The sequence below is a fragment of the Streptomyces sp. NPDC097640 genome (genome assembly GCF_040302705.1).
GTDB lineage: Bacteria > Actinomycetota > Actinomycetes > Streptomycetales > Streptomycetaceae > Streptomyces.
The window spans coordinates 1-56,468 of sequence record NZ_JBEOSB010000030.1; the positions used below are offsets into that span (position 1 = coordinate 1).

Consider the following 56,468-nt stretch of genomic DNA (forward strand, 5'->3'; position numbering starts at 1 on the left):
GCTCGGTCACGGGGGAAGCCTTCGGACATCGCCAGAAGGAGTCCGTCGGCGGAGACCACCACCGTGTGCGACACCCCGGGGGTGTTGTCCACGAAGTTCGTGATCAACCAGTTCAGATTCTGCGCCGCCTGGCTCATCGGGCTCAACTAACGCTCCTGCTGGTAAGTCGGGCCTACGCCGCGATCGTGATTGCCGTCCGGACCGGTTCCGGCCTGGCGGCCCTGCTGGATCCCCCGGCGGAGGTTGGTCAGCCTCCCGCGCACGTCATCGGGCGCGCGCGAAACCTGCGGTCCGATCGGACCGGATTGCTGCTGTGGCTGTGCGGCGCCTTCCACGAGATTCGCGCGCGGTACGCGGCGTGGCAAGCCGGACGACGTGATACCGCCCGCCGCGGGCCCCTCGCGGAGCTGCTCGGCGCGGCGCCAGCGCTCGTCGTTCGGCGACGTACGCCAGTTGGACGCCGCGCTGCTGCCGTTCGCCCCGGGGCCGAAGCCGTTCGCGTTGGTCCCGGCGCCGTTCGCCGTGGTGCCGGCGCCGGATCCGGCGCCGATCCCCTGGCCGTCGCCGCTGTCCCGCCGCGGGGCGGGGGGCACGGCGGACGCGGGGCGGCCGGACTCCGGCGGCTCGGGGGCGAGCCGCTGGCCACGGCCGAGGGAGCCGCCGTCCTGCGAGCGGAACCAGTCCGACTCGATGGTGTCGAAGATCGGCGTCCGGCCGTCGCCCGGCCCCGCGGGCGGAAGCGAGCCGGGCGTCTCGGCGCCGCGGCCGCCCGGCCGCTGCGGGAGCGGGAACTCCCCGGTGCCGGAGTTCTGGCCGCGCCCGACGCCCGGACCGCCCTGGCGGTACGAGCCGGTGTCGGCCCCCGGCCGAGGGGCGCCCAGGTCGGGTCGGGCGAACTGGCCGGTGTCACCGGGTCCGCGGCCGCCCTGTCCGGAGGGCTCGTTGAACCGGGGCTGGGGGAACTCACCGGTGTCGCCCGGGCCGCGGCCTCCCTGCCCTGCCGGTTCGTTGAACCGGGGCTGGGGGAACTCGCCCGTGTCGCCCGGGCCGCGGCCGTCCATCCGGCCCGGCATGGCGTATTCGCCGGTGTCGCCGGGTCCGCGGCCACCCTGCCCTGCGGGCTCGTTGAACCGGGGCTGGGGGAACTCGCCGGTGTCGCCGGGGCCCCGACCGAGGTCGGGCCGGGCGAACTGGCCGGTGTCGCCAGGTCCGCGGCCGCCCTGTCCGGCGGGCTCGCCGAACCGGGGCTGGGGGAACTCGCCCGTGTCGCCGGGTCCGCGACCACCCTGGCCTGCCGGCTGGCCGAACCGGGGCTGCGGGAACTCGCCCGTGTCACCCGGGGCGCGCCGCGGCTCGAACATGCTCGGGCTCTCGCCCAGCTGGGGCCGGGCGAACGGGCCGGTGGTGTCGTTCTCCTCGTGCCCGCGCGGCGCGTCCATCGCCTCGCGCGTGGTGGGCCAGTCGTCCTCGCCCGACCGGCGCGCGCCCCAGCTGGTGCCGGGCTGCTGCGGGCCGGGGAGTTCGGGCGCCGCGCCACGCGAGGGCAGCTGCGGACGGCCGCCCTGGTCGCCGGGGGAGTCCGCGCGCATCGGGGCGCCGGTCGGCGGGGCCACGGTCGGGCCTTCGCCGCGTCCGCCGCCGAACCCGTCCTGGCGCGCGTCGCCGCGCTGAGGGAGCGGGGGACGGCCGGCGAAGTCCCCGGGCGGGCCCGCCGGGGCGTTCCGCTGGGCCGGGGGCCGGTTGCTGCCGCCCTCGAAGAGGTTCTGGCCGGTGGGGGCGCCGCCCGAGGGGGGCGCGCCCGCGCCCGCGCCGACAGGGCGGGTGGGCAGCCCCCCGCCCCCGCTGCCGGGCAGCGCGGCCCGCGTGCCGGAGCCGGGAACCTGCCGCCGCGACGGCAGGGAGCCCAGCATTCCGGCCGAGCCGCCGCCAGGGGCGCCGGGACCGCCGGGACCACCAGGGCCGCCGGGACCTACGGGGCCACCGGGGCCGCCCGGGCCACCCTGGCCCGCGTTGCCCGGCGCCGGAGCGCCCGGCTTGCGGCCGCCCTGGGCGACATCCACCGGCAGCATGACCAGCGCCGTGGTGCCGCCCGAGTCGGACGGCCGCAGCTGGATCCGGATCCCGTGGCGCAGCGACAGCCGGCCGACCACGAACAGGCCCATGCGCCGGGAGACCGACACATCGACCGTGGGCGGGCTGGCCAGCCGCTCGTTGATCGCCGCCAGGTCCTCGGGCGAGAGCCCGATGCCGGTGTCGTGGATCTCGACCAGCACCCGGCCGTCGGGCAGCGCGTGACCGGTGACCTTGACCTTGGTCTGCGGCGAGGAGAACGAGGTCGCGTTCTCCAGCAGCTCGGCGAGCAGGTGCACCAGGTCGTTGACGACCCGGCCGGCCACCTCGTTCATGGGGACGGAGCTGAGCTCGATGCGCTCGTACTGCTCCACCTCGGACGCCGCCGCGCGCAACACGTCGACCAGCGGAACCGGCCGGGTCCACCGGCGGCCGGGCTCCTCGCCCGCGAGGACCAGCAGGTTCTCGCCGTTACGGCGCATACGGGTCGCGAGGTGGTCGAGCTTGAAGAGCGAGGACAGCTGGTCCGGGTCGGCCTCGCGGCTCTCCAGCTCGGAGATGAGCGAGAGCTGGCGCTGGATGAGGCCCTGGCTGCGGCGCGAGAGGTTGGTGAACATCGCGTTGACGTTGCCCCGCAGCAGCGCCTGCTCGGCGGCCAGCCGGACGGCCTCGCGGTGCACGTCGTCGAAGGCCGCGGCCACCTTGCCGATCTCGTCCCGGCTGTGCACACCGACCGACTCGACGGAGGTGTCCACGTCCTGCGGGTCGGACTCGGACAGCTGCTTGACCAGCTCCGGCAGCCGCTTCTGGGCGACGTCCTGGGCGGTGTCCTGGAGCCGGCGCAGCGAGCGGACCATGGACCGGGCGACGACGAACGCGCCGACCAGCGTGACGCCGAGGACCAGCAGGATCAGGGCGCCGTTGAGGATCGCGTCCTGCTGGGCTTCCGCGCGTAGATCGCGGGCCTTCTGCTTCATCTCACCGAGCAGCGTCTGCTCGATCCGGGCCATCTCATCGATCTTGATGGAGTCCTGGTCGTACCAGTCGATGGCGGTGCGCTTCTCGGCCTGGAGCCCGTTGGGGTCGCGCACCGCGCGGTCGGCGTACAGCGTCGCCGCCTTGATGTCCGCGCGGCTGTCCAGCGGCTCCAGCAGGTCCTCGGAGTTGCCTTCGCGGATCTGGTTGAACCGCCGCAGCGCCTCCTCCTCCTTGTCCACCGCGGTTCTGGCGAAGCGGCGGTCGTTGGCGGAGAACTCGGCGCCCTTGGGGTCGGCCAGCGCGGCGCTGATGAGTGCGCGCTGGATCGAGGCGTACTCCTTGGCGGAGGAGAAGGTGGCCAGCGCACGGGTACTGTTGATCATGTCGCTGTTGCTGGTGGCCTGGGCCATGTCCTGGGACAGCAGCAGCAGTGAGTCGATCAGTTCGTTGTAGTCCTGGGCGGTCAGCGAGTAGTACTGATCGTCCTGGTAGGCGCCGTCGCGGATCTGGCTGATCTTGCCGAGCTGCTTGCTGATGTCCACGAGCGTGGACTGCACGCCGGCCAGCGCCTTGTCGCCCGGATCGAGGTCCTGGGTGGCCCGGTTGAACGCCGCCACCTCGCGGTCGGTCTTCTCGCGGGTGGCGACGATGCGGTCGTCCTTGGCGCTGGCCTTGCCGGCCAGTGGCGCGGCCGACTTGTCGCGCTCCTCCTGGAGCGCGCTCGCCAGCTGGGTGGCCTGCTGCGTCATCTCGGTGAGCAGCTTCATCCGGTCGAGCTGCTCGATGTTGTCCAGCGAGCTGTTGATACGCAGCGCGCCGAGGGTGGTCGCGGCGACCACGGGCAGCGCCAGCAGCGAGACCAGCCGGGTACTGATGCGCCAGTTGCGCAGGGCGAGCCGGGTGCCCGGTCCGCTGGGGGCCTTCGGCTTGGGTTGGTCGGTCGGCGCGGCCCCGGCGGAGGTGCCGGTCTGCGCACCGGAATCCGGCCTCTGGTGGTCGGCCGGGGCTCGTCCGGTGACTTGGGCGCGCTGGGGCGAGGAGCCGCGGTCGGTCCCTCCGCGCGGCTCCGGGTCCGCCGAAGCTTCCCCTCGGCCCTGGTGGGCTGGGGGAGACCCCTTACCTTCCCTCTTGAAACGTCCCTGCACTAGTGTCGCAACCTCTGGACCAGGCGCTTCACCGGCGGTGCGGTGAAACGGTGTCGAGTCACGGGGGACGGTCAGGCCCCCCTGGCGGTCGTGAGTGACCGGCGCGCTTCCTTCCGCTCGAGAAGAGGAGCCACCGCCGCTCGGCGTCTCCCTCTCCTTGTGCCCCCTGCGCGCCGGCTGTGTCCGCGGCGGTCCCGGGAATTCCAGCACAGTGCCGGATGCTGCAACAAGGGCAAGTGAAAATGCTGTGACGGGTGTGACGCTCAGTACGGGATTTATCACCGGATGTAGAAAGCCATCTTGCCGATAACGGACTTTTTTCTGCGAGTTGCCCGCAAAGTGCTCGTGTCCGGGTGGCGATGATCAAGATCGGAACGTCGCATTCCGGGTGGCAATGTCCGGTTCGGGGAGTTGTGGGAGGTGTCGTCAATGCGGCATTTGCCCGGTCGCTGGTGAGGAAACTCACAAGCCGATCGTGACTTCTTTCCCGGATCGGTGGGCAAAGGGGCCTCTAGCCTGACGCTTTACACAGCCGGTCAAAACGACAACAACACGAGGCATGACTCACGTGAAGACGACGATGATGGTCCGCACCATAGCCAACCCGCGGCGCACCACCCTGGCGCACCTGAAGGACGCCGGCGAGCTGAAGCACGCGGCCGAGGAGCACTCCGTCGACCTCCCGACGCAGACCGCGAACCCCAAGCGCACCATCCTGACCGAGGCCCCCAACAGCTGAGCCTGTCGCCCGCCCCGGGAGAAATGGGCGGGGATGCGCGGGACACGGAGCGATAGCCTGGAGCGTCAGTCTCCAGCCAGTCCAGTGAAGAGGCAGCAGCTTCCCGTGCGCATCGCCAGGTTCTCCATCGACGGCAGCGTCGCCTTCGGCGTGGTCGAGGACGGACCGTCCGCCCAGGACGGTCCCGTGATCGACATCATCAAGGGCCACCCCTTCGCCGAATTCGAGCGCTCGGGCCGGACGGTCCCGCTGAGCGAGGTCCGGCTGCTGCCGCCCGTCCTGCCCAACAAGATCGTGGCGATCGGCCGCAACTACGCCGAGCACGCCGCCGAGCTGGGTAACGAGGTCCCCGACGTCCCGGTCGCCTTCTTCAAGCCGTCCACCTCCGTGATCGGCCCCGGCGACCCCATCGTCTACCCCTCCTTCTCCGAGGACGTGCACCACGAGGCCGAGCTGGCCGTGGTCATCGGCCGGATGTGCAAGGAGGTGCCCCGGGAGCGCGTCAAGGACGTGATCCTCGGCTACACCTGCGCCAACGACGTCACCGCGCGCGATGTCCAGAAGCGCGAGAAGCAGTGGGCGCGGGCCAAGGGCTTCGACACCTCCTGCCCGCTGGGCCCCTGGGTGGAGACCGGCATCGACCTCGCCGACATCGGCGCGGGCCTGGGCATCGGCTGCACCGTCAACGGCCAACAGCGCCAGCTGGGCCGCACGAGTGAGATGGTGCGTCCGATCGAGGATCTGATCGTGCACATCACCGAGGCGATGACGCTGCTCCCCGGCGACGTCGTCCTCACCGGCACCCCGGCGGGCGTCGGACCGCTCAGCGTCGGCGACGAGGTCGCCGTCACCATCGAAGGCATCGGCACTCTCACCAACAAGGTGATCAAGCGTGGCTAGCGCAACCCCCTCCGCTCCCGTGCGGGTACGTTTCTGTCCCTCGCCGACCGGCAACCCCCATGTCGGCCTGGTCCGTACCGCCCTGTTCAACTGGGCGTTCGCCCGTCACCACGGCGGCACCCTGGTCCTCCGTATCGAGGACACCGACGCCGCCCGCGACTCCGAGGAGTCCTACCAGCAGCTGCTGGACGCGATGCGCTGGCTGGGCCTCGACTGGGACGAGGGCCCCGAGGTCGGCGGCCCGCACGCCCCGTACCGCCAGTCGCAGCGGATGGACCGCTATCGCGAGGTGGCGGACCAGCTGCTGGAGAGCGGTCACGCCTACCGCTGCTACTGCACCGCCGAGGAACTGGAGGAGCGCCGCGAGGCGGCCCGAGCGGCCGGCCGGCCCTCCGGCTACGACGGCAAGTGCCGCACCCTGACCGCCGAGCAGCGCGCCGCGTTCGAGGCCGAGGGGCGCTCGTCCATCGTGCGCTTCCGGATGCCGGACGAGCCGATCACCTTCACCGACCTGGTGCGCGGCGAGCTCACCTTCGCGCCGGAGAACGTGACGGACTACGGCATCGTGCGGGCCAACGGCGCCCCCCTCTATACGCTCGTCAACCCGGTGGACGACGCGCTGATGGAGATCACGCATGTGCTGCGCGGCGAGGACCTGCTGTCCTCCACCCCGCGCCAGATCGCGCTCTACCGCGCCCTCGCCGAGATCGGCGTCGGAAGCGGCACCGTGCCCGCCTTCGGTCATCTGCCGTATGTGATGGGCGAGGGCAACAAGAAGCTCTCCAAGCGCGACCCGCAGGCCTCGCTGAACCTCTACCGGGAGCGCGGCTTCCTCCCCGGGGGTCTGCTCAACTACCTCTCCCTGCTGGGCTGGTCGCTGGCGGCCGACCGGGACGTCTTCTCGCTGGACGAGATGGTCGCCGCGTTCGACATCGACGATGTGAACGCCAACCCGGCGCGCTTCGACCTCAAGAAGGCCGAGGCGATCAACGCCGACCACATCCGGCGGCTGGATGTGAAGGCGTTCATCGAGGCCTGCGAGCCCTGGCTGAAGGCGCCGCACGCGCCCTGGGCCCCGGAGGCCTTCGACACGGAGGCCTTCGAGACGCTGGCCCCGCTGGCCCAGACCCGGCTGACGGTGCTGTCCGACATCACCGCGAACGTGGACTTCCTCTTCCTCGACGAGCCGGTGGCGGACGAGGCGTCCTGGACGAAGGCGATGAAGCCGGGCGCCGACGCGCTGCTCGCCTCGGTCCGCGCCCGACTCGCCGAGGCCGACTGGAACGCCGAGACCCTGAAGGCGGCGGTCCTGGCGGCCGGCGAGGAGCACGGCCTCAAGCTGGGCAAGGCCCAGGCGCCGGTGCGGGTCGCCGTCACCGGTCGCACGGTCGGCCTGCCGCTGTTCGAGTCCCTGGAGGTCCTGGGCCGCGAGCGCACCCTGGCCCGGGTCGACGCCGCGCTGGCGAAGCTGACGGCGTAGGGCGGCAGCTCACGCGCGTACGAGGGCGGTCGCCGGGCTCCGGTGGCCGCCTTCGGCGTCCGCGACGCGTCGATACTCGTTTTGGTGGCCCGTCCACCATCGGGTAATGTTCTTCCTGCGCCGCCCGGGCGGGCCGAGAGGTCGGACCGGGGCGCAAAACCAGACAACACCCCTCAAAGGGTGGAGTTTTGGTGGGGTATGGTGTAATTGGCAGCACGAGTGATTCTGGTTCACTTAGTCTAGGTTCGAGTCCTGGTACCCCAGCAAGGGATCTTTTCGGTACTTCCGTAAGTCTCTTGATCAGCAGGACCAAGCCCCCGTTGTGTAGCGGCCTAGCACGCTGCCCTCTCAAGGCAGTAGCGCCGGTTCGAATCCGGTCGGGGGTACGGATCTCTTCTTTACGGAGACGGAGATCGCTAGGGCCCCCGTTGTGTAGCGGCCTAGCACGCCGCCCTCTCAAGGCGGTAGCGCCGGTTCGAATCCGGTCGGGGGTACTGGTCTATACCATGGGCTATGGTGTAATTGGCAGCACGAGTGATTCTGGTTCATTTAGTCTAGGTTCGAGTCCTGGTAGCCCAGCGCAGTACTCAAGCCCCCGTTGTGTAGCGGCCTAGCACGCCGCCCTCTCAAGGCGGTAGCGCCGGTTCGAATCCGGTCGGGGGTACTTTATTGCGAAAGCCCTCCGTGTTTTTCACGGAGGGCTTTTTCGTGTCAGGAATCGGTGAAACGGCGGCCGGATTCCTCGGTTTCCGCGAGCCGCCGCAGGGCCAGCAGTACGGGTTCGTACAGCACCGTCAGCGCGACGACCGCCTCGATCCGCTCCGTGGGGGAGCCGCCGTACTTCTCGACCAGATCCAGGTCCGCGACGGCCAGTTCGGCAGCCAGGCGGGCATGCAGCAGCAGATGGTCGGTCTCGTGCGGATAGCCGAGACGGGCCAGCGAGGCGATGGCCGCCACCAGCATCCCGTACGCGGGGGAGGTGTCGCCGAGCTCCTGGCCGTACGTCCAGCCGAGCCGCTCCAGCAGGGTGTCGACCTGCTGCCGGGCGTCCGCCGTCTCGGGGTCGTCCTCGGCCGGCTCGGGGCCGTGAGGCAGCGCCCAGACCGCGGCCCCCATGCGGGTGTTCTGGGGCAGTGACTCGTCCTCGGCGGTCTCCAGCACCTCCCGGGCCGTGGCCACCGGCACCCGGCCCACCTGGATCAGCGCCCGCACCAGCCGCAGTCTGCGCAGATGCTCCTCGCCGTACTCGGCCTGGGTGGCGCTGACGCGCTCGCCGGGCGGCAGCAGCCGTTCGCGCAGGTAGTACTTGATCGTCGCGGTGGGCACCCCGCTGCGCTCGCTCAGCTCCTTGAGACGCATCCACTTGCCTTCCTGGTTGGAGAGTGGCACTATCCAATCATTGGATAGTGCCGCTATCCGAGATTACCGCGTTGTGAGGGATGAGGGGATCGCCATGGGTGCCAAGCCGATAGCCGGGCGCATGACCGCCGATGCCGAGGGCGGGGTGACCGTCTTCATGATCGGCATGCGGATCAACCGCTTCCGGGTGCTGCGCAGCTGGTGGCCGGTGTTCCGGGCGATGCCGCGGATGCTGCGCGAGCTGTCGCGGGACAAGGACAGCGGCATGCTGGGATACCAGCTGCTGTTCGGCCCGCCGCGGCTGGTCTACGTCGTCCAGTACTGGGAGTCGCACGAGAAGCTGCTGGCGTACGCGGCAGACCAGGACAAGGCGCACCGGCCGGCCTGGGCGGCGTTCAACCGGCGGATGCGGGAGGGCCGGGGCAAGGTCGGCTTCTGGCACGAGACCTTCGTCGTCCCGGCCGGTGCGCACGAGGCCGTCTACATCAACATGCCGGAGTTCGGCCTGGCCAAGGCCACCGGCGTCATCCCGGTCGGCCGCCGCGGCGACCGCGCGGCCGACCGGTTGAGTCTGAAGAGCGCCTAGGCACCCCGGCGGAGGGCGTCCGTCAGGCGCGCGGCCGCGTCGATGACCGCCTGGGCGTGCATCCGGCCCGGGTGCCGGGTCAGCCGCTCGATCGGCCCGGACACCGAGACCGCCGCGACCACGCGGTTGGACGGGCCCCGTACGGGCGCGGAGACCGAGGCCACGCCGGGCTCCCGCTCGCCGATCGACTGGGCCCAGCCGCGCCGCCGTACGCCCGACAGCGCGGTCGCCGTGAAACGGGCCCCCTGGAGCCCGCGGTGCAGCCGCTCCGGCTCCTCCCAGGCCATCAGGATCTGGGCCGCGGAGCCGGCCTTCATGGGCAGCGTCGAGCCCACCGGCACGGTGTCCCGCAGTCCGGACAGCCGCTCCGCCGCCGCCACGCAGATGCGCATGTCGCCCTGGCGCCGATACAGCTGCGCGCTCTCCCCGGTCACGTCCCGCAGGTGCGTGAGGACCGGGCCCGCCGTGGCGAGCAGGCGGTCCTCGCCCGCCGACGCGGCCAGCTCGGCCAGCCGCGGGCCGAGGATGAAGCGTCCCTGCATGTCACGCGCCACCATCCGGTGGTGCTCGAGCGCTACCGCGAGCCGGTGCGCCGTGGGGCGCGCGAGACCGGTCGCCCCGACCAGCCCGGCGAGGGTGGCCGGACCGGACTCCAGAGCGCTCAGTACCAGAGCCGCCTTGTCGAGAACGCCGACGCCACTAGAGTTGTCCATGAAACGATATTCGCGTCTCACACTGTGAAACGCAAGTTCAATTTACGAGGCGACGCGCCACTCTGTAATGGCGGGCCCATAGACCAGGGTGCGCAGCCACACGAGCAGGGCCGGCGATGCTGCCGGCCGGAGGGAAAGCGATGGGACGGACACTCGCGGAGAAGGTCTGGGACGACCATGTCGTCCGGCGCGCCGAAGGCGAGCCCGACCTCCTCTTCATCGATCTGCACCTGCTCCACGAGGTGACCAGCCCGCAGGCCTTCGACGGCCTCCGCAAGGCCGGCCGCCAGGTCCGTCGCACCGACCTCACCATCGCGACCGAGGACCACAACACCCCCACCCTGGACATCGACAAGCCGATCGCCGACCCGGTCTCCCGGGTCCAGTTGGAGACGCTGCGCAAGAACTGCGCGGAGTTCGGCGTACGGCTGCACCCGCTCGGCGACGTCGAGCAGGGCGTTGTCCACGTGGTGGGCCCCCAGCTGGGACTGACCCAGCCGGGCACCACCGTGGTCTGCGGCGACAGCCACACCTCCACCCATGGCGCCTTCGGCGCGCTCGCGTTCGGCATCGGCACCAGCCAGGTCGAGCATGTGCTGGCCACCCAGACGCTGCCGCTCGCGCCCTTCAAGACCATGGCGATCACGGTCGAGGGCGAGCTGCCCGAGGAGGTCACGGCCAAGGACCTGATCCTGGCGATCATCGCGAAGATCGGCACCGGCGGCGGCCAGGGCTATGTCCTCGAGTACCGGGGCTCCGCCATCGAGAAGCTCTCGATGGAATCCCGGATGACCGTCTGCAACATGTCCATCGAGGCCGGCGCCCGGGCGGGCATGATCGCCCCGGACGAGACCACCTTCGCGTATCTCCAGGGCCGCGCCCACGCCCCCCAGGGCGCCGACTGGGACGCCGCCGTGGAGTACTGGCGCACGCTGCGCACCGACGACGACGCGGTCTTCGACCGCGAGGTGGTCATCGACGCCGCCGAGCTCGCTCCGTTCGTCACCTGGGGCACCAACCCGGGCCAGGGCGCGCCGCTGTCGGCCCGCGTCCCCGACCCCGCCTCCTACGAGGACGCCAGCGAGAAGCTGGCCGCCGAGAAGGCCCTGGAGTACATGGGCCTGACGGCCGGTCAGGCGCTGCGGGACATCAAGGTCGACACCGTCTTCGTCGGTTCCTGCACCAACGGCCGCATCGAGGACCTGCGCTCCGCCGCCTCCGTTCTGTCCGGCCGTGCCGTGGCCGACGGGGTGCGGATGCTGGTCGTCCCCGGCTCCGTGCGGGTCGCCCTCCAGGCCGTGGAGGAGGGGTTGGACAAGGTGTTCACCGCGGCCGGCGCCGAGTGGCGGCACGCGGGCTGCTCGATGTGTCTGGGCATGAACCCCGACCAGCTGGCGCCCGGCGAGCGGTCGGCGTCCACCTCCAACCGCAACTTCGAGGGCCGGCAGGGCAAGGGTGGCCGCACCCACCTGGTCTCGCCGCAGGTGGCCGCCGCCACCGCGGTCCTCGGCCATCTGGCCTCGCCCGCCGATCTGTCCGACGCCGACGCAACCGTTCCCGTGGGGGCCTGAGCAGTCATGGAAGCATTCACCACGCACACCGGCCGGGCCGTCCCGCTGCGCCGCGGCAACGTCGACACCGACCAGATCATCCCCGCGCACTGGCTCAAGAAGGTCACCCGCGACGGTTTCGAGGACGGGCTCTTCGAGGCCTGGCGCAAGGACGCGGACTTCGTGCTCAACCGGCCCGAGCACAAGGGCGCGACCGTGCTGGTCGCCGGCCCCGACTTCGGCACCGGCTCCTCGCGTGAGCACGCGGTGTGGGCGCTTCAGAACTACGGCTTCAAGGCCGTCATCTCCTCGCGCTTCGCCGACATCTTCCGTGGCAACTCCCTCAAGAACGGCCTCCTGACGGTGGTGCTGCCGCAGGAGACCGTGGACCGGCTGTGGAAGCTGGTCGAGGCCGACCCGTCGGCCGAGGTCACCGTGGACCTGGTCGACCGCCAGGTTCGAGCCGAGGGAATCACGGCTGATTTTGAGCTTGACGAGAACGCCCGATGGCGACTCCTGGAGGGGCTGGACGACATCAGTCTCACCCTCCGGCAGGAGGCCGAGATCGCCGCGTACGAGGCCCGGCGGCCGGCCTTCAAGCCGAGCACGGTTGAGGTCTGAGCCCCCTGGGTCTTCCCTGGACAGAGCATGTTTGACACGATGCGTCGCCGGTCCCCGGACCGGCGGCGCATCGGCATGTTGAGGCCCCCTGAAGCGACAACTCGCCTCAGATGGCACAATCAGTGCATGGAACGCGACGGCCAACTCGAGCTCTACGGGCTTGTCGCGGACCGGCTCAAGGAAGCGCACACAAGGGTGCGCTCACTGCAAGTCCCGGAGGGCGTACGGATGGCGCTGTCCCGGAAGCTGCTGGTCATCACGGCGGCGGCGAAACACGATCTCGCGGACGCAGCGCGGCGTCTCGAGCGGTTGATGAACGACCTCGACGAGGGACGTTTCCCCCAAGATCCTGACTCCGACGGACATCCATGACATCCGAGTGCGTTGCGGCACAAGGGTGATTAGCCCGTTTCGTGTTTGATTTGCGGTATATATCTGCCTAACGTGCGAAAAAGCTTGAACACATTCGTTCTGGCAATGTCTCCGAAGGGGAAGACGTGAACAAGGCGCAGCTCGTAGAAGCGATTGCCGACAAGCTCGGCGGCCGTCAGCAGGCGGCGGATGCGGTGGACGCGGTACTGGACGCGATGGTCCGTGCGGTCGTCTCCGGGGAGCGAGTTTCGGTCACCGGATTCGGCTCGTTCGAGAAGGTCGAGCGTCCGGCTCGTTACGCCCGCAACCCGCAGACCGGGGAGCGCGTCCGGGTCAAGAAGACCTCGGTGCCCCGCTTCCGTGCGGGCCAGGGATTCAAGGACCTGGTGAGCGGCTCGAAGAAGCTCCCGCGGGGCGGCGAGGTGGCCGTGAAGAAGGCCCCCAAGGGCAGCCTCCAGGTCGCGGCGAAGAAGGCGGCGGCCAAGAAGGCCGCGGCGAAGAAGGCCGCGCCCGCCGCGAAGAAGGTCGCCGCCAAGAAGGCCCCCGCGAAGGCGGCGGCGGCGAAGAAGGCGCCGGCGAAGGCCGCGGCGAAGAAGACCGCGGTCAAGAAGGCGGCCACGGCGAAGAAGGCGGCGGCGAAGAAGGCCCCGGCGCGCAAGGCCACCGCGCGCAAGACCACGGCCAAGAAGGCCACCACCGCCCGGAAGCGCTGATCCGCCGGTCGGCGGCACGCAGGGCGGCGTCACGCGCCGGGCCGGGCTCCCAGGAGGAGCCCGGCCCGCGGTGCGTTCGGGAGGCCGGAGCGTCAGAAGGTGTGCAGGGTCACCAGGACGACGCGGCGCGCCTCGCTCTCGCCCTCCACCTCGATCCGCACCCGCTGTCCGGGGCGCAGCAGCCGCAGCCCTCCGGCGTCGAAGGCCGCCGCGTCGAAGGGCAACGGGGTCCCGTCGTCCAGCAGCACGCTGCCGGAGCGGGTCTCGGAGTCGTAGGTGTACGCGGTCGCCTGCATACCGCCAGCGTAGCGGCGGGGTTTTCCAGGCGGATCAAGCCCGTCCGGCGATTGAGGACCGGGGTCCGGGGCGGAGCCCCGGTCATGGGCAGCCGCCCCGCGGGCTACGCGGGGCCCGGGACGGGGTGGCGCGCGGTGTGCGGGCCCACCCCGAGCGCCAGCGCGGCCCGCAGGTCCGCGCCCGTATCCACGTCGCGCCGCACCGAGTCGACCCCCCGCAGCCGTATCTCCCGCGCCCCCGACGCCCGGTGCCGGGCCCGGGAGGGCCCGCCGAACGCGGGGGACAGCTCCACCCCAGGCGCCGCCGCGAGCAGCGTCGTGCCCACCCCCGCCGCATCCGCCAGAAAGGCCCGTGGAAAGGCGGAGGCGGCCTCGAGCACCTGCTCGAGCTCCTCCGGCCGCAAGGCCGGGAGATCGGCGTTCAGGGCCGCCACGGCGGCCGTGGGGAGCTGCTGCCGCACGGCCAGGGCGCCCTGCGCGAGCGCCGCGTTCAGACCGCCGCCCGGCGGGTCCGGGAGGATCCGGGCGCCGAGGGCCGACAGCTCCCGCGCCGCGAGCGGGTCGTCCGTGACGACCGTCACCCCGCGCACCGCCCGGCACGCCAGGGCGGCGGCCACCGTGTCCTGCGCGAACGCCAGGGCGAGCCCCGGCCGCAGAGCGTCCCCCGCGGCGTCGGCGAGCCTGCTCTTGGCCCGGGACAAGGGCTTCAGCGGCACCACCAGCGTCCACGCCCCATGGACTCCATCGCTTCCCACGGGCCTCATTCTCGCCTGCTGTCGGAGCCGCCGGGGACGTGCGGGGTTACGGTGTGCTCGACAGACCGGGTGTCTGGGGCGACACTTGTGCGGCTGCCCGGACGGGCAGCAAAGCCAGCAGGTCAGCAGGGTCCAAGAGGAGGATGTTCCGAGTGTCCGGCCGCAGAATCGGCTTCTGGTACCGCTTGGCGGCGGTCCTGGTGAAACCGCCGCTCGTGGTCCTCTTCAAGCGGGACTGGCGCGGAATGGAACACATTCCCGTCGACGGCGGATTTATCACCGCGATCAACCACAACTCACATCTCGATCCCTTCTCGTACGCCCACTTCCAGTACAACACCGGGCGCATGCCGCGCTTCCTGATCAAGGCCGGTGTCTTCAAGGGCGGCTTTGTGGGCGCCTTCCTGCGCGGGACCGCGCAGATCCCCGTCTACCGGGAGTCCACCGACGCGGCCAACGCCTTCCGGGCCGCCGTGGACGCGGTCAACAGGGGCGAGTGCGTGGCCTTCTACCCCGAGGGCACCCTCACCCGCGACCCCGGGCTGTGGCCCATGCGCGGCAAGACCGGCGCGGCGCGCGTCGCGCTGCTCACCAAGGCGCCCGTGATCCCCGTCGCGCAGTGGGGCGCCAACCAGGCGCTGCCGCCGTACGCCAAGCGGCCCCGGTTCTTCCCCCGCAAGACGCTGACGGTGCACGCGGGCGCGCCCGTGGACCTGTCCGCGTACTACGGCAAGGAGCCCACCGCCGAGGTGCTGCGGGCGGCCACCGACGACATCATGGCGGCGGTCGCCGAACTCCTCTCCGAGGTGCGCGGGGAGCCCGCGCCCACCGAGCGCTACGACTACCGGGCCGGTAAGTCCCGCGCCGCCGGGGAACCCCCCGCGGCCGAAGAGGAGAGCAAGTGACGCGCTGCGCCGTCTACGGCACCGGCTCCTGGGGCACCGCCTTCGCGATGGTGCTCGCCGACGCGGGCTGTGAGGTGACGCTGTGGGGCCGCAGGCCCGGCCCCGTGGAGGCCATCAACACCACCCGCGCCAACCCCGACTATCTGCCGGGGACCGAGCTGCCGCGGTCGGTGCGGGCCACCACCGACCCGGCGGAGGCGGCCCGGGGCGCCGAGTTCACCGTGCTCGCCGTGCCCTCCCAGACGCTGCGCGGCAACCTCGCCGAGTGGGCGCCGCTGCTGCCGGCCGACACCGTGCTCGTCTCCCTGATGAAGGGCGTGGAACTGGGCACCGCCAAGCGGATGAGCGAGGTGATCGGGGAGGTCGCCGAGGCGCCCGCGGAGCGGGTCGCCGTGCTCACCGGGCCCAACCTGGCCAAGGAGATCGCCGCCCGCCAGCCCGCCGCCTCGGTGGTCGCCTGCCGCGACGAGGCCGTGGCGCGCCGCCTCCAGGCCGCCTGCCACACCCCGTACTTCCGCCCGTACACCAACACCGACGTGGTCGGCTGCGAGCTCGGCGGAGCGGTCAAGAACGTCATCGCGCTCGCCGTGGGCATCGCCGACGGAATGGGGCTCGGCGACAACGCCAAGGCGTCGCTGATCACCCGGGGACTGGCGGAAACGACCCGGCTGGGGCTCGCCATGGGCGCCGACGCGCACACCTTCGCGGGCCTGGCGGGCATGGGCGACCTGGTCGCCACCTGCTCCTCGCCGCTGTCCCGGAACCACACCTTCGGCACCAACCTCGGCCGGGGCATGACGCTGGAGGAGACCATCGCGGTCACCAAGCAGACCGCCGAGGGCGTCAAGTCGTGCGAGTCCGTGCTCGATCTCGCCCGGCGGCACGACGTCGACATGCCGATCACCGAGACCGTGGTGAGCGTCGTCCACGACGGCAAACCGCCGCTGGTGGCGCTGAAAGAGCTGATGTCGCGCAGCGCGAAGCCCGAGCGGCACTGACCACGCCCGGACCGCAAGGTAATCTCAACGCGTTATGAGCAGCCAGAGCCCCGCCCCCAGCCCTGTCCCGCCCCCTTCCGGAGGGGAGCCGCGGAAGCTGCGCGTCGCCGTCGTGTTCGGCGGTCGCAGCTCCGAGCACACCATCTCGGTGGTCACCGCCGGCGCGGTGCTGCGCGCCATCGACCGCGAGAAGTACGACGTGCTGCCGATCGGGATCACGGGCGACGGGCGTTGGGCGCTGACCGTCGACGAGCCCGACCGGATGGCCATCGCGGACCGGGTGCTGCCCAGCGTCGAGGGCCTCGCCGAGTCCGAGGAGGGCTCGGTCCTGCTCCCGGTCGAGCAGGGCAACCGCGAGGTGGTCTACGCCGAGCCGGGCGCGGTGCCCAAGGCGCTCGGCGAGGTCGACGTGGTCTTTCCCATGCTGCACGGCCCCTATGGCGAGGACGGCACCCTTCAGGGGCTGCTCGAGCTGTCCGGCGTGCCCTATGTGGGCGCCGGAGTGCTCGCCTCCGCCGTCGGCATGGACAAGGAGTACATGAAGCGGGTGTTCGTCTCCTTCGGGCTGCCGGTCGGCCCGTACGAGGTGATCCGCCCCCGCGAGTGGGAGCAGGACCCCGCCGCCGCGCGCAAGAAGATCGTCGATTTCGCCGGTGAGCACGGCTGGCCGGTCTTCGTGAAGCCCGCGCGCGCGGGTTCCTCCATCGGCATCTCCAAGGTCGACGACATCTCCGGCCTGGAGGAGGCGATCGAGGAGGCGCGGCGCCACGACCCGAAGATCGTCGTCGAGGCGCTGCTGCGCGGCCGCGAGATCGAGTGCGGTGTGCTGGAGTTCGAGGACGGCCCGCGGGCCAGCGTGCCCGCCGAGATCCCGCCGGTCTCCGCCCACGACTTCTACGACTTCGAGGCCAAGTACATCGACTCGGCGGACGGCGTGGTGCCCGCGCCGCTCACCGCGGAGCAGACCGAGCGGGTGCAGGAGCTCGCGGTGCGGGCGTTCGAGGCGACGTCCTGCGAGGGCCTGGTCCGCGCGGACTTCTTCCTCCAGGACAACGGCGAATTCGTGATCAACGAGATCAACACCATGCCCGGCTTCACGCCCATCTCGATGTACCCGCGGATGTGGCAGGAGAGCGGCGTGAGCTACCCCGAACTGGTGGACCGGCTCATCCAGGCCGCGCTGCGCCGCCCGACGGGGCTGCGCTAGGCGACGACGACGCCATGGCCCCGGGCGGCGCGCCCGGGGCCGGTGCGTACGGGAGGCCGGTGCGTACGGGGCCTCTCAGACCACGCCCTCGGGCACGCTCTTCTCGACGGCGCTCGCCAGATCGACCAGCGGGTTGACCTCCGGCGCGTACTTCCCGGGCACCGTCACCTCCACATACGCCCGGCGCAGCACGGTCGTGAAGCGGTAGCCGTCGTCCAACTGCTCCGGCAGCCACTTCACGCCGTTGACCTCGGCCGAGTTGACGTACGGGTCGTAGTGTTCGGTGCCGGGTGTGAGCTTGAGGGGCTTCGCGACCCCGCAGCGCAGCTTTATGGCGGGGTCGCCCCAGGCGGCGGTGAGGTCCGAGGCGGGCTCGGGGGTGCGCCGCTTCAGCCCCTCCACGGTCTTCGGCAGTTCCTTGTGCAGCGCCCGGCAGAGCCTGGCCGCCTCCGCCGTCGGTTTGGGAACCGAGAGGGACAGTGAACCGTCGGTGTCTCCGACGAGAGAGCAACCGGCCGCCGACAGCACGAGCAGCGCCACGGCGGCGGGCGTGGAGACGGCCCTGCGGCGGGGGCTACGGTGTGCGCAATTCACGGGCCGAGCATACGGGGAGTCACAGATGGACGACCGGGCAGGTCAGGGTGCGGGTGATGCCGTCCACTTGCTGGACCTTCGCGACCACCATGCGGCCGAGTTCATCGACGGTCTCCGCTTGTGCGCGCACGATGACGTCATACGGACCGGTGACGTCCTCGGCCTGTATCACTCCGGGGATCTTGGCGATGACGTCGGCGACGGTCGACGCCTTGCCGACCTCGGTCTGGATCAGGATGTACGCCTGTACCACGGAACCTCCAGGGCGGCTACGAGGATCATGTGGGGAGAAGGGACGCCACGGTACCGCGTCGCCGAGCGACGCGGGGAGACCCGCGCGGCGTGCGCGGCGCGGCGGGCAGCGAGCGACAAGTGCGAAGGGGCAATGGGATGAAGGGCACCGTGGGCGAGTTGGGGGAGTTCGGGCTCATCAGAGAGCTCACCTCCCGGCTCACCACCACCCCGGCGGTACGGCTTGGGCCCGGCGATGACGCCGCGGTCGTGGCCGCGCCGGACCGGCGGGTCGTGGCCAGTACGGACGTACTGCTGGAGGGCCGGCACTTCCGCCGCGACTGGTCCACCGCCTATGACGTCGGCCGCAAGGCCGCCGCCCAGAACCTCGCGGACATCGCGGCGATGGGCGCGGTGCCGACCGCGCTCCTGCTGGGCCTGGTGGTGCCCGCCGAACTCCCGGTGACCTGGCCCGCCGAGCTGATGGACGGCATCCGCGACGAGTGCCAGGTGGCGGGCGCGGCCGTGGTGGGCGGCGATGTGGTGCGCGGCGAGACCATCACCGTGGCCATCACCGCTCTGGGCGATCTGCGCAACCACGAGCCGGTCACCCGATCCGGTGCCCAGCCGGGCGACGTGGTCGCGGTCACGGGCTGGCTGGGCTGGTCGGCGGCCGGACACGCGGTGCTCTCCCGCGGCTTCCGCTCGCCGCGCGCCTTCGTGGAGGCACACCGCCGCCCGGAGCCGCCGTACCACGCGGGGCCCGCGGCCGCCGGGCTCGGCGCGACCGCCATGACCGACGTCAGCGACGGGCTGGTCGCCGACCTCGGGCATATCGCGGAGGCCAGCAAGGTCCGGATCGATCTGCGCTCGGGGGACATCGACATCCCCTCCCAGATGTCCGACATCGGGCAGGCGGTGGGCGTCGATCCGCTTCAGTGGGTGCTCAACGGGGGCGAGGACCACGCGATCGTGGCCACCTTCCCGCCGGACGCGAAGCTGCCCGCCCGCTGGAAGGTGATCGGCGAGGTGCTCAACCCCTCGGCGCTGCCGCAGGTGACCGTGGACGGCGCGCCCTGGCCGCACGCGGGCTGGGACCACTTCGGCAAGGACAAGAGCGCCGACTAGAAGCACCGGACGGGAAGCGCCGCCGAGAGGCACCGGAGGGGAAGGCGCCTGCGGGAAGCGCGCATCGGAACGCCGAGTAGATTCGGCGACATGGCGACTTCCCCCGCACCAGCGCCCACCAGGCCCATGGCCCCGCCCCGCGTCCTCACCGTCGCCGGATCCGACTCCGGCGGCGGTGCCGGTATTCAGGCCGACCTGAAGGCGATGCTGGCCCTCGGCGTGCACGGTATGAGCGTGATCACGGCCGTGACGGCGCAGAATTCGCTGGGCGTGAGCGGCGCGTGGGAGCTGCCCGCCGAGGCCGTACGGGCCCAGTTCCGCAGCGTCGTCGACGACATCGGGGTGCAGGCGGTCAAGACCGGGATGCTGGCCACCGCCGAGCTCGTCGAGACCGTCGCCGGGCTGCTCGCGGACGTCTCCGCCCCGGTCGTGGTCGACCCGGTCGGGGTCTCCAAACACGGCGACGCCCTGCTCGCCGCGGAGGCCCTCGGCTCGGTCCGGACCCGGCTGCTGCCGGTCGCGACCGTGGCCACGCCCAACCTGGACGAGGTCGCCCAGCTCACGGGCGTGAAGGTGGCGGGGGAGGGGGATCTGCGGCGGGCCGCGGGCGCGGTTCTGGAATTCGGCCCGCGATGGGCGCTGATCAAGGGCGGCCATCTGGACGGCGACGCGGTCGACCTGCTGACCGACGGCACCGAGGAGCACTGGCTGCGCGCGCCCCGGTACGACAACCGCCATACGCACGGCACGGGCTGCACCCTCGCCTCCGCCATCGCCTCGCATCTGGCGCTGGGGGCCGGGGTGCCGGAGGCCGTCGCGGCGGCCAAGGAGTACGTCACGGGCGCGATCGCGGCCGGATTCCCGCTGGGCCGGGGGATCGGCCCGGTGGATCACGGCTGGCGGTGGCGCTGATCCCGGAGGCGAGCCCGGGACCGGCCCGGGAACTCAGGGCATGCGAAAAGCCGGTCCACCACGAGGTGGACCGGCTCGGCAACCGGAAGGGTCGCACTCGGCACGCGCACGGGGTCGCCCCCGCCCGCGCGGGAGATTCAGCGCGAAACCTTGCCGGCCTTGATGCACGAGGTGCAGACGTTGAGCCGCTTCGGGGTCCGACCGACCACAGCGCGCACCGTCTGGATGTTGGGGTTCCAACGACGGCGGGTGCGGCGGTGCGAGTGCGAGATGTTGTTGCCGAAGCCCGGCCCCTTGCCGCAGACGTCGCAGTTGGCAGCCACGGGTTACTCCAAAGACGGGTCAACCCCGCTGGCGCGAGGAGACAGACACTTACGGTGAGCCCCGGCGCGCTGGGATCGTGAACGATCGGCGGTGATGCCAGGGGAATGGCCCGATTTTCATCGGGCAACCGGAGCAATATACAACGCCTGCTCCGCTACCCCGAAATTACCACGGTCGCCCGGGCCTGCGCCGGGGGTGGCGACTACCCTGCGATAACGGTCCCGCCCCCTGCCCTCCCGAGGAGGACGTACGTGCCGCACACGCTCGACGCCGATGCGGTACGCACCTGGTGCGCCCTGGCGCTGGACGCGCTCGGCCGCGCCCGCGAGGAGATCGACGCGATCAACGTCTACCCGGTCGCGGACGCGGACACCGGCACCAATCTCTATCTGACCGTCGAGTCCGCCGCCCAGGCCGTCGCGGCCGCGTTCGACGGCCACGCCGCCGCCCAGCGGACCGCCGCCCGCCCGAGCCTGCCCGAGGCGGTGCGCGCCATGGCCCACGGCGCCCTGATCGGCGCGCGCGGCAACTCCGGCACCATCCTGGCGCAGCTGCTGCGCGGCATGGCGGACGTCCTCGCGGACGGCGACGGCCGCCGGGGCGCCGGAGGCGGCGACGACGGTGGGGCGGACGGCCTGCGCCGGGCCCTGCGGCGCGCGGCCGAGCTGGCGTACCTGGGCGTGGCCCACCCGGTGGAGGGCACCGTGCTGACCGTGGCGCGGGCCGCGGCCGACGCCGCGGGGCGCGCCGAGGGCGACCCGGCCGCGGTGGCCAGCGCGGCGTACGAGGGCGCCAGGACCGCCCTGGAGGCCACCCCCGCCCAGCTCGGGGTGCTGGCCCGCGCGGGCGTCGTCGACGCGGGCGGCTACGGGCTGGTGGTGGTCCTCGGCGCCCTCGCCGAGGCCACCTCGGGCCGGGCCCCGGACGGCGGGCCGGTCACGGCCCCCGGATGCTGCCCGGCTGCCGGGCCCGCGGCCACGGCCGCGCCCGACGGCGAGGTGGGAGACGGCGGACCCGCCTTCGAGGTGATCTATCTGCTGGAGGCGGACGAGCCGGCCGTCGCCCGGCTCCGCGAGCGGCTGGACGCGCTCGGCGACTCCCTGGTGGTCGTCGGCGGCGACGGGCTGTGGAACGTACACGTCCATGTGGACGACGCGGGAGCGGCCGTGGAGGCGGGCGTCGAGGCGGGCCGCCCGCACCGCATCCGCATCACCCACTTCGACACCGCCGCCGCCCGCCGGGCCCACGCCGACCAGCCCTACCCCCGGCCCCGGACTGCCGCCGACACCGCCCGCACGGACCGGCCGGGCGCCGCCGAGCCCCAGGGCGCCCGCGCGGAGCGCGCACCGCGCGCCGTGGTCGCGGTCGTCCCCGGCGAGGGCCTGGCCGCGCTGTGCGCCGAGGTCGGCGCGACCGTGGTCGCCGCACGCCCGGGGGAGCGGCCGGCCGCGGGCGAGCTGACCGAGGCCGTCCGGCGGGCCGGCGCCCAGGAGGTCGTCCTGCTGCCGAACGACACCGAGCTGCGCCACACCGCCGCGGCCGCCGCCGCCCAGGCCCGCGCCGACGGCGTACGGGTGGCGGTCATCCCCACCCGCTCCCCGGTCCAGGGCCTCGCCGCGCTCGCCGTGCACGAGCCGGGCCGCAGCTTCGACGAGGACGTCGTGGCCATGACCTCCGCCGCGGGCGCCACCCGCTACGCCGAGCTGGCCGTCGCCGAGCGCCAGTTCTGGACCATGGCCGGGGTGTGCCAGGCGGGGGACGTACTCGGGCTCATCGACGGCGATGTGGCGGTGATCGGCGACGGCCTCGCGGGCACCGCCGAGACCGTGCTGGACCGGATGCTCGCCGCGGGCGGCGAACTGGTCACGCTGGTGCTGGGCGCGGACCTGCCCGACGGTTTCGCCGAGCATCTGGAGCGCCACGTACGGGAGGGGCACTTCGCCGTCGACACGGTGGTCTACCAGGGCGGCCAGTCCGATGTGCCGCTGATCATAGGCATCGAATAGCCCGCACAGCAGGCGCCTCATCGGCCGGGGTGGCCCCGCTTGTCGGTGCCGTGGTGTGCAATGGACTGCGTGCCCGCGCTGGATGAACCCCTGAAGAAGGTGCTCGGCGGCAACACCGCGAAGGTGATGGCCGACCACCTCGACCTGCACACGATCGGCGATCTGCTGCACCACTACCCCAGGCGGTACGCCGAGCGCGGCGAGCTGACCCGGCTGTCCGAGCTGCCCCTGGACGAGCATGTGACGGTCGTGGCGCAGGTCGCCGAAGCCCGTGTGCACAAGTTCGACCGCGGCACCAAACAGCGCCTCGAGGTCACCCTCACCGACGGCAGCGGCCGGCTCCAGCTGGTCTTCTTCGGCCGGGGCGTCTACGCGGCGCAGAAGGAGCTGCTCCCCGGCCGCCGGGGCATGTTCGCCGGCAAGGTCGGCGTCTTCCGCAATGTGCGCCAGCTCGCCCACCCCGCGTACGAGATGCTCGGCAAGGAGGACGGCGCGGAGGCCGTGGAGGCCTGGGCCAACCAGTTGCGGCCGCTGTATCCCGCCTGCGCCCAGCTGGAGTCCTGGAAGATCGAGAAGGCCGTCGGGACGCTGCTCGACAGCCTGGCGGCCACCGGCTGGGAAGGCCTGGTCGACCCGCTGCCCGAGAGCCTGCGGCAGGGCCGCGGGCTGGCCGAGCTCCCCGAGGCGCTGCTGAAGATCCACCGGCCGCGCACCAAGACGGACATCGCCACGGCCCGGGACCGCCTGAAGTGGGACGAGGCCTTCGTGCTCCAGGTCGCCCTCGCCCGGCGGCGGCACGCCGACGCCCAACTGCCCGCGGTGCCGCGCGCCCCGGCCGAGGGCGGCCTGCTGGACGCCTTCGACGCCCGGCTGCCGTTCACCCTCACCGACGGCCAGCGGAGCGTCAGCCGGGAGATCTTCGCCGACCTCGCCACCGAACACCCCATGCACCGGCTGCTCCAGGGCGAGGTCGGCTCGGGCAAGACGATGGTCGCGCTGCGCGCGATGCTGGGCGTCGTGGACAGCGGGGGACAGGCCGCGATGCTCGCGCCCACCGAGGTGCTCGCCCAGCAGCACCACCGCTCGATCACCGAGATGATGGGCGACCTGGCCGAGGGCGGCATGCTGGGCGGCTCCGAACAGGGCACCAAGATCGTGCTGTTGACCGGCTCCATGGGCGCCGCGGCCCGCCGCCAGGCGCTGCTGGACCTGGTCACCGGCGAGGCCGGGATCGTGGTCGGGACGCATGCGCTGATCGAGGACAAGGTCCAGTTCCACGATCTGGGCCTGGTCGTGGTCGACGAGCAGCACCGCTTCGGCGTCGAGCAGCGCGACGCCCTGCGCTCCAAGGGCAAGCAGCCGCCGCATCTGCTGGTGATGACGGCCACCCCCATCCCGCGGACCGTCGCCATGACCGTCTTCGGCGACCTGGAGACCTCGGTTCTGGACCAGCTGCCGGCCGGGCGCTCCCCGATCGCCTCCCATGTGGTGCCCGCGAAGGACAAGCCGCACTTCCTGGCGCGGGCGTGGGAGCGGGTGCGCGAGGAGGTGGCGGCCGGGCACCAGGCGTATGTGGTGTGCCCGCGGATCGGCGACGACATCGGCGACGAGGGGAACGAGGGGGATGGGGGGAACGGGCCCAAGGGCGCTGCGCGCAAGCCGGCCAAGCCGTCCGCCAAGTCCTCCGCGGCGTCTCCCGAGGACGAGGCCGAGAAGCGGCCGCCGCTCGCGGTCCTCGACATCGCCGAGCAGCTCGCCAAGGGCCCGCTGCGGGACCTGAGCGTGGAGGTGCTGCACGGCCGGATGCAGCCGGAGGCGAAGGACGACGTGATGCGCCGCTTCGCCGCGGGCGAGGTGGACGTCCTGGTCGCCACGACGGTCATCGAGGTCGGGGTCAACGTCCCCAACGCCACCGCCATGGTGATCATGGACGCGGACCGCTTCGGCGTCTCGCAGTTGCACCAGCTGCGCGGCCGGGTCGGCCGTGGCTCGGCCGCCGGGCTGTGCCTGCTGGTGAGCGAGATGCCGGAGGGCAGCCCCGCCCGCGCCCGGCTCGGCGCGGTCGCGGCCACGCTGGACGGCTTCGAGCTGTCCCGGATCGACCTGGAGCAGCGGCGCGAGGGCGATGTGCTGGGGCAGGCCCAGTCCGGGGCGCGCTCCTCGCTGCGGGTGCTCGCGGTCATCGACGACGAGGAGGTCATCGCGGCGGCCCGGGAGGAGGCGGCGGCCATCGTCGCGGCCGACCCCGAACTGACCGCCTTCCCCGAGCTGCGCACGGCGCTGGACGCGTTCCTGGACGAGGAGCGCGAGGAGTACCTCGACAAGGGCTGACAAGGGCCGAGTCGCGGGTGCCCGGCCTGGGCGGGGCCAGGGCCCCGGACGCCATATGGTGAAGGGGCAGCGGCTTCGTACGGCCCGCCGCTGCCCCCTCCCACCGCGAAGGACTGCGTCACCGATGACCCGCGTGATCGCCGGAGCCGCCGGCGGCCGCCGCCTGGCCGTGCCGCCGGGAAACGGCACCCGCCCCACCTCGGACCGGGCGCGCGAAGGCCTCTTCTCCACCTGGGAGTCGCTGCTGGGCTCGCTGCGCGGAGCCAGGGTGCTCGATCTGTACGGCGGCTCGGGCGCGGTCGGCCTGGAGGCGCTCTCGCGCGGCGCGGAGCATGTGCTGCTCGTGGAGTCCGACGCGCGCGCCGCCCGCACCATCCGGGCCAACATCCGGGCGCTGGACCTGCCGGGCGCCGAACTGCGCACCGGCCGGGCCGAGCAGACGATCGCCGGTCCGGTCCCCTCGACCGGCCCGTACGACGTGGTGTTCCTGGACCCGCCGTACGCGGTGGCCGACGACGAGCTGCGGGAGATTCTGCTCACACTCGCCGGTAACGGGTGGCTTGCGCCCGATGCGCTGGCCACGGTGGAGCGGAGCACGCGAGGCGGGGATTTCGGGTGGCCTGCCGGATTCGAGGGCTTGCGGGCCCGTCGATACGGCGAGGGCACGCTTTGGTACGGTCGCGCCGCCTCGACGTGCGACAACGCGTCATGACCGGACCCGAGAGCGAGGAACCACCAGTGCGCCGCGCAGTCTGTCCGGGGTCCTTCGACCCCGTCACCAATGGGCACCTCGACATCATCGCCCGTGCGTCCAAGCTGTACGACGTCGTCTACGTCGCCGTGATGATCAACAAGTCCAAACAGGGGCTGTTCACCGTGGACGAGCGGATGGACCTGCTCCGCCAGGTCACCGCCGAGTACGGGAACGTCCGGGTGGAGTGCTTCCACGGACTCCTCGTGGACTTCTGCAAGGAACGCGAGATCCCCGCCATCGTTAAGGGGCTGCGGGCGGTCAGCGACTTCGACTACGAGCTCCAGATGGCCCAGATGAACAACGGCCTCTCCGGCGTGGAGACGCTGTTCGTACCCACCAACCCCACCTACAGTTTCCTCTCCTCCAGCCTGGTCAAGGAGGTGGCGGCCTGGGGCGGCGACGTCTCCCACCTGGTGCCCCCGCTGGTGCTGGAGGCGCTGACCGAGCGGCTGCGCAAGCGCTGACCCGATGACGGCCGGGCCGGCGGGTTTTGGGCGGGGCCCGCTGGCCGTACAGTCGTCCCCGGTCGAAGTTCCGTCAAGAGAGAGTGGCGAGCACCCAAGGTGGACGTGCAGAAGAAGCTCGACGAGATCGTCGACACCGTCGGCAGCGCCCGGTCCATGCCCATGTCGGCCTCGTGCGTGATCAACCGCGCCGAGCTGCTCGCCATGCTCGAAGAGGTGCGCGCCGCTCTCCCTGACTCCCTGGCCCAGGCGCAGGATGTGATCGGCGGCCGCGACCGCATGGTCGAGCAGGCCCGCCAGGAGGCCGACCGGATCATCGAGTCCGCGCACGCCCACCGGGGCTCGCTGGTCTCGGACACCGAGGTGGCCAGGAAGTCCCAGGAGGAGGCGGACCGGATCCTGGAGGAGGCCCGCCGGGAGGCCGAGGAGATCCGCGCCGAGGCCGACGACTACGTCGACAGCAAACTCGCCAACTTCGAGGTCGTGCTGACCAAGACCATCGACTCCGTGGACCGGGGCCGGGGGAAGCTGCTGGGCCGTCCCTCGGACGGGGCGCCGGACGAGGTGGGGCAGCTGGAGGACGGTCCCGAGCGCAGCGCCGACCCCCAGACGCTGCGGCACCGCGCCGACGAATACGTGGACACCAAGCTCGGCGCGGTCTCGGCGGTGCTTACCAAGACGCTGGAGGCGGTCGGCCGGGGCCGTCAGAAGCTGCTCGGGGCCCAGGCGATCGACGAACTGGGCGCGCACCTGGCCGCCCAGGACGCGGCCGCCTCGCTCGGCCACCAGACCAGCGACGACGACTACCTGGCGGACCTGGCCCAGTCGCAGGCGCAGGTGACGGTGGCGCGGCCCGAGGCGGCGCCCGATGCCTCGTACTACGCGGCCACGGCCGGCTACCAGCAGCAGGACGCGTACGGCTATCAGCAGCAGGGCTATGTGCAGCAGCAGGACCCGTACCCGGCCCAGGGCGGCTATCAGCAGCAGGACGCGTACGGCTGGCAGCAGCAGCCCCAGGGCTACGACCCGAGCGGCTACGTCCCCGAGCAGCAGCCGCAGCAGCCGCAGCAGCAGGCGCTACCCCCGGCGCACCACCAGCCCCAGCAGCCCGCCGCGGCCCTCGACGAGACCAGCCTGTTCGACACCAGCATGATCGACCTGGATCAGCTGCGTCAGTACGAGCAGGGCCGCTGAGCCCGGCCTGACCTGATCCACCGCTCCGGGGCCGGATTGGGTGTACGGCGGCCGGTCCAGTATCCTGGCTCTTCGGTCGCGTGTACGTCCGCGATCTCGGCTGCCCGTTTCGTAGTTTCGCGTCGGGTGGCCCGCCGCAGCCGTAGAAAGCAGGAAGCCCTGAACGCCCGCCTCGACCACCGTGCCCCTCTCGTGTTCGACACGCGCGAGCTGGGTCGTCGTCCCGGTGCGCTCAAAAGGCTCTCCCGCTCGGTCCCGGCCCCCAAGGACCTCGGTATCGAGGTCATCGGGGTGCGGGAGGGCGTGACCGTCGAGCTCGACCTCCGCCTGGAGTCGGTCATGGAGGGGGTGCTTGTCACAGGCACCGCCCGCGCACCGCTGACAGGGGAGTGCGTAAGGTGTCTGGAGCCGCTGGAGCGGGAGCTCGAAGCGGACTTCCAGGAGATGTACTCCTACCCCGACGCCGACGACCGGAGCCGCCCCGCGGACACCGGCGACGACGCCGAGGAGGAGGACACGCTCTTTCTCGAGGGCGATCTGTTCGACCTCGAACCCGTGCTGCGTGACGCGGTGGTGCTCGCACTGCCGTTGCAGCCGGTGTGCCGGGAGGACTGCCCCGGGCTGTGCGCCGAGTGCGGCGCGCGGCTCGAGGAGGACCCCGACCACCATCACGATGCCGTCGACATCCGTTGGGCGGCGCTGAAGGGACTCGCCGAGGCCGATTCGGGCGGCGAGAAGGAAAACGCACCCCGCGAACGCGGGGATGACTCACAGGAGAAGTAGCCGTGGCTGTTCCGAAGCGGAAGATGTCGCGCAGCAACACGCGCCACCGCCGGTCGCAGTGGAAGGCTGCGGTCCCCACCCTGGTGGCGTGCGAGCGCTGCCACGAGCCGAAGCTGCAGCACATCGCGTGCCCCAGCTGCGGCACCTACAACCGCCGCCAGGTCCTCGAGGTCTGATCGGCGGGTGACAGGCTCTATGTCGGACGCCAACACGACTCCCCGCAAGCGTGCGGGAGAACTGGCCCAGGCGGACACGGCCTCGTCCCACACGATCCTGGAAGGGCGGCTCGGGTATCAGCTCGAGTCCGCCCTTCTGGTGCGTGCGCTCACCCACCGCTCCTTCGCGTACGAGAACGGCGGGCTGCCCACCAACGAGCGCCTGGAGTTCCTCGGGGACTCCGTGCTCGGCCTGGTGGTCACCGACACGCTGTATCGCATCCACCCCGACCTGCCCGAGGGCCAGCTGGCCAAGTTGCGGGCCGCCGTGGTCAACTCGCGCGCGTTGGCCGAGGTGGGCCGCGGCCTCGACCTCGGCGCCTTCATCCGGCTCGGCCGGGGCGAAGAGGGCACCGGGGGCAGGGACAAGGCCTCGATCCTCGCCGACACTCTTGAAGCGGTCATCGGCGCCGTCTACCTCGACCAGGGGCTGGACGCCGCCGCGGAGCTGGTGCACCGGCTCTTCGATCCGCTGATCGAGAAGTCCTCGAACCTGGGCGCCGGCCTGGACTGGAAGACCAGCCTCCAGGAACTGACCGCCACTGAGGGTCTCGGGGTTCCGGAATATCTGGTCTCCGAGACCGGACCCGACCACGAGAAGACCTTCACGGCTGCCGCCCGCGTCGGTGGTGTCGCGTACGGCACCGGCACCGGCCGCAGCAAGAAGGAAGCCGAGCAGCAGGCGGCCGAGGCCGCCTGGCGCGCGATCCGCGCGGCGGCTGACGAGGCGGCCAAGGCCAAGGCCGAGGCCGAATCGGCCACCGCCGGGGGCACCGCCGCCGGCTCGGACGGCGAGGCAGCCGACACCGCCTCGCCGGCACACTGATCCCACCCCTCGCCCTCCCTGCGACCGAGCGCGGCCCCGGCCGCCAAGGCCGCAGGGAGGGCGAGGGCTTTTGCCAAGGAGGCCCCCGTTGCCCGAGCTGCCCGAGGTCGAGGTGGTCCGCCGCGGTCTGGAGCGCTGGATCAGCGGCCGTACGGTCGCCGAGGCGCAGGTGCTGCACTCGCGCGCGGTACGCCGTCACCTCGGGGGCGGCGAGGACTTCGCCGCCCGCCTCAAGGGGCGCCGCGCCGGGGTGGCCCGCCGCCGCGGCAAGTACCTGTGGCTGCCGCTGGACGACGGTGACGAGTCGGTGCTGGCGCACCTCGGCATGAGCGGCCAGCTGCTCGTCCAGCCGCACGCCGCGCCGGACGAGAAGCACCTGCGCATCCGGGTGCGCTTCGCCGACTCCATAGGCACCGAGCTGCGGTTCGTCGACCAGCGCACCTTCGGCGGCCTCTCGCTGCACGAGGCCGAGCCCGGCGCGGCGGACGGGCTGCCGGCGGCGATCGCGCACATCGCCCGCGACCCGCTGGACCCGGCGTTCGACGAGGCCGCCTTCCACACCGCGCTGCGCCGCCGCCGCACCACCCTCAAGCGGGCGCTGCTCGACCAGTCGCTGATCAGCGGGGTCGGGAACATCTACGCCGACGAGGCGCTGTGGCGCGCCCGGCTGCACTACGACCGGCCGACGGCCACCCTCACCCGCCCGCGCAGCGCCGAACTCCTCGGTCATGTGCGCGACGTCATGAACGCCGCGCTGGCCGTCGGCGGCACCAGCTTCGACTCCCTGTACGTCAATGTGAACGGCGAGTCGGGCTACTTCGAGCGCTCCCTGGACGCGTACGGCCGGGAGAACGAGCCCTGCCGCCGCTGTGACACGCCGATGCGGCGCCGCCCGTGGATGAACCGCTCCAGCTACTTCTGCCCGCGCTGTCAGCGCCCGCCGCGCCCGGTCGCGGCGCCCCGTACCGCCGTGCCGCGCTCCTCGTCGTAGCGCGCCTGGGCGGTCAGCACCTCCGGCATCCGCTCCTCGACGAGGCCGATCAGCGCCAGCAGCCGCTCGGCGACGGCGTGGCCCAGCGGGGTCAGTTCGTAGTCCACACGCGGCGGGTTGGTCGGCTGTGCCTCGCGGTGCACCAGGCCGTCGCGCTCCAGCGCGTGCAGCGTCTGGGACAGCATCTTCTCGCTGACGCCGTCGACCCGGCGGCGCAGTTCGTTGAAGCGGAGACTGCCCTGCTCGAGAGCGCCCAGGGTCAGGCCGCCCCACTTGCCGGTGATGTGCTCCAGCGTGCCGCGGGACGGGCAGACGCGGGCGAACACGTCGAAGGCCAGGTCGTCATGTGCCGTTTCGGCGCCCGTCGGCGTGGCGCGGTCGCTCTCCATGCCATGACCATACTCCAGCGCAGCGCTGACCACCGGGTTGCGCTTTCGGAAAGTTAGTTACCGGGGCGGGCCGGGTACGGCGCACTCGCCGCCTGACGGGGAAGGTGCGAGGGCGCCGCACCCGGTGTGCGGCCCGGGCCTCAGGAACGGCTCAGTAGCCGAAGTCCTGGGTCCACCACGGGCCGTCCGCGCCGAAGTTCGTGCCGACGCCGAGGGTCTTGTAGCCGCAGTTGAGGATGTTCGCCCGGTGGCCGGAGCTGTTCATCCAGGAGTCCATCACCGCCTGCGCGTCCTCCTGGCCGCGGGCGATGTTCTCCCCGCCCAGGTTCACGATGCCGACCTGCTCAGCCCGCTCCCAGGGGGTGTCGCCGTCCGGGTCGAGGTGGTCGAAGAAGCCCCGCAGCGCCATGTCATCGCTGAAGTCCTGGGCCAGCTGGGTCAGTTTCGGGTCGGCGGTCACCGGCGCGCAGCCGGCCTTCGACCGCTCCTCGTTGACCAGCGCCAGGACCTGCCGCGCGGCGGCCTTCTCGGCCTTGTCGGGGTTTCCGGGCGTGGTGTTGGAGTCCTCGCTCTGGCCCGGGGGCGTGGTGGGCTTCTGGGACGAGCCCTTGCCGTTCGAGCCTCCGTTCCCGTTTCCGTTGTCCCTGCCGTTCGCGTTGCCCTTCCCGTTTCCGTTCCCGTTCCCGGGGGCGGTGTCCGAGGAACCCGGCTGGGTCGAGGGGGTGGTGGAGGGCGTGGGGGAGGACTTGCCCGGGGTCTTCGAGGGCGTGGTGGACGGCGCCTGCGGCCGGTCCTCGCCGCGGTCCGCGGGGGTCGTGCCGCGGTCCACCGGCGAGGCGGACGGGGAGCCCTGGGTCTCCAGGGACGAGCCGGACGGGCCGTCGGCGATCACCCCCCCGGCCGGGTCGTTGCTTCCGCTAAGGGTCGGTCCTCCCGGCAGCAGCCCGGTGGCCATGGCCACCGCACCCACCGCGACAGCGGCGGAAACACTCAGCAGTCCGGTCCGCACCGGTGCCAGGTGGCTCCGGCGGGCTCCCCGGTGGCGCCCGGCGCCGGTGGGTGTCGGCGCGGATCCGGGGGCAGATAGTCGATGGCGGCCCATCTCCTGCCTTCCTTGCAAGATCGGGGTCACATGCGTCACTCGTACGGGTGAGTATTGCGTTTGAGCCGGGACTGTACGCCATGACGGGGGTGGCTGAGGCGCCAGAGAGCGAATTGCTTGGTTTGCGTTCGGCTAGCGTGCCACTCATGAACGAGAGAGTGCGCCTCACCGCGTGGGTCCGCGGCCGGGTCCAGGGAGTCGGTTTTCGCTGGTTCACCAGGGCAAACGCACTGCGCATCGGGGGGCTGGCCGGGTTCGCCTCGAATTTGTCCGACGGCCGGGTCCAGATCGTCGCAGAAGGCGAACGCATGAACTGCGAACAGCTGCTCGACTGGCTGCGGGGTGACGACACGCCCGGCCGGGTCGAGGGTGTGACCGAGATCTGGGACACACCTCGGGGCGGCTACGAGAGCTTCGAGATCCGCTGACAAACCCCGCCGCACCCGCCCGCCGAGAGCCCTCGCCGGGCGGGCTTTTTGCACCGCGCGTGAGCGGAAACAAGCTGATGGTTGCCAATGCGAGCGGTCCGTGGAAGGCTGCGGCGTAAGGGATGATCTCCTCGCTCCGACGGTCTGATCAATACGGGCTCGGCGGCATTCGCCGCCCGGTAAGCCCCCGGCCGCTGGGCCCCGTCGGCCTGTGATCGTGTTGACCCTCAAACCAATTGGTGAGACGCTGGAAGCCCCGCGCACCTTAACTGTTTGCCACTCAGCACGGTAGTAACGGCAGGCATCGCGGGTGCGAAATCCCTCACGACCCACCACCGCTTCGGTCGGTCACTCAGTGTGGAGGACCATCCATCATGGCAAAGGCGCTTCTCGGTTACGTCGGCGGCTCCGACCCCCGAGTCCTCGCCGAGATGCGACGGCTTCAGCAGCGCGTCCAGGACCTCGAATCCGAGCTCATTCGGATCCAGGCCGAGAACGACGCTCTGTCCGCCGCCGCTCACCACGGCGACTCGCTGCTCGAAAGCATCGACGTATCCCAGGCGGAGCCTGCGCTCGCCTGACCCGGCTCACGAGCCGGTCGGGCTGCACCGTCAGCCGCTTGAGAATCTGCAAGGGACGCCCATGGCGTCCCTTCGTCGTTTCCGCGGCGACCGACCGCGTTTCCCTTACCGTCTGATGTGCCCCTCCCCCTCACCGGTGAAACCGAGAAAAAACTCGAGAAACACCGAGCGAAGCAGAGGCGAGCGGAGACAAGCAGAGACAAGCGAAGACCCGCCTCGCGGCGCCACGGCCGAAGGACGGTGTCGTGTGAGACAGGGGAGGTAGAGTCCAAAGGCGTGCATCTCAAGAGCCTGACCCTCCGAGGCTTCAAATCCTTCGCCTCCGCCACGACGCTGCGCTTCGAGCCGGGTATCACCTGCGTCGTCGGCCCCAATGGTTCGGGCAAGTCCAATGTCGTGGACGCGCTTTCCTGGGTCATGGGGGAGCAGGGCGCGAAGTCGCTGCGCGGCGGAAAGATGGAGGACGTCATCTTCGCCGGCACCACCGGCCGTCCCCCGCTCGGCCGCGCCGAGGTCTCCCTCACCATCGACAACTCCGACGGCGCACTGCCCATCGAATACGCCGAAGTCACCATCACGCGGATCATGTTCCGTAACGGCGGCAGCGAATACCAGATCAACGGCGACACCTGTCGCCTGCTGGACATCCAGGAGCTGCTCTCCGACTCCGGCATCGGCCGTGAGATGCATGTCATCGTCGGCCAGGGCCAGCTCGACTCCGTCCTGCACGCCGACCCGACCGGGCGCCGCGCCTTCATCGAGGAGGCCGCGGGCGTACTCAAACACCGCAAACGCAAAGAGAAGGCGCTGCGGAAGCTGGACGCCATGCAGGCCAACCTCGCCCGCGTCCAGGACCTCACCGACGAGCTGCGGCGCCAGCTCAAGCCGCTCGGGCGGCAGGCCGCGGTCGCCCGGCGGGCCGCCGTCATCCAGGCCGATCTGCGCGACGCCCGGCTGCGGCTGCTCGCCGACGACCTGGTGACCATGCGCGAGGCACTGCGCACCGAGATCGCCGACGAGGCCGCGCTCAAACAGCGCAAGGAGACCGCCGAGGCCGAGCTGCGCACCGCGCAGCAGCGGGAGGCGGCGCTGGAGGAGCAGGTCCGGCGGCTGGCGCCGCGGCTGCGGGACGCCCAGCAGACCTGGTACGAGCTCTCACAGCTCGCCGAGCGGGTGCGCGGCACCATCAGCCTGGCCGACGCCCGGGTCAAGAGCGCCAGCTCCGCCCCCGGGGAGGAGCGGCGCGGCCGGGACCCGGAGGACATGGAGCGCGAGGCGGCCCGGATCCGCGAGCAGGAGGCGGAGCTGGAGGCCGCTCTGGAGGCGGCGAGCCGGGCGCTGGACGACACCGTCGAACACCGCGCCGAACTGGAGAGGGAGCTGGCGCTCGAGGAACGCCGGCTGAAGGACGCGGCCCGCGCCATCGCCGACCGCCGCGAGGGGCTGGCCCGGCTCCAGGGCCAGGTGAACGCCGCCCGGGGCCGGGCGGGTTCGGCGCGCGCCGAGATCGACCGGCTGGCCGCCGCCCGCGACGAGGCCCGGCAGCGGGCGGTCGCGGCGCAGGAGGAGTACGAACAGCTCCAGGCCGAGGTCGACGGACTGGACGCGGGCGACGCGGAATTGGCGGAGCGCCATGAGGCCGCCAAACGGGAGCTGACCGAGGCGGAGACCGCGCACCGGGCGGCCCGCGAGGCCCTGACGGCCGCCGAGCGCGAGCGCGCCGCGACCTCCGCCCGCCATGACGCGCTGGCCCTGGGCCTGCGCAGAAAGGACGGCACGGGCGCCCTCCTCGGCTCCGCCGACCGGCTGACCGGCCTCCTCGGCCCGGCCGCCGAACTCCTGGACGTCGCCTCCGGCTTCGAGGTCCCCGTGGCCGCGGCCCTGGGCGCCGCGGCCGACGCGATCGCCGTCGCGGACCCCGGCACCGCGGCGGAGGCCATCCGCCTCCTCCGCAAACAGGACGCGGGCCGCGCCGCGCTCCTGCTCGGCGCCCCGGCGCCCGAGCGCCCCGACTCCATCGCGCCGCCGGGCGCGCCGGCCGGAGCGGACCCGTCCGCGCCGCGCCCGGACGCCCCGGCCGCCGGGGCTCGCGACCCGGTCGGTCCAGGCGGCCCCTTTGCGCCCGGGACCGCGGCGCCGGGCGCGCCCGGCGGCCCGATGGCCGGTCAGACCGGCTCCGTACGGCTGCCGCACCCGACCGAAGGCGGCGCGGACGGCGAGCGGGAGCGCGCGGACGTCTCCGGTGACTCACCCCTCGGCCCGGGCCCGTCGGGGCCGCCGCCCGCGCCGGAGCCCGGCGCGGCAGCGGCCGAATCTCCGGCGGGCGGCGGGGTTTCCGCCGACACGGGCATCACCCTTCCGGGCGCCAGACCAGGGGACGGCCCCGCTTGGGCGGCCGACCCCGGCGCGGTCGGCCCGGTCTCCCGCCCCGAAGGCCGGGCGGCGGCGGTGGCCGAGGCCGGGCCCGTCGGCGAGCCCGGGCTGCGCCGCGCGGCCGAGCTCGTGGGTGGGCCCGCGGGGTTGCTGACCGCTGTGCGGTGGCTGCTGCGCGACGTCGTGGTGGTCGCGACGTTGGAGGACGCCGAGGAACTGGTCGATCGGCGGCCGGAGTTGACGGCGGTGACCGCCGAGGGCGATCTGCTCGGGGCGCACTTCGCCCAGGGCGGCTCCGCCGGGGCGCCCAGTCTGCTGGAGGTGCAGGCCTCGGTCGACGAGGCGGCGGCGGAGCTGGAGGAGCTCGCCGTGCGGTGTGAGGAGCTGACCGACGGGCAGCGGGCGGCGGCGGAGCGGCGGGCCGGGTGCGCGGCGCGGGTCGAGGAGCTGGCGGCCCGGCGCAGCGCGGCCGACCGGGAGAAGTCGCAGGTGGCCCAGTCGCTGGGGCGGCTGGCCGGGCAGGCGCGGGCCGCGGCGGGCGAGGCCGAGCGGATGACGGCGGCCGCGGCCAAGGCGGAGGAGGCGCTGGCCAGGGCCACCGAGGAGGCCGAGGAGCTGGCGGAGCGGCTGGTCGTCGCGGAGGAGGAAGCCACCTTTGGTGAAGGAGGGGCTGAGGAGCCGGACACCTCCGTACGGGATCGGCTGGCGGCCGATGGGGCGAACGCCCGGCAGACCGAGATGGAGGCGCGGCTCCAGGTCCGTACGCACGAGGAGCGGGTCAAGGGGCTCGCGGGGCGGGCGGAGGCGCTCGACCGGGGCGCGCGCGCCGAGCGCGAGGCGCGGGCGCGCGCCGAGCAGCGGCGGGCGCGGCTGCGGCACGAGGCGACCGTGGCCTCGGCGGTGGCCTCGGGCGCCCGGCAGCTGCTGGCGCATGTCGAGGTCTCGCTGGTGCGGGCCGAGGAGGAGCGGGACGCGGCCGAGCGGGCGAAGGCCGAGCGGGAGCGCGAGCTGGTCGCCGAGCGCAACCACGGGCGTGAGCTCAAGGGCGAGCTGGACAAGCTGACCGACTCGGTGCACCGGGGCGAGGTGCTGGGCGCCGAGAAGCGGCTGCGGATCGAGCAGCTGGAGACCAAGGCGCTGGAGGAGCTGGGCGTAGAACCGGCCGGGCTGATCGCCGAGTACGGACCGGACCAGCTGGTGCCGCCGTCTCCGCCGGCCGAGGGCGAGGTCCTGCCGGAGGACCCGGAACACCCGCGCAATCAGCCGGTGCCCTATGTCAGGGCGCAGCAGGAGAAGCGGCTGAGGGCGGCCGAGCGGGCGTATCAGCAGCTGGGCAAGGTCAATCCGCTGGCGCTTGAGGAGTTCGCGGCGCTGGAGGAGCGGCACAAGTTCCTGAGCGAGCAGCTGGAGGACCTGAAGAAGACGCGGGCCGATCTGCTCCAGGTGGTCAAGGAGGTGGACGAGCGCGTCGAGCAGGTGTTCACGGAGGCCTACCGGGACACGGCGCGCCAGTTCGAGGGCGTCTTCTCGCGGCTGTTCCCGGGCGGCGAGGGCCGGCTGGTGCTCACCGACCCGGAGAACATGCTGACCACGGGCGTGGATGTGGAGGCCAGGCCGCCGGGCAAGAAGGTCAAGCGGCTGTCGCTGCTGTCCGGCGGGGAGCGGTCGCTGACCGCCGTGGCGCTGCTGGTGTCGATCTTCAAGGCGCGGCCGAGCCCGTTCTATGTGATGGACGAGGTCGAGGCCGCGCTGGACGACACCAATCTCCAGCGGCTGATCCGGATCATGGAGGAGCTACAGGAGAGCTCCCAGCTGATCGTGATCACTCACCAGAAGCGCACGATGGAGGTCGCCGACGCGCTGTACGGCGTCTCCATGCAGGGCGATGGGGTGTCCAAGGTCATCAGCCAGCGGCTGAGATAGACGCCTCAACACTTGGCACTTCAACACTTGAAGTCATGTGATCAAGGATGTCCAATCTGCCCGTGAAGGCGGCCCCGTGACTCCTTCGTCACACCCTATTGACTTCGGAACTTGAAGGCATAGTCTCGGCAACGTTGTTTTTACCTTCAAGTGGTGGCCCGACCCCACGGCCAAGCCCCGCTGGAAGGCCGCCCCCCACGTCCGGCGGTGCTGCCGGACGGCCACAGGAGTACACGTTGACCACCACCGTGCAGGCACCGGGGTCCGAGGGTCGCAGTGCCCAGCCGGCCCCCCTTGGCCGTGTCATCTTCATCACCGCCGCCGCCGCGATGGGCGGCTTTCTCTTCGGCTACGACAGCTCGGTGATCAACGGAGCGGTCGAGGCCATCCGTGGCCGCTACGACATCGGCTCCGCCGCTCTGGCCCAGGTCGTCGCCATCGCCCTGATCGGCTCGGCCATCGGCGCGGCCATCGCCGGCCGGATCGCCGACCGCATCGGCCGCATCCGCGTCATGCAGATCGCCGCCGTGCTGTTCACGGTCAGCGCGGTCGGCTCGGCCCTTCCGTTCGCCCTGTGGGACCTGGCCGTCTGGCGGGTGCTCGGCGGCATCGGCATCGGCATGGCCTCCGTGATCGGCCCGGCCTACATAGCCGAGGTCGCCCCGCCCGCGTACCGGGGCCGTCTGGCCTCCTTCCAGCAGGCCGCGATCGTCGTCGGCATCGCCCTGTCCCAGCTCGTCAACTGGGGCATCCTCCACCTCGCCGACGGCGACCAGCGCGGCAAGATCGGCGGCATCGAGGCCTGGCAGTGGATGCTCGGCGTGATGGTCGTCCCGGCCGTGGTCTACGGCCTGCTGTCCTTCGCCATCCCCGAGTCGCCCCGCTTCCTGATCTCCGCCGGCAAGAGCGACCGCGCCAAGGAGGTCCTGGCCCAGGTCGAGGGCGAGGGCGGCCATCTCGACGCGCGCGTCGCCCAGATCGAGCAGGCCATGCGCAGCGAGCACAAGTCCACCTTCAAGGACCTGCTCGGCGGCCGGTTCGGGCTGCTGCCGGTGGTCTGGATCGGTATCGGTCTCTCGGTCTTCCAGCAGCTCGTCGGCATCAACGTGGCGTTCTACTACTCCTCGACGCTGTGGCAGTCGGTGGGCGTCGACCCGAGCGGCTCGTTCTTCTACTCCTTCACCACGTCGATCATCAACATCATCGGCACCGTCATCGCGATGATCTTCGTCGACAAGATCGGCCGCAAGCCGCTCGCGCTGATCGGCTCGGCCGGTATGGCGGTCTCGCTGGGGCTGGTGGCCTGGGCCTTCTCGGCGCACCTCGTCGACGGCAAGCTGCCGCACGCCCAGGGCGTCCTGGCCCTGATCGCCGCGCACGGCTTCGTCCTCTTCTTCGCCCTCTCCTGGGGCGTGGTGGTCTGGGTGCTGCTCGGCGAGATGTTCCCGAACAAGATCCGCGCCGCCGCGCTGGGCGTCGCCGCCTCCGCGCAGTGGATCGCCAACTGGGCCATCACCGCCAGCTTCCCCAGCCTGTCCGACTGGAACCTGTCGGCGACCTACATCATGTACACCGTCTTCGCCGTGCTCTCGATCCCCTTCATCCTCAAGTGGGTGCCGGAGACCAAGGGCAAGGCGTTGGAGGAGATGGGCTGACCCCCCGCCGGCCCGCTCCTCGTTCTTCGAGGGTTCTGCCCCGCCTCATCGTTTGAGGCGGGGCAGAACGCGTTCCGCGAACAGCCGCAGCGAGCGCCACCCCTCCTCCACGGGCATCCCGCCGCACAGCGGATGCAGCACCAGGCCCGCCGCCTCGCCGCCCTCCTCGGCCAGCGCCACGCACTCCTCGGGCGTGACGATGCGGTAGACGCCCTCGTCGCGCAGCGCCGCCAGATCCTCGGCCTCGGAACGGACCGCGGAGTGGACACCCCCGCCCGACTGCCAGGAGCCGTACGTCCGCGCCTCGTGCAGCAGATGCGGGCCGTACGCCGCCCAGGCCCGCTCCGGGTCCTCCGCGACATGCAGCAGCGAGGTCCGCGCGGTGGGCATCAGGCACCAGCCCGGCGTCCCGTACTCCGCGCGCCGGGCGTGGTAGTACGCCTCCAGCTCCGGCAGATGGGCGCTGGGGAAGAACGGCAGGCCCAGCCGGGCGGCGCGGCGCGCGGCGGCCTTGGAGCTGCCGCCGACCATCAGGGTCGGGTGCGGCTGGGTGTACGGGCGCGGGGTGACCCGCACGGTGCGGCCCCGGTACTCGAAGGGCTCGCCGGTCCAGGCCGCCAGCAGCGTCTCGAGCGCCTCGTCCTGGAGCGCGCCGCGCCGCTTCCACTCCCGGCCGAGCCCGGCGTACTCCTCGGGCCGGTAGCCGATGCCCGCCACCGTGACCAGCCGGCCGCCGCTCACCAGGTCGAGCACGGCGATGTCCTCGGCCAGCCGCAGCGGGTCGTAGAGCGGGGCGATCAGCGCGGAGACGGTGACCGCGATCCGCCGGGTCGAGCCCAGCACCGCGCCCGCGAAGGTCAGCGGGGAGGGCAGCCAGCCGTTGGCGGCGCCGTGGTGCTCCTCGGTCTGGATGGTGTCGATGCCCTGGTCGTCGGCGAACGCGGCCATATCGACGGCCGCCCGGTAGCGCCGGGACAGGGACTCGGGTGTGGCGTCGGGAGCGACGAGGTTGAGCCGTACGACCGTGACGGGCATGGCGGAGGTCCCCTTCGCGGTGGGCGGGCGAGCACGGTATCTGACGGACCGTCAAATAAACAGGGAGCGGCCCCTTCGGACGCGGCCCCTTGGGACGCCCGGGCAGGGGCGGGGCGGATGACTCATGCGCCTGGGACACAGGGCGGCTGACCGTAGGGGCAGGCCCGGCGAACCGGGCTTCGATTCCCGCCCTTGCGCGGACACAACCCGCCGCTCTGCGGACACAAGCCGCCGCCTTGCGGACACGACCCGCCGCCGTGCGGACACCAGAGGAGGGGCCCGTGACCATCACGACGGGAGATCCGGCCATCACCGGATCCGACATCGACGACCTGGTCATCCGGGTGCGGCAGGCCGCCGGTGACACCGCGGAACTCGAAGCCGCCAAGGTGTCGCTCTTCGGCACGGCCGGCGCCGCCCCGCCCGACGCCCAGCTCATCCGGCAGCGGCTGCTGACCGTCGCCCTGCACCACGGCGGCGACCTGCTGGCCAAACTGCTCACCCGGCTCGGACCGCGCGAGACCGCCGTGGTCCGCCGCTACGCCCACCGGCTCGGCCACTTCCTGGAGACCCTGGAGATCTGGTCCGCCAAGCCGATCATGCTCACGCTGATGCGGTTCGGGGTGCCCTACATCGAGGCCGAGTCGATCGCCGTCGCCATCCTGCTGATCGTCTGGTAGCGCGACCCCGGCGGGCTGGGGCACGGCGGACGGGGGCACGACGGACGGGGACACGGCGGGACGGAACGCGGGTACGGGTCAGTCACCGGTTCGAGTGGGCGCGGGCCCGGCCGCACTTCACCCGCCCCACCGCGGGTAGTGCTGGGACCGGGAGAACCGGAAGCCCGCCGAACCGCGGAAGCGGTGCACCGGAGCACGAGGAGGTTGTCAGATGACCCCATCCCGGACCCGCCAGACCCGCCGGACCCGCCGGACCTCTGTGATGACCGTGCTCGCCCTGCTCAGCGGCGCCGTCGTGGCGACCGCCCCGGCGGCGCCGGCCACCGCGGCGCAGGCCGCGGCGTGGCGCCAGGCCGGACATTTCGACACCACCAGCGCCTGTCGCAAGGCAGGCCGGAACGGGATGGACGCCCGCAAGTGGAGTGAGTACAAATGCCGCCGGGGCCACAGCGACCACTCCATCACGCTGTGGGTCAGGGGGCGGGGCACCAGCCACACCGCCGGACCGGCCCCGGCTCCGCCGGCGAGCCCGCCCTCGGCCACCGCCCCGGCCCGGGGTTCCGGGATGGGATGAGACGCGCGGTCCAGCCCAAGGACCGAGCCGTGCAGGCCGCCGCCGGGGTGTCGGCCCTGTTCGTGGTGGTCCTCGCGGGCTGGCTGGCCGGCCTGCTGCGGGTGAACGACCAATGGCCGGCCCCGTCCTACCCGCAGCCGCGCGGCACCGCCGTGCTGACCCGCGCGGCCGTGGGCGTCCCGGTCCTCGGCGTCGGGGTGCTGCTGCTGGCCGAGCGCTCCGCCCGCCGCTACGGCAGCGTCCTGCTGGTCGCCGGCGCGCTGTGGCTGCTGCCCTCGGCCGCCGCCGACCTGCTGGACCTGGCCGACCTGGGCTCGGCGGGCGCGGTGGCCCAGCTGCTGATCTCGGCCGCCGGGATCGCCTGCCGCCCGCTGACCGTCCTGCTGCTGCCGCTGTGGCTGTTCCCGCGCGGCTCGCAGCGCCGGTGGCAGTGGTGGGCGATGAGCGCCGGCGCCTCCGCCTACTGGCTGGGCTACGCCGCCCTCTGGCTGGTCAGCGAGCCGCTGGCCGGCTCGGTCCCCAACCCCGTCTTCGGCACCGCCTGGGGCCAGTGGGCCTTCGACCACCTCGACACCTACTCCACGGCGGAGGAGTGGGTGCTGCGCGCCGTGGCCACCGCGGTCACCTGCGCGCTGTGCTGCCGCGCCGCCGTCGCCCACGGCGCGGAGCGGCGCAACTGGGCGCTGCTGGCCGCCGCCTACCCGGCCTGTGTCTTCCTGCTGCTCGCGGAGTGGACCGAGGGCATGCCCACCATCGTGGCGCGCACCCTCGGCAGCGCCGTCTGGGCGGCCGCGATCTGCCTGGGCGTCGCACGCACCGGCATATGGCGGCTGGACCGCGTCACCAGCCACCGCCTCGCCCGCGCCTTCGTCCTCACCTCCCTCGCGGCCGTCGTCGTCTGCGCGGTCGTCGCCGTCCAGGCCGGACTGCCCTCCCTGCGCGGCGGGACGATCAGCACCGCCGTCGGCTGCGCGCTGCTGCTCGGCTGGGCCCTGCGGCCGACCGTGCGCTGGCTGACCCTGCGCGTCGAGCGCGCCTTCTACGGGCCGCGCGCCCGCCCGCACGAGGCCGCCAGCGCCCTGGCCGTACGCCTCCAGCAGGCGCCCCACCCCGGCGAGGTGCCCCAGCAGATCTGCCGCAGCGCCGTCGAGGACCTCGGCGTCTCCGGCGCCGCCGTCAGCGTCGACACCCGCGCAGGACCCCGGCGGCTGGCCGCCGCCGGGGCGCCGCTGACCGGCCCGGTCCAGGCGTTCGTGCTGCGCCACCACGGCCGTACGGTCGGCCGCCTCGAAGTCGCCCGGGACGGCTTCGGCACCCCCGCGGGGCGCGACAGCGGCCTGCTCTCCCTCCTCGCCGACCAGGCCGCCCCGGCGCTCGCCGCGCTGCGCCTGGCCGAGGAGGCCCAGGCCGCCCGCGAGCGGCTGGTGCTCGCCCGCGAAGAGGAACGCCGCCGGCTGCGGCGCGAGATCCACGACGGCCTCGGCCCCCAGCTCGCCGCCGTACGGCTGCGCCTGGACATCGCCCAGACCACCTGCCCGCCCGGACACCCGGCCCGCCACCAGCTGCGCGAGGCCGCCGAGACCCTCGCCGAGGCCCTGGTCGAGGTGCGGCGGATCACCTCGGGGCTGGCCCCCGCCGCCCTGGCCGAGCGCGGCCTGGCCAAGGCGGTACGGGACCTGGCGCGGCGGCTGGGCGGCGCCGGGCCCCGGGTGACGGTGGCCACCCGCCCGACCGCGCTGCCGCCGCTGTCACCCGGCGTGGAGACGGCCGCCTACCGGATCGCGGCCGAGTCGCTGACCAACGCGGTGCGGCACGCGCGGGCCCGGCAGGTCCGGATCGAGCTCACCGCGGGCCCCGACACGCTCGAGGTCAAGGTCACCGACGACGGGAGCGGGCTGCGGCGCGGCGCCGTGCCCGGCGTGGGGCTGGCCTCCGTGGCGGAGCGGGCCGAGGAGATCGGCGGCTCCTGCTCGGTGACCGGGTCCGCGACGGGCACGGTGGTGCACGCGATCCTGCCGCTCGCCGGGCCGGGGGAGGCCGACCCGCCCGCCGGGGAGAGCGCCGGCCATGACGGCGCCGGCCATGAAGCGGCCGTTCACGCCGTACCCGAAGAACACGGCCACGGCCGCGACCACGGAGAGGAGGTGCCGGGCCGGTGACGGCGGCGGGAGGGCCGCAGTGGCGCGTACTGCTCGTGGACGACCATCCGCTGTTCCGCGAGGGCCTGGCGGCCGCGGTCAACCTGGACGAGGCGTTCGCCGTGGTCGGCCAGGCCGCGTCCGCGGAGGAGGCGGTCACCGAGGCCGCGCGCACCGAGCCCGACCTGGTGGTCATGGACCTCGGGCTGCCCGGCCGGTCCGGCACGGAGGCCACCCGGCGGATCCTGTGCGCCCACCCCGAGGCCCGGGTGGTCGTCATGACCATGTCCGAGGACGACGACAGCCTGCTCGCGGCCATGCGCGCCGGCGCCCGCGGGTATCTCCTCAAGGGCGCGGGCCGGGACGAGATCCTGCGCGCCCTGCACACCGTGGCGCGCGGCGGCGCGGTCTTCAGCCCGCGCATGGCCGAGCGGCTCGGCTCCCTGCTCGGCTCCTTCGGCACCGCCTCGGCCAAGGAGGCGTTCCCCACCCTCACCGCCCGCGAGCGCGAGGTCCTGGAGCTGCTGGCGGTCGGGCTCGGCTACCGACAGATCGCCCAGCGGCTGGTGGTCACGGACAAGACCGTGCGCAATCACGTCGGGTCCATTTTCGCCAAGCTTCAGGTCCGCGACCGCGCCCAGGCGATCGTCCGGGCCCGTGAGGCCGGGCTCGGAGGTGAATGACGCCCCGCACCGCGTTGGCTGATACTGGGTGCGTTATGGAACAAGTCATCCTTGCTGTAGTCATCGCTGTGATCGCGCTCGCCGCGGTCAGCGGGCTCGTGATCGGCAGCCGCAAGAAGAAGCGGCTGCCCCCGGCCCCGCCGAGCAGCCCGTCGGTCACCGCGCCGCCCGCCGAGCCGCAGGTCGGCGAGGAGGCGGAAACCACGCTCGAGGAACCGCGCAGATCCATCGAAGAGGTGGATCTCCCGGTCACCGAGGCACCGCCCGCACCCACCGTGCCCGCACAGCCGGCGGCGCCCGCGATCGAGGTGCCCGAACCCACCGCCGGCCGGCTGGTGCGGCTGCGGGCCCGGCTGTCCCGCTCCCAGACCACCCTGGGCAAGGGGCTGCTCACCCTGCTGTCCCGTGAGCACCTCGACGACGAGACCTGGGAGGAGATCGAGGACACCCTGCTGACCGCCGACGTCGGCGTCACACCGACGCAGGAGCTGGTGGAGCGGCTGCGCGAGCGGGTCAAGGTGCTCGGCACCCGCACCCCCGAGGACCTGCGCGGCCTGCTGCGCACGGAGCTGCTCCAGCTGATCGGCACCGAGGCCGACCGCACCGTGCACACCGAGAGCGGCGTGGGCGCGAACGGCGAGGAGAAGCCGGGCGTGGTCATGGTCGTCGGGGTCAACGGCACCGGTAAGACCACCACCACCGGCAAGCTCGCGCGGGTCCTGGTCGCCGACGGCAAGTCGGTGGTCCTGGGCGCGGCCGACACCTTCCGCGCGGCGGCCGCCGATCAGCTCCAGACCTGGGGCGAGCGGGTCGGCGCCCGCACCGTCCGGGGCCCCGAGGGCGGCGACCCGGCCTCGGTCGCCTTCGACGCGGTCAAGGAGGGCATCGCCGAGGCCGCGGACGTCGTGCTCGTCGACACCGCCGGCCGGCTGCACACCAAGACCGGCCTGATGGACGAACTGGGCAAGGTCAAGCGGGTCGTGGAGAAGCACGGCGCGGTGGACGAGGTGCTGCTGGTGCTGGACGCCACCACCGGGCAGAACGGCCTGGTGCAGGCGCGGGTCTTCGCGGAGGTCGTGGACATCACCGGCATCGTGCTCACCAAGCTGGACGGCACCGCCAAGGGCGGCATCGTGGTGGCGGTGCAGCGCGAGCTGGGCGTGCCGGTGAAGCTGGTGGGCCTGGGAGAGGGCGCGGACGACCTCGCGCCGTTCGAGCCGGAGGCCTTCGTCGACGCGCTGATCGGCGACTGACCGCCCGCTTACACCCCCCATCCGCCCCTTATCCGCCCCCACGCGCTTCAGGCGCCCTGAGACCTTCCCAGGGCGCCTGAAGCGTTTTGTGTTTTCGGGGACGGCACCGCAGGAGCGTTTCCGCCGGTATGGCTCCAGGAGGGGCCGATCAGCCGCCCGCGCGATGGGCGGCGTACGCCAGCGTGCCCAGCAGCAGCCGCGCGTGCGGCGGCCGGCCCGCCTCGTCCAGCACGGGCGGGCGCAGCCAGCGGACCGGGCCGAGCCCGCCGAGGTCGCTGGGCGGGGCCGTGATGTGGTCGCCGGGCCCCAGACAGCGCAGGTCAAGACCGGCGTCGTCCCAGCCCATGCGGTAGAGCAGCTGCGGCAGCTGCTCGGCGGCGCCGGGGGCGACGAAGAACTGGGCGCGGCCGTGCGGCGTGGCGGTCACCGGGCCGAGCGGCAGTCCCATGCGCTCCAGCCGGACCAGCGCGAGCCGCCCCGCCTGCTCGGCGACCTCCAGCACGTCGAACGAGGTGCCCACGGGCAGCAGCACCGCGGCCCCCGGGACCTGCTCCCAGGCCGCCGTGGCGTCGTCCAGGGTGGCGCCCGCCGGGACGGCGGAGGCGAAGGCGAGAGGGTGCTCGCCGGGGGCGGCGCAGTCGGCCGCGCCGCATGAACATTCGTTTCTGCTGCCGTTCGCGCCGCGGGCCGCGCGGGCGCCCGGCACCACGTCCCACCCCCACAGGCCGGTGTACTCCGCCACCGTCGTGCACTCGGACGTACGGCCGCGGCGCCGCGCGCCCGGCCGCATGTCCCGGATGCCGCCGATCGTGAAGTCCATGCCCCCTCCAACGGGTCGACCTGTCGATGGTTACGAATCGAATGACGAAGAGAAGCGGCTCCGTGGCGCTCCGTAGCCGGAGGCGGCGCCACCGGTGCTGCTGCGGCTGCGGTGCGGTGGTGTGGCGGTGGTGTGGCGGTGCGAGAGGTGGTGAGACGCTGTGCGCGCGCCCCGGTGTGCACCCTTCCACCTGTTTCCGGATGCCCGGTGTCAAGTGAATCGCGTGAATCGCCGGTGGCGTTCATTCGAAGGGGTGGCGAATGGTGGCGTTTCAGCGAACTTCCTCGCCGGAGGCGTGATCGTAAGATTACTTTCAGTGCATGACCCCCCGTCTCCGGTGATTGATGCGGCGGATCGCGGGGACAACCGACCGTGACAGAAGGCATTCTGGTCGCGGTGCGAGCGGAATCGTGGGATGGGGGCATTCCAGTGGGCGACAACGGCGGCGGTGCTGACAAGCGTCCCAACGCGCAGTTGGGTTCGTGGTTCGTGCGCAGCGGCTGGTCGAAAGGCGAGCTCGCGCGCCAAGTGAACCGCAGAGCACGCCAGTTGGGCGCCCACCACATCAGCACCGACACCTCGCGGGTGCGCCGCTGGCTCGACGGCGAGCAGCCGCGCGAGCCCATTCCGCAAATCCTCTCCGAGCTGTTCTCCGACCGCTTCGGCTGCGTGGTCGGAATCGAGGACCTCGGGCTGCGCACCGCCCATAGGTCACCGTCCGTGTCAGGCGTCGACCTGCCCTGGGCCGGCCCGGAGACCGTCGCGCTGATCGGCGAGTTCTCGCGCAGCGACCTGATGCTCGCCCGGCGCGGCTTCCTCGGCACCTCCCTCGCGCTGTCGGCGGGCCCCGCCCTGATCGAGCCCATGCAGCGCTGGCTGGTGCCCTCCCCCTCCGGGCGGCCCGGCGGCCGCACCCAGCCCGAGGCGGGCCGCTCCCGGCGGGTCTCCCGGCTCTCCGAGCCCGAGCTGGAGCTGCTGGAGTCCACCATCGTGATGTTCCGGAAGTGGGACGCCCAGTGCGGCGGCGGGCTGCGCCGCAAGGCGGTGGTGGGCCAGCTCCACGAGGTGACGGACCTGCTTCAGGAGCCGCACCCCGAGTCCGTCTCCAAGCGGCTCTTCAAGGTCGCGGGCGAACTGGCCGAGCTCGCCGGGTGGATGAGCTACGACATCGGGCTCCAGCCCACCGCCCAGAAGTACTTCGTCCTCGCCCTCCACGCGGCGAAGGAGTCCGGGGACCGGCCCCTGGGCTCGTACATCCTCTCCAGCATGAGCCGCCAGATGATCCATGTGGGGCGGCCGGAGGACGCGCTGGAGCTGGTCCACCTCGCCCAGTACGGCAGCCGGGAGAGCGCGACGCCGCGGACCCAGGCCATGCTGTATGCGATGGAGGCCCGCGCGTACGCCAATATGGGCCAGCCCAGCAAGTGCCACCGGGCCGTGAAGATGGCCGAGGACACCTTCGCCGAGAGCGCCTCGGGCGACGGGGACCCGGACTGGATCCGCTTCTTCTCCGAGGCCGAGCTCAACGCGGAGAACGCGCACTCGTACCGCGACCTCGCCTATGTCGCCGGCCGCAGCCCGACCTACGCCAAGCTGGCCGACCCCGTGATGCGCCGCGCGGTCGACCTCTTCGGCCAGGAGGCGGCCCAGGACGGCGGGCACCAGCGTTCGTATGCGCTCAACCTGATCGGCCTGGCCACCGTCCACCTGCTCCAGAAGGAGCCCGAGGAATGCGCGGCGGTCGCCGAGAAGGCCGTGCCGCTCGCCCGCCGGGTGCGCTCCGAGCGGGTCAGCAACCGGCTGCGCAAGACCGTGGACACGGCGATGCGCGACTTCGGAAGCGTTCCGGAGGTCGTTCAGCTCGGCGAGCGGCTCGCCGACCACCTGTCCGACGGGCCCGACGCGACGGAGGCGGCCCGGGCCGTCTGAGCCCCCCACCCATGGTTGCGAGACGGTAACAAGGCCCTCCGGCCGTCCAGTGCCAGTTCATCAGTGCGTAACACTCCCGCGCCCTTCGTCACTGCCGTGAAACATCGAGCGGCATCGACTGAAACGGCGCTGCGCCAACCTCGTGGCGAAAACCGGCCCACCTGAGTTCTGCCCGCACGGGCCGTCATTTCGAGGAGACGTCCACATTGAATGGCGCAAATACCGCGTTCGTATTGATCAGCGCCGCGCTCGTGATGCTGATGACCCCCGGCCTGGCCTTCTTCTACGGCGGCATGGTCCGGGTGAAGAGCGCCCTCAACATGCTGATGATGTCCTTCATCGCCCTGGGCGTCGTCAGCCTCCTGTGGGTGCTGTTCGGCTACTCCCTCACCTTCGGTGACGACATCGGCGGCGGGCTGCTGGGCAACCTGGACCACGTCGGCTTCAAGGGCATCAATCCCGAGTCGCTGTGGGGCAGCAAGCCCGACGCGATCCCGGTATTCGCCTTCGCCTTCTTCCAGCTGATGTTCGCGGTCCTCACCCCCGCGCTGATCAGCGGTGCGGTCGCCGACCGGGTCAAGTTCGGCGCCTGGACCCTGTTCATCACCGTGTGGGTCACCATCGTCTACTTCCCGGTCGCCCACTGGGTCTGGCAGGCCGACGGCTGGCTGTTCAAGAAGGAAGTCATCGACTTCGCGGGCGGCACGGCGGTCCACATCAACGCGGGCGCGGCCGGTCTCGCCGTGGCCCTGGTCCTCGGCAAGCGCATCGGCTTCAAGAAGGACCCGATGCGGCCGCACAACCTGCCCCTGGTGATGCTGGGCTCCGGTCTGCTGTGGTTCGGCTGGTTTGGCTTCAACGCCGGTTCCGCGCTCGCCGCCAACGGCACCGCCGCCAACATGGCGTTCAACACCCAGATCGCCACCGGCGTCGCGATGCTCGGCTGGCTCGTCTACGAGCGCATCCGGCACGGCGCCTTCACCACGCTGGGCGCGGCCTCCGGCGCCGTCGCGGGCCTCGTCGCCATCACCCCCTCCGGCGCGGCCGTCAACGCCTGGGGCGCGATCATCATCGGCCTCGTCGCGGGCGTCGTCTGCTCCTGGGCGGTCAGCCTGAAGTACAAGCTGGGCTACGACGACTCGCTCGACGTGGTCGGCGTGCACCTGGTCGGCGGCATCCTGGGCACCCTCCTGGTCGGCCTCCTCGCCACCGACGGCGTCGGCGGCCTGGACCAGCTGGGCAAGCAGGCGCTCGGCGCCTTCACGGTCCTGATCTACTCGTTCGTCGTCTCCTGGATCCTCGCCAAGGCGATCGACGTCACCATCGGCCTGCGGGCCACTGAGGACGAAGAGGTCGGCGGCCTCGACCAGGCCTACCACGCCGAGACGGCCTACGACTTCAGCGCCGTCGGAACCGCGCACGTGGCGCGTCATACGGTGGCCTCCCTCCAGGACGAGACCGGCGCGGGTGCGCCGCAGAACAAGAAGGTGGACGCGTGAAGCTCATCACCGCGGTCGTCAAGCCCCACCGGCTGGACGAGATCAAGGAAGCCCTCCAGGCCTTCGGGGTCCACGGCCTGACCGTCACCGAGGCCAGCGGTTACGGCCGCCAGCGCGGCCACACCGAGGTCTACCGGGGTGCCGAGTACACCGTCGACCTGGTGCCCAAGGTCCGCATCGAGGTGCTGGTCGAGGACGACGACGCCGACGACCTCATCGAGGTCGTGGTCAAGTCGGCCCGCACCGGCAAGATCGGGGACGGCAAGGTGTGGAGCGTCCCCGTCGACACCGCGGTGCGGGTACGGACCGGCGAGCGCGGCCCCGACGCGCTCTGAGCCACCCCACGGTCCGGACGCCCTTCCCTGTGATCAAGGAGCCGAGTTGACGGAAAACGTCGAGACGAAGACGGAGACGACCGACTCGGCGCCCGGCGGCTACGCGGCGGCCCGACTGCGACTCCTCCAGGAGGAGTCGCGGTCCGGGCCGCCGCGCCGTACCGCCCTCGCCGAACTCACCGACCAGTGGCTGGCCGCGCTGCTGGCCGGCGGGGCACAGGAGGCCGGCCTCGCGAAGGGCGCCCAGGGCTCCCCGGGCGCCGAGGGCATCCAGGGCGTCGCTCTGGTGGCGGTCGGCGGATACGGGCGCGGCGAGCTGTCCCCGCGCAGCGACCTGGACGTGCTGCTGCTCCACGACGGCTCCGCGGACGCCTCGGCCATCGCCACGCTCGCGGACCGCGTCTGGTACCCGGTGTGGGACATGGGTCTGGCCCTCGACCACTCCGTACGCACCCCCGACCAGGCCCGCAAGACCGCGGGCGAGGACCTGAAGGCACACCTCGGCCTGCTGGACGCCCGGCACATCGCGGGCGACGCCGCGCTCACCGCGGGGCTGCGCACCGCGGCGCTCGCCGACTGGCGGGCCCAGGCCCCGAAGCGCCTGCCCGAGCTGCGCGAACTGGGCCAGGAGCGCGCCCGGCGCCACGGCGAGCTCCAGTTCCTGCTGGAGCCGGACCTCAAGGAGGCGCGCGGCGGGCTGCGCGACGCGACGGCGCTGCGCGCCATCGCCGCGTCCTGGCTCGCCGACGCCCCGCGCGAGGGCCTCGCCGAGGCCCGCCGGCAGCTGCTCGACGCGCGCGACGCGCTGCACCTGACCACCGGGCGGGCCACCGACCGGCTCGCGCTCCAGGAGCAGGACCAGGTCGCGGCCGAGCTCGGCCTGCTGGACGCCGACACGCTGCTGCGCCAGGTGTACGAGTCGGCCCGGACCATCTCCTACGCGAGCGATGTCACCTGGCGCGAGGTCGAGCGGGTGCTGCGCGCCCGGTCCTCCCGGCCGCGGCTGCGCGGGCTCCTCGGCGGCCGAGGGCGGGGCGGCTCCGGGGCCGCCGCCGCGGACGCGGGGGAGCGCAGCCCGCTCGCCGAGGGCGTCGTCGAGCAGGACGGCGAGGTGGTGCTGGCGCGCGCCGCGCGCCCCGAGCGCGACCCGGTCCTGCCGCTGCGGGCCGCGGCCGCCGCCGCCCAGGCCGGGCTGCCGCTGTCGCTGCACGCCGTACGCCGCCTGGCCGCCGCCGCGCAGCCCCTGCCCGTACCGTGGCCGCCCGAGGCCAGGGAACAGCTGGTCACGCTGCTCGGCGCCGGTGAGTCCACCGTCGGGGTCTGGGAGGACCTGGAGGCCGAGGGGCTGATCACCCGGCTGCTGCCGGACTGGGAGCGGGTGCGCTGCCGCCCCCAGCGCAACCCCGTGCACCGCTGGACCGTCGACCGCCACCTCGTCGAGACCGCGGTGCGGGCCAGCGCCCTGAGCCGCCGAGTCGGCCGCCCCGACCTGCTGCTGGTCGCCGCGCTGCTGCACGACATCGGCAAGGGCTGGCCCGGGGACCACTCGGTCGCGGGCGAGACCATCGCCCGGGACGTGGCGTCCCGGATCGGCTTCGACCGCGCCGACGTCGCCGTCCTGGCCACCCTGGTCCGCCACCACCTGCTGCTCATCGAGACCGCCACCCGCCGCGACCTGGACGACCCCGCCACCGTGCGCTCGGTCGCCGAGGCCGTCGGCTCCCAGGCCACGCTGGAGCTGCTGCACGCCCTCACCGAGGCCGACGCGCTCGCCACCGGCCCCGCGGCCTGGAGCGCCTGGCGCGGCTCGCTCGTCGCCGACCTGGTCAAGCGGGTCGCGGCGGTCCTGGCCGGGGAACCGGCGGCGGATCCGTCCGTGCCCCAGCAGACCACCGCCGAGCAGGAGCGTCTGGCGATCGAGGCCTGGCGCACCGGCGGCCCCGTGCTGGCCCTGCACGCGCGCTCGGAGGCGCTGCCGCCGGGGGGCCGGGCCGACGGCACCCCCGAGGCCGCCGGACAGGCCGGGGCGGGCGAGGGGCCCGGCCTGGAGGCCGGTGCGGAGACCGGCGCGGAGCCCATCGGCGTCGAGCTGCTGATCGCCGTCCCCGACCAGCCCGGCGTGCTGCCCGCGGCGGCGGGCGTGCTGGCGCTGCACCGGCTGACCGTACGGGCGGCGGACCTGCGCGCCGTCGAGCTGCCCGGGGAGCTGACCGGGGCGGAGCCTCGTCGGCCGGTATCCGCGCAGGGGCCCGGCGTGCTGCTGCTGAGCTGGCGGGTGGCCGCGGAGTACGGCTCGCTGCCGCAGGCCGCGCGGCTGCGCAAGGACCTGGTACGGGCCCTGGACGGCTCGCTCGACATAGTGGCCCGGCTCGCGGAGCGCGAGGCCGCGTACCGCAAATACCCGCGCCGCCGCGGTGTGCACGCCCCGCCACCGCGGGTGACCGTGGCGCCCGGCAGCTCCCAGCTCGCCACGGTGATCGAGGTGCGCGCCCAGGACGCCCCGGGGCTGCTGCACCGCATCGGCCGCGCGCTGGAGGACGCGGGGGTGACGGTGCGCAGCGCCCACGTCAGCACGCTGGGCGCCAACGCGGTGGACGCCTTCTACGTCACGGACGCCTCCGGCACCCCGCTCCAGCCCATGCGCGCGGCGGAGGTGGCCCAGCAGGTCGAGCGTGCGCTGAGCGCATAGCGCGCACTCCGGCCTGTCCGGGGCGGAGCCCTGGTTTCGGGAAGGGGCGGGGAGTGGCGGGGAGGGGCCAAGGCCCCGCGGAGCGCGGCACCGGCCCGGGGGCAGACCGTTCGGGCGGCGGGCGGATACCCTTGGAGGCCGACCGCCGACCCGACATCCGAGCGAAGGATTCGCGACCACCGTGTTCGATACCCTCTCCGACCGCCTCGCAGCGACTTTCAAGAACCTCCGGGGCAAGGGCCGCCTCTCCGAGGCGGACATCGACGCCACGGCGCGTGAAATCCGGATCGCCCTGCTCGAGGCGGACGTCGCGCTTCCCGTCGTGCGTGACTTCACCAAACAGGTCAAGGCGAGGGCGCTCGGCGCCGAGGTCTCCCAGGCGCTGAACCCCGCCCAGCAGGTCATCAAGATCGTCAACGAGGAGCTGGTCGGCATCCTCGGCGGCGAGACCCGCCGCCTCCGCTTCGCCAAGCAGCCGCCGACCGTGATCATGCTCGCGGGCCTTCAGGGTGCCGGTAAGACCACGCTCGCCGGAAAGCTCGGCCGCTGGCTGAAGGGGCAGGGCCACGCGCCGCTGCTGGTCGCGTGTGACCTCCAGCGCCCCAACGCCGTCAACCAGCTCTCGGTGGTCGCCGAGCGGGCCGGCGTCGCGGTCTACGCCCCCGAGCCGGGCAACGGCGTGGGCGACCCGGTGAAGGTGGCCAAGGACTCGATCGAGTTCGCCAGGACCAAGCAGCACGACGTGGTGATCGTCGACACCGCCGGCCGCCTCGGCATCGACCAGGAGCTGATGCAGCAGGCCGCGGACATCCGCGACGCGGTCAGCCCCGACGAGATCCTCTTCGTCGTCGACGCGATGATCGGCCAGGACGCGGTGAACACCGCCGAGGCGTTCCGCGACGGCGTCGGCTTCGACGGCGTGGTGCTCTCCAAGCTCGACGGCGACGCGCGCGGCGGTGCCGCGCTGTCCATCGCGCATGTCACCGGCCGTCAGATCATGTTCGCCTCCAACGGCGAGAAGCTGGACGACTTCGACGCGTTCCACCCGGACCGCATGGCGTCCCGCATCCTGGGCATGGGCGACATGCTCAGCCTGATCGAGAAGGCCGAGCAGACCTTCAGCCAGCAAGAGGCCGAGAAGATGGCGGCCAAGCTGGCGAAGGGCCCCAAGGAGTTCACCCTCGACGACTTCCTGTCGCAGATGGAGCAGGTCCGCAAGATGGGCTCCATCTCCAAGCTGCTCGGCATGCTGCCGGGCATGGGCCAGATCAAGGACCAGATCAACAACCTCGACGAGCGGGACGTGGACCGCACCGCCGCGATCATCAAGTCGATGACCCCGGGCGAGCGCCAGGACCCGACCATCATCAACGGCTCGCGCCGCGCCCGTATCGCGCGCGGCTCCGGCGTCGAGGTGAGCGCGGTCAAGAACCTGGTGGAGCGGTTCTTCGACGCGCGCAAGATGATGTCGAAGATGGCCCAGGGCGGGATGCCCGGCATGCCTGGCATCCCGGGCATGGGCGGTGGCGCCGCCAAGCGCAAGGGCAAGCCGCAGAAGAAGGTCAAGGGCAAGCAGCGCTCGGGCAACCCGATGAAGCGCAAGGCCGACGAGCAGGCCGCCGCGGCCCGTCGCGAGCAGGCGGGGCAGCCGGGCGGCGCGTTCGGCCTGCCCGCCGGCCAGGGCGGACAGGACTTCGAACTGCCCGACGAGTTCAAGAAGTTCATGGGCTGAGCGGGACGCGAGGGCCGGGCGGGCCGAGGGGCCCGCGGGCCTTCACACCCGCGCGATCAGATAGCGCAGCACGTTCTCCATCCACACCGTGCCGTCCTGGCGCCGGTACGGATGGAGCGCCTCGGTGATCTCCTTGCGCACCTGGACGGCGTCGGTGGCCCGCTCCGCCGCGTCGAACAGCCCGGTCGACAGCAGCCCGCGCACCGCGCTGTCCATGTCGGCGTATCCGAAAGGGCAGGCCACCCGGCCCGAACCGTTGGGCCGCAGCCCGGCCCGCTGGGCGAGGCGCTCCAGGTCGTCCCGGCCGCAGGGCCGCCAGCGGGCCGGGGAGCACATGGGGTCGGCCAGCCGCGCGCCCACCCGAAGCACCGCGGAGGTGGCGCACCGCTCCGGTGGGCCCCAGCCGGCCAGGACGACCGGGCTGCCGGGCTCGGCGAGGGCGGCAGCCGCGGTCAGCCGCTCGGCCAGGGCATCGGCGCCACCGTCCGTTCCGAGGGCCGACAGCGGCTCGAAGGCGGTGACCACGGTGAAGCCGCTCGCCGCCGTCGCCGTCACAGTCGCCGCCGTCAGGACGCTCTCCAGGCCGCCGTCGCCCAGCCGCTCGCGGGCGAGCGCCAGACGCTCTTCGTCCGGGTCCACCCCGCACACCGCGGCGCCGCGCGCCGCCGCCAGAAGGAGGGCCAGTCCCGAGCCGCAGCCCAGACCCAGCAGCCGGGTCCCGGCGCCCACCTCCAGCCGCTCGTACGCGGCCTCGTACAGCGGCACCAGCATCCGTTCCTGTATCTCCGCCCAGTCGCGGGCGCGGGTGCGCGGTGGCGCCGTGTGCGACGGGGCGGGGTGCGGGGGGTACGGGAGGTGTTGCCGTACGAGCGTAGATGCCATGGAATGCGCCCCAATCCGACGAGAGCAGAGCAGTGTCATGAGCCCAGGCTTGTGTCACCGTTGTGCGCCGCGCGATCCACCCCCGTAGGCCAGGGAACTGCGCATCCGTCCGCGCGTCCAGAGCTTTCGCGGCCATGCTTGCGTGCCCCGGTTGTGCGCCCCCCGGCGCGGGTCCTTGAAAACGAGCCCTTGGAACCGGGCCCTTGAACCTGGCCCCGAAAACGAGCCCTGAAAAAAGCGGCCCCCACCAAACAGATTCACGGTTGGGCGCGCCGTCGCCGTACGATCGGCGCCATGGCGAAGGCTCCCGTTCTCACCCCCCAGGCGGAGGATTTTCCGCGCTGGTACCAGGATCTGATCAACAAGGCCGAGCTGGCCGACAACGGCCCGGTGCGCGGCACCATGGTCATCCGACCGTACGGCTACGGGCTCTGGGAGCGGATGCAGCAGGACATGGACGCCCGGATCAAGGCCGAGGGCGTGCAGAACGCGTACTTCCCGCTCTTCATCCCGCAGTCGTATCTGACCAAGGAAGCGGAGCACGTCGAGGGTTTCGCGCCCGAGCTCGCCATCGTCACCCACGGCGGCGGCAAGAAGCTCGAGGAGCCCGTGGTCGTCCGGCCCACCTCCGAGACGATCATCAACGAGTACTTCTCGAAGTGGGTGCAGAGCTACCGCGATCTGCCGCTGCTGATCAACCAGTGGGCCAATGTGGTGCGTTGGGAGCTGCGGCCGCGGCTGTTCCTGCGCACCTCCGAGTTCCTGTGGCAGGAGGGGCACACCGCCCACGCCACGTTCGAGGACGCACGCGACTTCGCCGCCCGTATCCACCGGCACGTCTACGCGGACTTCATGGAGAACGTGCTGGCCATGGATGTCGTCCTGGGCCGCAAGACGGCCAAGGAGCGCTTCGCGGGCGCCATCAACACCCTCACCCTGGAAGGGATGATGGGCGACGGCAAGGCGCTCCAGCTGGGTACCAGCCATGAGCTGGGCCAGAACTTCGCGCGGGCCTTCAACACCCAGTTCCTGTCCAGGGAAGGCAAGCAGGAGCTGGTCTGGCAGACCTCCTGGGGCAGCACCACCCGCATGATCGGCGCGCTGGTGATGATGCACGGCGACGACAGCGGGCTGCGCGTTCCGCCGCGGCTGGCTCCCGTCCAGGTCGTCGTGCTGGCCATCAAGGGCGACGAGGCGGTGCTGGCCAAGGTCCGCGAGATCGGCGACCGGCTGGCGGCGGCCGGGGTGCGGGTCCGGGTCGACGACCGTACGGACACCCCGTTCGGCCGCCGCGCCGTGGACTGGGAGCTCAAGGGCGTCCCGGTGCGGGTCGAGGTCGGCCCGCGCGACCTGGAGGGCGGCACCGCGATGGTGGCGCGGCGGATTCCGGGCGGCAAGGAGCCGGTGAGCCTGGACGCGCTGCCGGATCTGCTGCCGAAGGTCCTGGAGGAGGACCAGGCGCTGCTGCTGCGCCAGGCGCGGAAGCGGCGCGAGTCCCGGACCGTGGACGTGCGGACCGTGGAGGAGGCCGCCGAGGCCGCGGCGGCGGGCGGCTGGGCGCGGATCCGGTGGGCGGACCTCGGCCCGGAGGGGGAGGCGGCCCTCGCCGAGCAGGCCGTGTCCGTGCG

The 56,468-nt window shown here is 72.4% G+C and carries 50 protein-coding genes, 5 tRNA genes and 1 pseudogene (1 of these 56 running past the window's edge); 42 read left to right on the plus strand and 14 right to left on the minus strand.

The features are described 5' to 3' along the window. Together ABTY62_RS36540 and ABTY62_RS36545 are read right to left on the minus strand one after the other, a co-directional pair. Positions 1-137: roadblock/LC7 domain-containing protein (locus ABTY62_RS36540; RefSeq protein ID WP_210606506.1), on the minus strand; the 137-nt coding region annotated here is incomplete at its 3' end. A gap of 9 nt (positions 138-146) precedes the next feature. Beyond that, complete coding sequence (locus tag ABTY62_RS36545; protein ID WP_352133721.1) at positions 147-4,193, minus strand: sensor histidine kinase; 4,047 nt, start codon at positions 4,191-4,193, stop codon at positions 147-149. Positions 4,194-4,752: 559 nt separating this feature from the next. Here ABTY62_RS36545 and ABTY62_RS36550 point away from each other — a divergent pair. The 8 genes from ABTY62_RS36550 (at position 4,753) to ABTY62_RS36585 (ending at position 7,976) form a co-directional block, all read left to right on the plus strand. Further along, positions 4,753-4,932, plus strand: coding sequence for a hypothetical protein (locus tag ABTY62_RS36550; protein ID WP_352133810.1), 180 nt, complete (start codon positions 4,753-4,755; stop codon positions 4,930-4,932). Between the two features lie 105 nt (positions 4,933-5,037). Then, complete coding sequence (locus ABTY62_RS36555) at positions 5,038-5,832, plus strand: fumarylacetoacetate hydrolase family protein (RefSeq protein WP_352133722.1); 795 nt, start codon at positions 5,038-5,040, stop codon at positions 5,830-5,832. Further along, on the plus strand, positions 5,825-7,312 hold the full coding sequence (gene gltX, locus ABTY62_RS36560; RefSeq protein ID WP_352133723.1) for a glutamate--tRNA ligase: 1,488 nt from the start codon (positions 5,825-5,827) through the stop codon (positions 7,310-7,312). The genes ABTY62_RS36555 and gltX overlap by 8 nt, the downstream gene beginning before the upstream one ends. Before the next feature lie 192 nt (positions 7,313-7,504). Continuing rightward, positions 7,505-7,576, plus strand: a tRNA-Gln gene (locus tag ABTY62_RS36565). A gap of 49 nt (positions 7,577-7,625) precedes the next feature. Further along, positions 7,626-7,698: transfer RNA gene (locus ABTY62_RS36570), tRNA-Glu, on the plus strand. A gap of 35 nt (positions 7,699-7,733) precedes the next feature. Further along, positions 7,734-7,806: transfer RNA gene (locus ABTY62_RS36575), tRNA-Glu, on the plus strand. Positions 7,807-7,819: 13 nt separating this feature from the next. Beyond that, a tRNA-Gln gene (locus ABTY62_RS36580) sits at positions 7,820-7,891 on the plus strand. Positions 7,892-7,903: 12 nt separating this feature from the next. Continuing rightward, a tRNA-Glu gene (locus tag ABTY62_RS36585) sits at positions 7,904-7,976 on the plus strand. Positions 7,977-8,023: 47 nt separating this feature from the next. Here the strand turns inward: ABTY62_RS36585 and ABTY62_RS36590 are convergent. Then, positions 8,024-8,671 (minus strand): MerR family transcriptional regulator, encoded by a 648-nt coding sequence (locus tag ABTY62_RS36590; RefSeq protein ID WP_352133805.1) that lies wholly within the window; start codon positions 8,669-8,671, stop codon positions 8,024-8,026. A gap of 94 nt (positions 8,672-8,765) precedes the next feature. Here ABTY62_RS36590 and ABTY62_RS36595 point away from each other — a divergent pair, with 94 nt between their 5' ends. Continuing rightward, positions 8,766-9,257 carry a DUF4188 domain-containing protein gene (locus ABTY62_RS36595; RefSeq protein ID WP_352133724.1) on the plus strand — a complete coding sequence of 164 codons (492 nt, stop codon included), beginning with the start codon at positions 8,766-8,768 and terminating at the stop codon, positions 9,255-9,257. Here the strand turns inward: ABTY62_RS36595 and ndgR are convergent. Then, positions 9,254-9,970 carry an IclR family transcriptional regulator NdgR gene (gene ndgR, locus ABTY62_RS36600; RefSeq protein ID WP_089510951.1) on the minus strand — a complete coding sequence of 239 codons (717 nt, stop codon included), beginning with the start codon at positions 9,968-9,970 and terminating at the stop codon, positions 9,254-9,256. The genes ABTY62_RS36595 and ndgR overlap by 4 nt on opposite strands. 140 nt (positions 9,971-10,110) lie before the next feature. On the opposite strand from ndgR, the gene leuC reads away from it, so the two are divergent. The 4 genes from leuC to ABTY62_RS36620 all read left to right on the plus strand — a co-directional run bounded on the left by leuC (position 10,111) and on the right by ABTY62_RS36620 (position 13,226). Next, on the plus strand, positions 10,111-11,541 hold the full coding sequence (gene leuC / locus ABTY62_RS36605; protein WP_311727834.1) for a 3-isopropylmalate dehydratase large subunit: 1,431 nt from the start codon (positions 10,111-10,113) through the stop codon (positions 11,539-11,541). 6 nt (positions 11,542-11,547) lie between these two features. After that, positions 11,548-12,141 carry a 3-isopropylmalate dehydratase small subunit gene (gene leuD / locus ABTY62_RS36610; RefSeq protein WP_352133725.1) on the plus strand — a complete coding sequence of 198 codons (594 nt, stop codon included), beginning with the start codon at positions 11,548-11,550 and terminating at the stop codon, positions 12,139-12,141. A 126-nt stretch (positions 12,142-12,267) separates the two neighbouring features. After that, on the plus strand, positions 12,268-12,513 hold the full coding sequence (locus ABTY62_RS36615; protein WP_311727832.1) for an SCO5555 family protein: 246 nt from the start codon (positions 12,268-12,270) through the stop codon (positions 12,511-12,513). Between the two features lie 125 nt (positions 12,514-12,638). Further along, the gene (locus ABTY62_RS36620) at positions 12,639-13,226 is read left to right on the plus strand and encodes an HU family DNA-binding protein (protein ID WP_352133726.1); all 588 of its coding nucleotides are present in this window, start codon (positions 12,639-12,641) and stop codon (positions 13,224-13,226) included. A 92-nt stretch (positions 13,227-13,318) separates the two neighbouring features. Here ABTY62_RS36620 and ABTY62_RS36625 read toward each other — a convergent pair whose 3' ends face one another. Continuing rightward, complete coding sequence (locus ABTY62_RS36625) at positions 13,319-13,522, minus strand: hypothetical protein (RefSeq protein WP_311727830.1); 204 nt, start codon at positions 13,520-13,522, stop codon at positions 13,319-13,321. A 104-nt stretch (positions 13,523-13,626) separates the two neighbouring features. After that, positions 13,627-14,286 (minus strand): 2-phospho-L-lactate guanylyltransferase, encoded by a 660-nt coding sequence (cofC, locus tag ABTY62_RS36630; protein WP_502997590.1) that lies wholly within the window; start codon positions 14,284-14,286, stop codon positions 13,627-13,629. Positions 14,287-14,429: 143 nt separating this feature from the next. Between cofC and ABTY62_RS36635 the strand changes: the two genes are divergently transcribed. The 3 genes from ABTY62_RS36635 to ABTY62_RS36645 are packed head-to-tail and all read left to right on the plus strand — an operon-like array spanning position 14,430 to position 17,387. Then, positions 14,430-15,182, plus strand: coding sequence for a lysophospholipid acyltransferase family protein (locus tag ABTY62_RS36635; RefSeq protein WP_352133728.1), 753 nt, complete (start codon positions 14,430-14,432; stop codon positions 15,180-15,182). Beyond that, positions 15,179-16,180 carry an NAD(P)H-dependent glycerol-3-phosphate dehydrogenase gene (locus ABTY62_RS36640; protein WP_385350162.1) on the plus strand — a complete coding sequence of 334 codons (1,002 nt, stop codon included), beginning with the start codon at positions 15,179-15,181 and terminating at the stop codon, positions 16,178-16,180. Before ABTY62_RS36635 ends, ABTY62_RS36640 begins: the two co-directional genes overlap by 4 nt. Before the next feature lie 34 nt (positions 16,181-16,214). Next, entirely contained in the window at positions 16,215-17,387 is a 1,173-nt protein-coding gene (locus tag ABTY62_RS36645) for a D-alanine--D-alanine ligase family protein (protein ID WP_352133729.1), read from the plus strand. 75 nt (positions 17,388-17,462) lie between these two features. Here ABTY62_RS36645 and ABTY62_RS36650 read toward each other — a convergent pair whose 3' ends face one another. Then, the gene (locus ABTY62_RS36650) at positions 17,463-17,981 is read right to left on the minus strand and encodes a DUF3515 domain-containing protein (RefSeq protein ID WP_352133730.1); all 519 of its coding nucleotides are present in this window, start codon (positions 17,979-17,981) and stop codon (positions 17,463-17,465) included. A 19-nt stretch (positions 17,982-18,000) separates the two neighbouring features. Beyond that, complete coding sequence (locus ABTY62_RS36655) at positions 18,001-18,234, minus strand: Lrp/AsnC family transcriptional regulator (RefSeq protein WP_014176096.1); 234 nt, start codon at positions 18,232-18,234, stop codon at positions 18,001-18,003. A gap of 137 nt (positions 18,235-18,371) precedes the next feature. Between ABTY62_RS36655 and ABTY62_RS36660 the strand changes: the two genes are divergently transcribed. Both ABTY62_RS36660 and thiD read left to right on the plus strand, forming a co-directional pair. Beyond that, on the plus strand, positions 18,372-19,340 hold the full coding sequence (locus tag ABTY62_RS36660; protein ID WP_352133731.1) for a thiamine-phosphate kinase: 969 nt from the start codon (positions 18,372-18,374) through the stop codon (positions 19,338-19,340). Positions 19,341-19,430: 90 nt separating this feature from the next. Then, the gene (gene thiD, locus ABTY62_RS36665) at positions 19,431-20,252 is read left to right on the plus strand and encodes a bifunctional hydroxymethylpyrimidine kinase/phosphomethylpyrimidine kinase (protein WP_352133732.1); all 822 of its coding nucleotides are present in this window, start codon (positions 19,431-19,433) and stop codon (positions 20,250-20,252) included. 212 nt (positions 20,253-20,464) lie between these two features. Here thiD and rpmB read toward each other — a convergent pair. After that, positions 20,465-20,575, minus strand: a pseudogene (rpmB, locus tag ABTY62_RS47605) (50S ribosomal protein L28); the annotation flags it as partial. A gap of 252 nt (positions 20,576-20,827) precedes the next feature. Between rpmB and ABTY62_RS36675 the strand changes: the two are divergent. The 9 genes from ABTY62_RS36675 (at position 20,828) to mutM (ending at position 30,140) form a co-directional block, all read left to right on the plus strand. Then, positions 20,828-22,582, plus strand: a complete 1,755-nt coding sequence (locus ABTY62_RS36675; protein ID WP_352133733.1) for a DAK2 domain-containing protein — start codon at positions 20,828-20,830, stop codon at positions 22,580-22,582. Between the two features lie 60 nt (positions 22,583-22,642). Next, complete coding sequence (recG, locus tag ABTY62_RS36680) at positions 22,643-24,913, plus strand: ATP-dependent DNA helicase RecG (RefSeq protein ID WP_352133734.1); 2,271 nt, start codon at positions 22,643-22,645, stop codon at positions 24,911-24,913. Between the two features lie 124 nt (positions 24,914-25,037). Further along, entirely contained in the window at positions 25,038-25,625 is a 588-nt protein-coding gene (rsmD, locus tag ABTY62_RS36685) for a 16S rRNA (guanine(966)-N(2))-methyltransferase RsmD (RefSeq protein WP_311727821.1), read from the plus strand. Further along, positions 25,622-26,131, plus strand: coding sequence for a pantetheine-phosphate adenylyltransferase (gene coaD / locus ABTY62_RS36690; protein ID WP_311727820.1), 510 nt, complete (start codon positions 25,622-25,624; stop codon positions 26,129-26,131). The genes rsmD and coaD overlap by 4 nt, the downstream gene beginning before the upstream one ends. Before the next feature lie 99 nt (positions 26,132-26,230). Continuing rightward, positions 26,231-27,325, plus strand: a complete 1,095-nt coding sequence (locus ABTY62_RS36695; RefSeq protein ID WP_352133735.1) for a F0F1 ATP synthase subunit B family protein — start codon at positions 26,231-26,233, stop codon at positions 27,323-27,325. Between the two features lie 192 nt (positions 27,326-27,517). Next, positions 27,518-28,108, plus strand: coding sequence for a YceD family protein (locus tag ABTY62_RS36700; protein ID WP_352133736.1), 591 nt, complete (start codon positions 27,518-27,520; stop codon positions 28,106-28,108). A gap of 2 nt (positions 28,109-28,110) precedes the next feature. Further along, positions 28,111-28,284, plus strand: coding sequence for a 50S ribosomal protein L32 (gene rpmF, locus ABTY62_RS36705; protein WP_065965136.1), 174 nt, complete (start codon positions 28,111-28,113; stop codon positions 28,282-28,284). Positions 28,285-28,303: 19 nt separating this feature from the next. After that, positions 28,304-29,149 (plus strand): ribonuclease III, encoded by an 846-nt coding sequence (rnc, locus tag ABTY62_RS36710; RefSeq protein WP_352133737.1) that lies wholly within the window; start codon positions 28,304-28,306, stop codon positions 29,147-29,149. Positions 29,150-29,237: 88 nt separating this feature from the next. After that, positions 29,238-30,140 (plus strand): bifunctional DNA-formamidopyrimidine glycosylase/DNA-(apurinic or apyrimidinic site) lyase, encoded by a 903-nt coding sequence (gene mutM / locus ABTY62_RS36715; RefSeq protein WP_352133738.1) that lies wholly within the window; start codon positions 29,238-29,240, stop codon positions 30,138-30,140. Here mutM and ABTY62_RS36720 read toward each other — a convergent pair. Beyond that, positions 30,080-30,529: a winged helix-turn-helix transcriptional regulator gene (locus ABTY62_RS36720; protein ID WP_311727816.1), complete on the minus strand. Its 450-nt coding sequence runs from the start codon at positions 30,527-30,529 to the stop codon at positions 30,080-30,082. The genes mutM and ABTY62_RS36720 overlap by 61 nt on opposite strands. A 151-nt stretch (positions 30,530-30,680) precedes the next feature. Further along, entirely contained in the window at positions 30,681-31,538 is an 858-nt protein-coding gene (locus ABTY62_RS36725) for a CAP domain-containing protein (RefSeq protein WP_352133739.1), read from the minus strand. A gap of 239 nt (positions 31,539-31,777) precedes the next feature. Between ABTY62_RS36725 and ABTY62_RS36730 the strand changes: the two genes are divergently transcribed. From ABTY62_RS36730 to ABTY62_RS36745, 4 genes are all read left to right on the plus strand, one after another. Continuing rightward, positions 31,778-32,059: an acylphosphatase gene (locus tag ABTY62_RS36730; RefSeq protein ID WP_311727814.1), complete on the plus strand. Its 282-nt coding sequence runs from the start codon at positions 31,778-31,780 to the stop codon at positions 32,057-32,059. A 374-nt stretch (positions 32,060-32,433) separates the two neighbouring features. Beyond that, a complete protein-coding gene (locus tag ABTY62_RS36735) occupies positions 32,434-32,640 on the plus strand; it encodes a hypothetical protein (protein ID WP_311727813.1) in 207 nt (68 codons plus the stop codon). A 276-nt stretch (positions 32,641-32,916) separates the two neighbouring features. Beyond that, on the plus strand, positions 32,917-36,936 hold the full coding sequence (locus ABTY62_RS36740) for an AAA family ATPase (RefSeq protein WP_352133740.1): 4,020 nt from the start codon (positions 32,917-32,919) through the stop codon (positions 36,934-36,936). Positions 36,937-37,172: 236 nt separating this feature from the next. Continuing rightward, entirely contained in the window at positions 37,173-38,591 is a 1,419-nt protein-coding gene (locus tag ABTY62_RS36745) for a sugar porter family MFS transporter (RefSeq protein WP_352133741.1), read from the plus strand. 45 nt (positions 38,592-38,636) lie between these two features. Here the strand turns inward: ABTY62_RS36745 and ABTY62_RS36750 are convergent, their stop codons facing one another. Then, a complete protein-coding gene (locus ABTY62_RS36750) occupies positions 38,637-39,626 on the minus strand; it encodes an LLM class flavin-dependent oxidoreductase (protein ID WP_352133742.1) in 990 nt (329 codons plus the stop codon). Between the two features lie 281 nt (positions 39,627-39,907). On the opposite strand from ABTY62_RS36750, the gene ABTY62_RS36755 reads away from it, so the two are divergent. The 5 genes from ABTY62_RS36755 to ftsY all read left to right on the plus strand — a co-directional run bounded on the left by ABTY62_RS36755 (position 39,908) and on the right by ftsY (position 44,954). Beyond that, entirely contained in the window at positions 39,908-40,306 is a 399-nt protein-coding gene (locus ABTY62_RS36755) for a YqxI family protein (RefSeq protein WP_352133743.1), read from the plus strand. Positions 40,307-40,517: 211 nt separating this feature from the next. Beyond that, positions 40,518-40,880: a hypothetical protein gene (locus ABTY62_RS36760; RefSeq protein ID WP_352133744.1), complete on the plus strand. Its 363-nt coding sequence runs from the start codon at positions 40,518-40,520 to the stop codon at positions 40,878-40,880. Then, positions 40,877-43,039 carry a sensor histidine kinase gene (locus ABTY62_RS36765; protein WP_352133745.1) on the plus strand — a complete coding sequence of 721 codons (2,163 nt, stop codon included), beginning with the start codon at positions 40,877-40,879 and terminating at the stop codon, positions 43,037-43,039. The genes ABTY62_RS36760 and ABTY62_RS36765 overlap by 4 nt, the downstream gene beginning before the upstream one ends. Further along, entirely contained in the window at positions 43,036-43,701 is a 666-nt protein-coding gene (locus ABTY62_RS36770; RefSeq protein ID WP_352133746.1) for a response regulator, read from the plus strand. Before ABTY62_RS36765 ends, ABTY62_RS36770 begins: the two co-directional genes overlap by 4 nt. 35 nt (positions 43,702-43,736) lie before the next feature. Further along, positions 43,737-44,954, plus strand: coding sequence for a signal recognition particle-docking protein FtsY (gene ftsY, locus ABTY62_RS36775; RefSeq protein ID WP_352133747.1), 1,218 nt, complete (start codon positions 43,737-43,739; stop codon positions 44,952-44,954). Positions 44,955-45,102: 148 nt separating this feature from the next. Here ftsY and ABTY62_RS36780 read toward each other — a convergent pair whose 3' ends face one another. Further along, positions 45,103-45,774, minus strand: coding sequence for a bifunctional DNA primase/polymerase (locus tag ABTY62_RS36780; protein WP_352133748.1), 672 nt, complete (start codon positions 45,772-45,774; stop codon positions 45,103-45,105). 429 nt (positions 45,775-46,203) lie between these two features. On the opposite strand from ABTY62_RS36780, the gene nsdA reads away from it, so the two are divergent. The 5 genes from nsdA to ffh all read left to right on the plus strand — a co-directional run bounded on the left by nsdA (position 46,204) and on the right by ffh (position 53,958). Beyond that, a complete protein-coding gene (gene nsdA, locus ABTY62_RS36785) occupies positions 46,204-47,703 on the plus strand; it encodes a transcriptional repressor NsdA (protein WP_352133807.1) in 1,500 nt (499 codons plus the stop codon). 206 nt (positions 47,704-47,909) lie between these two features. Beyond that, positions 47,910-49,202: an ammonium transporter gene (locus ABTY62_RS36790; protein WP_352133749.1), complete on the plus strand. Its 1,293-nt coding sequence runs from the start codon at positions 47,910-47,912 to the stop codon at positions 49,200-49,202. Then, positions 49,199-49,537: a P-II family nitrogen regulator gene (locus ABTY62_RS36795; RefSeq protein ID WP_089510916.1), complete on the plus strand. Its 339-nt coding sequence runs from the start codon at positions 49,199-49,201 to the stop codon at positions 49,535-49,537. Before ABTY62_RS36790 ends, ABTY62_RS36795 begins: the two co-directional genes overlap by 4 nt. Positions 49,538-49,583: 46 nt before the next feature. Continuing rightward, on the plus strand, positions 49,584-52,226 hold the full coding sequence (locus tag ABTY62_RS36800) for a [protein-PII] uridylyltransferase (protein ID WP_352133750.1): 2,643 nt from the start codon (positions 49,584-49,586) through the stop codon (positions 52,224-52,226). Between the two features lie 181 nt (positions 52,227-52,407). After that, positions 52,408-53,958, plus strand: a complete 1,551-nt coding sequence (gene ffh / locus ABTY62_RS36805; RefSeq protein WP_352133751.1) for a signal recognition particle protein — start codon at positions 52,408-52,410, stop codon at positions 53,956-53,958. Positions 53,959-54,000: 42 nt separating this feature from the next. On the opposite strand, the gene ABTY62_RS36810 is transcribed toward ffh, so the two are convergent. After that, on the minus strand, positions 54,001-54,840 hold the full coding sequence (locus tag ABTY62_RS36810; protein ID WP_352133752.1) for a methyltransferase domain-containing protein: 840 nt from the start codon (positions 54,838-54,840) through the stop codon (positions 54,001-54,003). A 294-nt stretch (positions 54,841-55,134) separates the two neighbouring features. On the opposite strand from ABTY62_RS36810, the gene proS reads away from it, so the two are divergent. Then, positions 55,135-56,468, plus strand: the 5' portion of a protein-coding gene (gene proS / locus ABTY62_RS36815; RefSeq protein WP_352133753.1) for a proline--tRNA ligase. 82 nt of this gene lie beyond the right edge of the window; 1,334 of the gene's 1,416 nt are visible here — the first part of the coding sequence; it begins with the start codon at positions 55,135-55,137; its stop codon lies off the right edge, out of view.

What these genes read in the sequence shown, in the direction of transcription:
- ABTY62_RS36550 (WP_352133810.1), top strand. Translation starts at nt 4,753, where the DNA reads ATGACTCACGTGAAGACGACGATGATGGTCCGCACCATAGCCAACCCG.
- ABTY62_RS36590 (WP_352133805.1), bottom strand. Translation starts at nt 8,671, where the DNA reads ATGCGTCTCAAGGAGCTGAGCGAGCGCAGCGGGGTGCCCACCGCGACG.
- ABTY62_RS36595 (WP_352133724.1), top strand. Translation starts at nt 8,766, where the DNA reads ATGGGTGCCAAGCCGATAGCCGGGCGCATGACCGCCGATGCCGAGGGC.
- ndgR (WP_089510951.1), bottom strand. Translation starts at nt 9,970, where the DNA reads ATGGACAACTCTAGTGGCGTCGGCGTTCTCGACAAGGCGGCTCTGGTA.
- leuC (WP_311727834.1), top strand. Translation starts at nt 10,111, where the DNA reads ATGGGACGGACACTCGCGGAGAAGGTCTGGGACGACCATGTCGTCCGG.
- leuD (WP_352133725.1), top strand. Translation starts at nt 11,548, where the DNA reads ATGGAAGCATTCACCACGCACACCGGCCGGGCCGTCCCGCTGCGCCGC.
- ABTY62_RS36615 (WP_311727832.1), top strand. Translation starts at nt 12,268, where the DNA reads ATGGAACGCGACGGCCAACTCGAGCTCTACGGGCTTGTCGCGGACCGG.
- ABTY62_RS36625 (WP_311727830.1), bottom strand. Translation starts at nt 13,522, where the DNA reads ATGCAGGCGACCGCGTACACCTACGACTCCGAGACCCGCTCCGGCAGC.
- cofC (WP_502997590.1), bottom strand. Translation starts at nt 14,286, where the DNA reads ATGAGGCCCGTGGGAAGCGATGGAGTCCATGGGGCGTGGACGCTGGTG.
- ABTY62_RS36645 (WP_352133729.1), top strand. Translation starts at nt 16,215, where the DNA reads ATGAGCAGCCAGAGCCCCGCCCCCAGCCCTGTCCCGCCCCCTTCCGGA.
- ABTY62_RS36660 (WP_352133731.1), top strand. Translation starts at nt 18,372, where the DNA reads ATGAAGGGCACCGTGGGCGAGTTGGGGGAGTTCGGGCTCATCAGAGAG.
- thiD (WP_352133732.1), top strand. Translation starts at nt 19,431, where the DNA reads ATGGCGACTTCCCCCGCACCAGCGCCCACCAGGCCCATGGCCCCGCCC.
- recG (WP_352133734.1), top strand. Translation starts at nt 22,643, where the DNA reads ATGGACTGCGTGCCCGCGCTGGATGAACCCCTGAAGAAGGTGCTCGGC.
- rsmD (WP_311727821.1), top strand. Translation starts at nt 25,038, where the DNA reads ATGACCCGCGTGATCGCCGGAGCCGCCGGCGGCCGCCGCCTGGCCGTG.
- coaD (WP_311727820.1), top strand. Translation starts at nt 25,622, where the DNA reads ATGACCGGACCCGAGAGCGAGGAACCACCAGTGCGCCGCGCAGTCTGT.
- rnc (WP_352133737.1), top strand. Translation starts at nt 28,304, where the DNA reads ATGTCGGACGCCAACACGACTCCCCGCAAGCGTGCGGGAGAACTGGCC.
- ABTY62_RS36720 (WP_311727816.1), bottom strand. Translation starts at nt 30,529, where the DNA reads ATGGAGAGCGACCGCGCCACGCCGACGGGCGCCGAAACGGCACATGAC.
- ABTY62_RS36730 (WP_311727814.1), top strand. Translation starts at nt 31,778, where the DNA reads ATGAACGAGAGAGTGCGCCTCACCGCGTGGGTCCGCGGCCGGGTCCAG.
- ABTY62_RS36735 (WP_311727813.1), top strand. Translation starts at nt 32,434, where the DNA reads ATGGCAAAGGCGCTTCTCGGTTACGTCGGCGGCTCCGACCCCCGAGTC.
- ABTY62_RS36750 (WP_352133742.1), bottom strand. Translation starts at nt 39,626, where the DNA reads ATGCCCGTCACGGTCGTACGGCTCAACCTCGTCGCTCCCGACGCCACA.
- ABTY62_RS36760 (WP_352133744.1), top strand. Translation starts at nt 40,518, where the DNA reads ATGACCCCATCCCGGACCCGCCAGACCCGCCGGACCCGCCGGACCTCT.
- ABTY62_RS36765 (WP_352133745.1), top strand. Translation starts at nt 40,877, where the DNA reads ATGAGACGCGCGGTCCAGCCCAAGGACCGAGCCGTGCAGGCCGCCGCC.
- ftsY (WP_352133747.1), top strand. Translation starts at nt 43,737, where the DNA reads ATGGAACAAGTCATCCTTGCTGTAGTCATCGCTGTGATCGCGCTCGCC.
- ABTY62_RS36780 (WP_352133748.1), bottom strand. Translation starts at nt 45,774, where the DNA reads ATGGACTTCACGATCGGCGGCATCCGGGACATGCGGCCGGGCGCGCGG.
- ABTY62_RS36810 (WP_352133752.1), bottom strand. Translation starts at nt 54,840, where the DNA reads ATGGCATCTACGCTCGTACGGCAACACCTCCCGTACCCCCCGCACCCC.